This window comes from Tatumella saanichensis (assembly GCF_000439375.1).
In the GTDB taxonomy this organism is placed as follows: domain Bacteria; phylum Pseudomonadota; class Gammaproteobacteria; order Enterobacterales; family Enterobacteriaceae; genus Tatumella; species Tatumella saanichensis.
In genome coordinates this window covers 1-57,671 of sequence record NZ_ATMI01000005.1, presented here as the reverse complement: position 1 = coordinate 57,671, position 57,671 = coordinate 1, and the positions used below count along the sequence as shown (strand labels likewise).

The 57,671-nt window shown below is 50.3% G+C and carries 46 protein-coding genes, 5 tRNA genes and 1 pseudogene (1 of these 52 running past the window's edge); 31 read left to right on the top strand and 21 right to left on the bottom strand.

What is annotated here, in order from left to right:
• The 4 genes from mukB to DW47_RS0103690 all read left to right on the top strand — a co-directional run.
• Positions 1-270, top strand: partial view of a chromosome partition protein MukB gene (mukB, locus tag DW47_RS0103705; RefSeq protein ID WP_029684997.1) — the final stretch only. It extends 4,182 nt beyond the left edge of the window; only the last 270 of its 4,452 coding nucleotides appear in the window; its start codon lies beyond the left edge, outside the window; it ends in the stop codon at positions 268-270.
• Positions 271-416: 146 nt separating this feature from the next.
• Positions 417-2,225, top strand: coding sequence for a L,D-transpeptidase (ldtD, locus tag DW47_RS0103700; RefSeq protein WP_029684996.1), 1,809 nt, complete (start codon positions 417-419; stop codon positions 2,223-2,225).
• A 165-nt stretch (positions 2,226-2,390) separates the two neighbouring features.
• Positions 2,391-2,942: a peptidoglycan L,D-endopeptidase MepK gene (mepK, locus tag DW47_RS0103695; protein WP_029684995.1), complete on the top strand. Its 552-nt coding sequence runs from the start codon at positions 2,391-2,393 to the stop codon at positions 2,940-2,942.
• Between the two features lie 22 nt (positions 2,943-2,964).
• Positions 2,965-3,603 carry an MBL fold metallo-hydrolase gene (locus DW47_RS0103690; protein WP_029684994.1) on the top strand — a complete coding sequence of 213 codons (639 nt, stop codon included), beginning with the start codon at positions 2,965-2,967 and terminating at the stop codon, positions 3,601-3,603.
• Positions 3,604-3,676: 73 nt separating this feature from the next.
• Here the strand turns inward: DW47_RS0103690 and DW47_RS0103685 are convergent, their stop codons facing one another.
• The 4 genes from DW47_RS0103685 to pncB all read right to left on the bottom strand — a co-directional run bounded on the left by DW47_RS0103685 (position 3,677) and on the right by pncB (position 9,206).
• Positions 3,677-4,867 carry an amino acid aminotransferase gene (locus tag DW47_RS0103685; protein WP_029684993.1) on the bottom strand — a complete coding sequence of 397 codons (1,191 nt, stop codon included), beginning with the start codon at positions 4,865-4,867 and terminating at the stop codon, positions 3,677-3,679.
• A gap of 202 nt (positions 4,868-5,069) precedes the next feature.
• Positions 5,070-6,152 carry a porin OmpF gene (gene ompF / locus DW47_RS0103680; protein ID WP_029684992.1) on the bottom strand — a complete coding sequence of 361 codons (1,083 nt, stop codon included), beginning with the start codon at positions 6,150-6,152 and terminating at the stop codon, positions 5,070-5,072.
• 298 nt (positions 6,153-6,450) lie between these two features.
• Positions 6,451-7,851, bottom strand: coding sequence for an asparagine--tRNA ligase (asnS, locus tag DW47_RS0103675; protein ID WP_029684991.1), 1,401 nt, complete (start codon positions 7,849-7,851; stop codon positions 6,451-6,453).
• A gap of 149 nt (positions 7,852-8,000) precedes the next feature.
• Positions 8,001-9,206, bottom strand: a complete 1,206-nt coding sequence (pncB, locus tag DW47_RS0103670; RefSeq protein ID WP_029684990.1) for a nicotinate phosphoribosyltransferase — start codon at positions 9,204-9,206, stop codon at positions 8,001-8,003.
• A 249-nt stretch (positions 9,207-9,455) separates the two neighbouring features.
• Here pncB and pepN point away from each other — a divergent pair, with 249 nt between their 5' ends.
• From pepN to DW47_RS0103650, 3 genes are all read left to right on the top strand, one after another.
• The gene (gene pepN, locus DW47_RS0103665; RefSeq protein ID WP_029684989.1) at positions 9,456-12,071 is read left to right on the top strand and encodes an aminopeptidase N; all 2,616 of its coding nucleotides are present in this window, start codon (positions 9,456-9,458) and stop codon (positions 12,069-12,071) included.
• A gap of 178 nt (positions 12,072-12,249) precedes the next feature.
• Positions 12,250-13,260 (top strand): quinone-dependent dihydroorotate dehydrogenase, encoded by a 1,011-nt coding sequence (gene pyrD / locus DW47_RS0103655; protein ID WP_029684988.1) that lies wholly within the window; start codon positions 12,250-12,252, stop codon positions 13,258-13,260.
• Positions 13,261-13,430: 170 nt separating this feature from the next.
• Positions 13,431-13,973 (top strand): cell division protein ZapC, encoded by a 543-nt coding sequence (locus DW47_RS0103650; RefSeq protein ID WP_029684987.1) that lies wholly within the window; start codon positions 13,431-13,433, stop codon positions 13,971-13,973.
• Here DW47_RS0103650 and DW47_RS0103645 read toward each other — a convergent pair.
• A complete protein-coding gene (locus tag DW47_RS0103645; RefSeq protein WP_029684986.1) occupies positions 13,970-15,088 on the bottom strand; it encodes a YcbX family protein in 1,119 nt (372 codons plus the stop codon). The two genes, DW47_RS0103650 and DW47_RS0103645, sit on opposite strands and share 4 nt — an antisense overlap.
• 105 nt (positions 15,089-15,193) lie before the next feature.
• Between DW47_RS0103645 and rlmKL the strand changes: the two genes are divergently transcribed.
• The 6 genes from rlmKL to rmf all read left to right on the top strand — a co-directional run bounded on the left by rlmKL (position 15,194) and on the right by rmf (position 23,210).
• The gene (rlmKL, locus tag DW47_RS0103640; RefSeq protein WP_029684985.1) at positions 15,194-17,308 is read left to right on the top strand and encodes a bifunctional 23S rRNA (guanine(2069)-N(7))-methyltransferase RlmK/23S rRNA (guanine(2445)-N(2))-methyltransferase RlmL; all 2,115 of its coding nucleotides are present in this window, start codon (positions 15,194-15,196) and stop codon (positions 17,306-17,308) included.
• Between the two features lie 4 nt (positions 17,309-17,312).
• Positions 17,313-19,232 carry an ABC transporter ATP-binding protein gene (locus DW47_RS0103635; protein WP_029684984.1) on the top strand — a complete coding sequence of 640 codons (1,920 nt, stop codon included), beginning with the start codon at positions 17,313-17,315 and terminating at the stop codon, positions 19,230-19,232.
• A 5-nt stretch (positions 19,233-19,237) separates the two neighbouring features.
• Positions 19,238-20,521 carry a membrane integrity-associated transporter subunit PqiA gene (gene pqiA / locus DW47_RS0103630; RefSeq protein WP_038027121.1) on the top strand — a complete coding sequence of 428 codons (1,284 nt, stop codon included), beginning with the start codon at positions 19,238-19,240 and terminating at the stop codon, positions 20,519-20,521.
• A complete protein-coding gene (gene pqiB / locus DW47_RS0103625; protein ID WP_029684982.1) occupies positions 20,508-22,154 on the top strand; it encodes an intermembrane transport protein PqiB in 1,647 nt (548 codons plus the stop codon). The genes pqiA and pqiB overlap by 14 nt, the downstream gene beginning before the upstream one ends.
• Positions 22,151-22,723: a membrane integrity-associated transporter subunit PqiC gene (gene pqiC / locus DW47_RS0103620; RefSeq protein WP_029684981.1), complete on the top strand. Its 573-nt coding sequence runs from the start codon at positions 22,151-22,153 to the stop codon at positions 22,721-22,723. Before pqiB ends, pqiC begins: the two co-directional genes overlap by 4 nt.
• 319 nt (positions 22,724-23,042) lie before the next feature.
• Positions 23,043-23,210 (top strand): ribosome modulation factor, encoded by a 168-nt coding sequence (gene rmf, locus DW47_RS16840; protein WP_071846604.1) that lies wholly within the window; start codon positions 23,043-23,045, stop codon positions 23,208-23,210.
• Positions 23,211-23,430: 220 nt separating this feature from the next.
• Here the strand turns inward: rmf and fabA are convergent, their stop codons facing one another.
• Both fabA and DW47_RS0103610 read right to left on the bottom strand, forming a co-directional pair.
• Positions 23,431-23,949, bottom strand: a complete 519-nt coding sequence (gene fabA / locus DW47_RS0103615; protein ID WP_029684980.1) for a bifunctional 3-hydroxydecanoyl-ACP dehydratase/trans-2-decenoyl-ACP isomerase — start codon at positions 23,947-23,949, stop codon at positions 23,431-23,433.
• Positions 23,950-24,018: 69 nt separating this feature from the next.
• Positions 24,019-25,776 carry an AAA family ATPase gene (locus DW47_RS0103610; RefSeq protein WP_038027111.1) on the bottom strand — a complete coding sequence of 586 codons (1,758 nt, stop codon included), beginning with the start codon at positions 25,774-25,776 and terminating at the stop codon, positions 24,019-24,021.
• Positions 25,777-25,947: 171 nt separating this feature from the next.
• Between DW47_RS0103610 and matP the strand changes: the two genes are divergently transcribed.
• Positions 25,948-26,409 (top strand): macrodomain Ter protein MatP, encoded by a 462-nt coding sequence (gene matP / locus DW47_RS0103605; protein ID WP_029684978.1) that lies wholly within the window; start codon positions 25,948-25,950, stop codon positions 26,407-26,409.
• Positions 26,410-26,471: 62 nt separating this feature from the next.
• Here the strand turns inward: matP and ompA are convergent, their stop codons facing one another.
• Together ompA and sulA are read right to left on the bottom strand one after the other, a co-directional pair.
• Entirely contained in the window at positions 26,472-27,539 is a 1,068-nt protein-coding gene (gene ompA, locus DW47_RS0103600) for a porin OmpA (protein WP_029684977.1), read from the bottom strand.
• A gap of 346 nt (positions 27,540-27,885) precedes the next feature.
• The gene (gene sulA / locus DW47_RS16240) at positions 27,886-28,377 is read right to left on the bottom strand and encodes an SOS-induced cell division inhibitor SulA (RefSeq protein ID WP_051150818.1); all 492 of its coding nucleotides are present in this window, start codon (positions 28,375-28,377) and stop codon (positions 27,886-27,888) included.
• Between the two features lie 216 nt (positions 28,378-28,593).
• On the opposite strand from sulA, the gene DW47_RS0103590 reads away from it, so the two are divergent.
• Positions 28,594-29,232, top strand: a complete 639-nt coding sequence (locus tag DW47_RS0103590) for a TfoX/Sxy family DNA transformation protein (RefSeq protein ID WP_029684975.1) — start codon at positions 28,594-28,596, stop codon at positions 29,230-29,232.
• Here the strand turns inward: DW47_RS0103590 and yccS are convergent.
• Both yccS and DW47_RS0103580 read right to left on the bottom strand, forming a co-directional pair.
• Positions 29,226-31,370 carry a YccS family putative transporter gene (yccS, locus tag DW47_RS0103585; RefSeq protein ID WP_029684974.1) on the bottom strand — a complete coding sequence of 715 codons (2,145 nt, stop codon included), beginning with the start codon at positions 31,368-31,370 and terminating at the stop codon, positions 29,226-29,228. The genes DW47_RS0103590 and yccS overlap by 7 nt on opposite strands.
• Before the next feature lie 18 nt (positions 31,371-31,388).
• On the bottom strand, positions 31,389-31,823 hold the full coding sequence (locus DW47_RS0103580; protein ID WP_029684973.1) for a YccF domain-containing protein: 435 nt from the start codon (positions 31,821-31,823) through the stop codon (positions 31,389-31,391).
• 117 nt (positions 31,824-31,940) lie between these two features.
• On the opposite strand from DW47_RS0103580, the gene helD reads away from it, so the two are divergent.
• On the top strand, positions 31,941-33,995 hold the full coding sequence (gene helD / locus DW47_RS0103575; protein ID WP_029684971.1) for a DNA helicase IV: 2,055 nt from the start codon (positions 31,941-31,943) through the stop codon (positions 33,993-33,995).
• A gap of 1 nt (position 33,996) precedes the next feature.
• Here the strand turns inward: helD and DW47_RS0103570 are convergent, their stop codons facing one another.
• The 4 genes from DW47_RS0103570 to rlmI form a co-directional block, all read right to left on the bottom strand.
• The gene (locus DW47_RS0103570) at positions 33,997-34,476 is read right to left on the bottom strand and encodes a methylglyoxal synthase (RefSeq protein WP_029684970.1); all 480 of its coding nucleotides are present in this window, start codon (positions 34,474-34,476) and stop codon (positions 33,997-33,999) included.
• Between the two features lie 65 nt (positions 34,477-34,541).
• Positions 34,542-35,129: a DUF2057 family protein gene (locus DW47_RS0103565; protein ID WP_051150817.1), complete on the bottom strand. Its 588-nt coding sequence runs from the start codon at positions 35,127-35,129 to the stop codon at positions 34,542-34,544.
• Between the two features lie 206 nt (positions 35,130-35,335).
• Positions 35,336-35,650 carry a heat shock protein HspQ gene (gene hspQ / locus DW47_RS0103560; RefSeq protein ID WP_029684968.1) on the bottom strand — a complete coding sequence of 105 codons (315 nt, stop codon included), beginning with the start codon at positions 35,648-35,650 and terminating at the stop codon, positions 35,336-35,338.
• Positions 35,651-35,712: 62 nt separating this feature from the next.
• A complete protein-coding gene (gene rlmI / locus DW47_RS0103555) occupies positions 35,713-36,903 on the bottom strand; it encodes a 23S rRNA (cytosine(1962)-C(5))-methyltransferase RlmI (protein WP_029684967.1) in 1,191 nt (396 codons plus the stop codon).
• An 86-nt stretch (positions 36,904-36,989) separates the two neighbouring features.
• Between rlmI and DW47_RS0103550 the strand changes: the two genes are divergently transcribed.
• Complete coding sequence (locus tag DW47_RS0103550) at positions 36,990-37,265, top strand: acylphosphatase (protein WP_029684966.1); 276 nt, start codon at positions 36,990-36,992, stop codon at positions 37,263-37,265.
• A 2-nt stretch (positions 37,266-37,267) separates the two neighbouring features.
• On the opposite strand, the gene DW47_RS0103545 is transcribed toward DW47_RS0103550, so the two are convergent.
• Together DW47_RS0103545 and yccA are read right to left on the bottom strand one after the other, a co-directional pair.
• A complete protein-coding gene (locus DW47_RS0103545) occupies positions 37,268-37,594 on the bottom strand; it encodes a TusE/DsrC/DsvC family sulfur relay protein (RefSeq protein WP_029684965.1) in 327 nt (108 codons plus the stop codon).
• A gap of 99 nt (positions 37,595-37,693) precedes the next feature.
• On the bottom strand, positions 37,694-38,350 hold the full coding sequence (gene yccA, locus DW47_RS0103540; protein WP_029684964.1) for an FtsH protease modulator YccA: 657 nt from the start codon (positions 38,348-38,350) through the stop codon (positions 37,694-37,696).
• 224 nt (positions 38,351-38,574) lie between these two features.
• On the opposite strand from yccA, the gene DW47_RS0103535 reads away from it, so the two are divergent.
• The 4 genes from DW47_RS0103535 (at position 38,575) to DW47_RS0103520 (ending at position 41,538) form a co-directional block, all read left to right on the top strand.
• Positions 38,575-38,662, top strand: a tRNA-Ser gene (locus tag DW47_RS0103535).
• 56 nt (positions 38,663-38,718) lie between these two features.
• Positions 38,719-38,806 (top strand) — tRNA-Ser (locus DW47_RS0103530).
• A 231-nt stretch (positions 38,807-39,037) separates the two neighbouring features.
• On the top strand, positions 39,038-40,537 hold the full coding sequence (gene agp / locus DW47_RS0103525) for a bifunctional glucose-1-phosphatase/inositol phosphatase (RefSeq protein ID WP_051150816.1): 1,500 nt from the start codon (positions 39,038-39,040) through the stop codon (positions 40,535-40,537).
• Between the two features lie 80 nt (positions 40,538-40,617).
• Positions 40,618-41,538: a DMT family transporter gene (locus DW47_RS0103520; protein ID WP_029684962.1), complete on the top strand. Its 921-nt coding sequence runs from the start codon at positions 40,618-40,620 to the stop codon at positions 41,536-41,538.
• On the opposite strand, the gene cycA is transcribed toward DW47_RS0103520, so the two are convergent.
• Together cycA and DW47_RS0103510 are read right to left on the bottom strand one after the other, a co-directional pair.
• Positions 41,535-42,923, bottom strand: a complete 1,389-nt coding sequence (gene cycA, locus DW47_RS0103515) for a D-serine/D-alanine/glycine transporter (protein ID WP_029684961.1) — start codon at positions 42,921-42,923, stop codon at positions 41,535-41,537. The genes DW47_RS0103520 and cycA overlap by 4 nt on opposite strands.
• Positions 42,924-43,195: 272 nt before the next feature.
• The gene (locus DW47_RS0103510) at positions 43,196-43,420 is read right to left on the bottom strand and encodes a DUF2594 family protein (protein WP_029684960.1); all 225 of its coding nucleotides are present in this window, start codon (positions 43,418-43,420) and stop codon (positions 43,196-43,198) included.
• A 383-nt stretch (positions 43,421-43,803) separates the two neighbouring features.
• On the opposite strand from DW47_RS0103510, the gene uvrC reads away from it, so the two are divergent.
• The 8 genes from uvrC to efeB all read left to right on the top strand — a co-directional run bounded on the left by uvrC (position 43,804) and on the right by efeB (position 52,009).
• Entirely contained in the window at positions 43,804-45,636 is a 1,833-nt protein-coding gene (gene uvrC, locus DW47_RS0103505; RefSeq protein WP_029684959.1) for an excinuclease ABC subunit UvrC, read from the top strand.
• Between the two features lie 71 nt (positions 45,637-45,707).
• Positions 45,708-46,256 carry a CDP-diacylglycerol--glycerol-3-phosphate 3-phosphatidyltransferase gene (pgsA, locus tag DW47_RS0103500; protein WP_029684958.1) on the top strand — a complete coding sequence of 183 codons (549 nt, stop codon included), beginning with the start codon at positions 45,708-45,710 and terminating at the stop codon, positions 46,254-46,256.
• Between the two features lie 133 nt (positions 46,257-46,389).
• Positions 46,390-46,465 (top strand) — tRNA-Gly (locus DW47_RS0103495).
• A gap of 871 nt (positions 46,466-47,336) precedes the next feature.
• A tRNA-Cys gene (locus tag DW47_RS0103490) sits at positions 47,337-47,410 on the top strand.
• A gap of 5 nt (positions 47,411-47,415) precedes the next feature.
• Positions 47,416-47,502, top strand: a tRNA-Leu gene (locus DW47_RS0103485).
• Positions 47,503-47,925: 423 nt separating this feature from the next.
• The gene (gene efeU / locus DW47_RS0103480) at positions 47,926-49,497 is read left to right on the top strand and encodes an iron uptake transporter permease EfeU (protein ID WP_029684957.1); all 1,572 of its coding nucleotides are present in this window, start codon (positions 47,926-47,928) and stop codon (positions 49,495-49,497) included.
• A 16-nt stretch (positions 49,498-49,513) separates the two neighbouring features.
• Complete coding sequence (gene efeO, locus DW47_RS0103475) at positions 49,514-50,737, top strand: iron uptake system protein EfeO (RefSeq protein WP_029684956.1); 1,224 nt, start codon at positions 49,514-49,516, stop codon at positions 50,735-50,737.
• Between the two features lie 3 nt (positions 50,738-50,740).
• A complete protein-coding gene (gene efeB, locus DW47_RS0103470; protein WP_029684955.1) occupies positions 50,741-52,009 on the top strand; it encodes an iron uptake transporter deferrochelatase/peroxidase subunit in 1,269 nt (422 codons plus the stop codon).
• Positions 52,010-52,213: 204 nt separating this feature from the next.
• Here the strand turns inward: efeB and DW47_RS0103465 are convergent, their stop codons facing one another.
• Positions 52,214-53,230, bottom strand: coding sequence for a glycosyltransferase family 9 protein (locus tag DW47_RS0103465; RefSeq protein WP_029684954.1), 1,017 nt, complete (start codon positions 53,228-53,230; stop codon positions 52,214-52,216).
• 222 nt (positions 53,231-53,452) lie between these two features.
• On the bottom strand, positions 53,453-54,904 hold the full coding sequence (locus DW47_RS0103460) for a sugar porter family MFS transporter (protein ID WP_029684953.1): 1,452 nt from the start codon (positions 54,902-54,904) through the stop codon (positions 53,453-53,455).
• 384 nt (positions 54,905-55,288) lie between these two features.
• On the opposite strand from DW47_RS0103460, the gene DW47_RS0103455 reads away from it, so the two are divergent.
• Positions 55,289-55,624, top strand: coding sequence for a DMT family transporter (locus DW47_RS0103455; protein WP_029684952.1), 336 nt, complete (start codon positions 55,289-55,291; stop codon positions 55,622-55,624).
• A 1,742-nt stretch (positions 55,625-57,366) separates the two neighbouring features.
• Positions 57,367-57,671 (top strand): annotated as a pseudogene (locus DW47_RS0103445) (type VI secretion system tip protein VgrG); the annotation flags it as partial.

Sequence of the window (57,671 nt, the reverse complement as noted above, 5' to 3'; positions counted from 1 at the left end):
GATATTTCTCCATGCCGCTTGTTGTTCCTTGACGAAGCTGCACGTCTGGATGGTCGTTCCATTGCTACGCTGTTTGAACTCTGTGAACGCTTGGACATGCAGTTAGTGATCGCGGCACCGGAAAATATCAGTCCGGAAAAAGGCACCACCTACAAGTTGGTGCGTAAAGTGGTGAACAACACCGAACATGTCCATGTGGTCGGTCTGCGGGGCTTTGTACCAGAGTCTACTTCCGACAGCCGGTCGCTAGGTGACAGTGGTGGATACTGACTGGTGTTGAAACAGTAATTGAATGACATAAAACGGTATTTGTCTTTACGCAAATACCGTTTTATTGTTTTCAGCAAGAGTAACGGTGTGAAAATAATAAAACTGAGCTAATGTTGTTGCTTACGGTAAGAGATCAGGAGGCAGGGATGTTGTATAACGGGCGTAAATTAAAACCCGCCGCGATGCTATGCGGAGTATCGTTATTGCTGGCCAGTTTACCGCTGGCTGCTCAACCGCTCAGCAATCATGCTTCGGCATTGCATAATACTGAGACAGTAGAAAGGGGACAAAATTTCCGTCAAGTAGCAGATTCTTTACCGGCCAGTGTCACGCTCAATTATTCTGCAGAATTGGCCGCCCTATATCACTACGGTCGTTTTCGTGCAATGTGGCAAGACCCTTCAGCAGTCAGCCATTTCGAGCAACAACTGGCTGAAGTTGCTCTTTCTGGTGTTCAGCCCCGTTTCGGGCAATGGCTCAATGCATTATCTCGTCGTGATCTGACTTCTCAGCAGAAAGATCTGGTACTGTCGGATGCGATGCTCGGTTATTTACAGTTTGTGACTGAGGTTCCGCAGAAAGGGGAAACGTGGCTTTACAGCGACACCCCTTACACCTTGGCACTGCCCGCACAAGGAATGATCAACCGCTGGCAATCGTCGCTGACCCAACATCAGCTTGATGCTTTTATCGCTTCACTGGTGCCAAATCATCCGCTTTATCGGCCGATGCAGGTAGCCCTAAAAAAAATACTGGCAGATCACCAGCACTGGCCGCAACTCACCGCGCGCGGCTCACTGCGCCCAGGAGATGTTAGTCCGGAGGTGCCGGTACTGCGCGATATTTTGGTGCGTTCGGGAATGCTGAGCGCCTCAGCAACCCCGCCACCGCTGCAAACCACTTCATCAGCGCCGATGACGGCCGCTGACCCACAGGGTGGCACGGTGAGTCAAGGCAGTATGCTGCATCCACAGACCAATAATACTGCGCCTAGCACTGCTAATAGCAGCGGTATGCCGCTGGCAGACAGTACGGTTAATCCAGCCAATGTCTATTCTGCGGACCTGGTGGAAGCGGTGAAACGCTTTCAGCACTGTCAGGGGCTAGCGTCTGATGGCGTCATTGGGCCACGCACTCGTGACTGGCTGAATGTGACGCCACGCATACGCGCTGGCTTACTGGCATTGAACATGCAGCGTCTGCGTCTGCTACCGGATGATATGCATAACGGTATCATGGTCAATATCCCTGATTTCGCACTTAACTATTACGAGCAGGGGCAGACTATCCTCAGCTCTCGGGTCATTGTTGGACGGCCGGATCGTAAAACACCGCTGATGCGCAGTGCCCTCAACAGTGTGGTGCTTAATCCACCGTGGAATCCACCCACTAGCTTGGTGAAAGAAGATATCGTGCCTAAAGCCAAGAAAGACCCGAATTGGCTACAGCAGCATGGTTTCACACTATTGTCTGACTGGAGCGCCAATGCACAGGTGATCAATCCGCAGAGTATCGATTGGGCAACGGTGAACCCAGCCAGTTTCCCGTATCGAGTACGTCAGGCACCAGGCCCGCAGAGTGCACTGGGGCGTTATAAATTTAATATGCCGAGTTCGGATGCGATTTATCTGCATGACACCCCTAATCATATGTTATTTGAGCGGGATATTCGGGCGATGAGTTCCGGTTGTGTCAGGATCAATAAAGCCTCACAACTGGCCGATATCCTACTACAGGAAGTCGGTTGGGATAATAGCCGAGTGGCATCAGTGATCCAACAAGGGGATACCCGTTATATCCCGATCCGTCACCGTGTACCAGTCAATCTTTACTACCTGTCGGCCTGGGTGAGCAGTGATGGTGACGCGCAGTTCCGCACTGATATTTACAACTATGATCATCAGGTCTATCGCGGACAGAGTAGTGCTGCTGAGGCAGAAAAAATCTTATTATGATCACCAGGGTCAGCCTTGTCTCGCCAGCCGGTAGGTGGCGAGCGGTTGATCCTCTTTTTCTGCACGGTATCGGTGCTTTCCTGAATAGCTGACTTGACGCGGTCAGAGCATCTGCGTAAGGTGCATCTGTCTGTTTTTTGTTCTACTGTTCAGGTCAGCGTTATCATGGATAAAATTAATTCCCATCGTAGAAAAATTCTGCTGTCAGGTATGGCTGTTGCCGGTCTGACGTTATTACCGGGACTGTCCGAAGCCTCAATGTCAGCTTCCCGCCCTCGTATTCTGACATTAAATAACTTGCATACTGGCGAATCCTTGCGGGCCGAGTTCTTCAACGGTAAGAGCTATAACCAAGAAGAGCTGGCACGTCTCAACCACTTCTTCCGAGACTACCGTTGTAATCAGGTGAAAACTATCGACCCGCATCTATTTGACCAGCTCTATCGCCTACAGGTGATGCTTGGTACCCGTAAACCGGTACAGTTAATCTCGGGTTATCGGTCATTGGCCACCAATAATCGCTTACGGGAAACCAGCGACGGCGTTGCCAAACACAGTTATCATACCCGTGGTCAGGCAATGGACTTCCATATTGAAGGCTTACAACTGACACAGGTACGGGCTGCCGCCCTGAAATTACGGGCGGGTGGCGTCGGCTATTATCCGAAAAGTAATTTTATCCATATTGATACCGGACCGGTGCGTCACTGGTCATAAGAGTGTTTCACAGAGGTAAGCAGTGAGTCAGTTACAATATCAGAGCGTCCCAGTCACGGCATTCGCGCAGAATTGCTCCATTATCTGGTGTGCAGAGCAAGGTGATTGTGCGGTGATCGATCCGGGCGGCGATGCACCGCTGATTAAGCAGGCTCTCGCCAGTGCAGGGCGCACCCCACAAATGATCCTGTTGACCCATGGACATCTTGATCATGCGGGGGCAGCCGCTGAACTTGCTGCCGAATACGGAATTCCTGTGGTTGGCCCTGACCTGCGAGATCGTTTTTTACTGGATGCTATGCCACAGCAAAGTCAGATGTTTGGTTTTCCTTACTGCGCCCCCCTACAGCCCGACCGCTGGCTAGAAGAGGGAGAAGTACTGTCGCTGGGTAACCTGCGTCTGGAAGTGCTGCACTGCCCGGGGCATACTCCGGGACATGTCGTATTTTTTGAGCGCAACAGCCGTCTACTGTTCTCAGGAGATGTGATCTTCAAAGGCGGTGTCGGGCGAACTGATTTCCCACAAGGGGATCACCAACAACTGATTGAGGCGATCAGCGGCAAATTGCTGCCGCTGGGAGATGATGTCATCTTTATCCCTGGCCACGGCCCTGAGTCAACACTGGGGGCCGAACGTTTAACCAATCCGTTTCTTCGCTAGTGGCACGGTGAAAATATAAAAAGCCCGCTGACATCAGCGGGCTTTTCTATGAGGTAATCACTGCGATAGGTTGTTAGAGCACCGCAATAATCGCTTCACACAGTTGTGACATATTTTGCGGGGTCATACCGGCAATATTAATACGGCCAGAATCTACCGCGTAGATCCCAAATTCATCACGCAGTCGGTGCACCTGCTGTTTTGTTAGGCCGCTGAAGGAGAACATTCCATTTTGCTGACTAATAAAACTGAAGTCTTTGGCAGCCCCTTTTTCAGCTAAGGTGTTCACAAATAGCTGGCGCATACGTTGGATACGTTCGCGCATATCTGACAGTTCCTGTTGCCACAGGCTGCGCAGGCTTTCATCCCCAAGAATAGTGGCGACAATGGCTGCACCGTGTGCTGGTGGGTTAGAGTAGTTGGCACGGATGGCGAATTTAGCTTGGCTGAACGCGCGGTCAGCGACATCAGCATTTTCGGCTACCAGCGTAAAAGCACCGACACGTTCGTTATATAGACCGAAGTTCTTAGAATAGGAGCTGCACACCAGCAGTTCATGATGCTTGGCCGCAAAGATACGTAGTCCTTCTGCATCTTCTTCCAGCCCGCGACCAAAGCCCTGATAGGCGAAATCGAATAGCGGCAACCAGCCTCGCTCTACTGAGAGCTCTGCCAGTTGCTGCCACTGCTCTGCGGTCGGGTCAATACCGGTTGGGTTGTGACAGCAGCCATGGAATAGCACCACATCACCCGGCTGCGCCTCATTCAGAGAGGCGAGCATACCGTCAAAATTCAGCTGGTGGTTGTCGGCATCATAATAGTCATAGTGGAGTACCTCTAAGCCGCTGGCCGCAAAGATACTGTTATGGTTAGGCCAGCTTGGGTTGCTGACCCATACCCGTTTTACTCCGGTTTGCTGAACCAAGAAGTCTGCTGCAACGCGTAACGCACCGGTACCGCCAGGAGTCTGCGCAGTACGTGCGCGCCCAGAAGTAATGATCGGCGTATCTTGGCCAAACAAAAGTGCCTGTGTTTGTGCCGCGAACTCTGGATAACCATCGATGCTTAAGTAACTTTTGGTGGTCTCATTATCCAGTAAAAATTGTTCAGCCTTTTTAACACTGGTTAAGACGACGGTTTTACTGGTTTCATCTTTATAAACACCGATACCCAAGTTGATTTTAGAAGGGCGGTTATCGGCACGGAAAAGATCGGCCAGTCCCAGAATAGGATCTGCCGGTGCAGCGGAAATTGATTCAAACATGAATAAGACCCGAGTCAGAAGATATAAGTGAATTCACCTCAAGGTTATCCTGAGCGGGGAGGAATGCCAACAGCCATCGGTCAATTTTATTCTTCACTGATCAAAGTTTTTTAAAAAACAGCGGGGGAAATGGAGGCGCGGAATATTGGAAGGAAAAAAAACGGAGCCCAAAGGCTCCGTTAGGTATTACACCACAGAGGGATTAGAACTGGTAAACCAGACCTACAGCAACGGTGTCGTCGGTGTTCAGACCCAGTGGGTTGTCTTTGTTCAGCAGGTTGATCTGGTAATCAACGTAGGTAGACATGTTTTTGTTGAAGTAGTAAGTCGCACCTACATCAGCGTATTTCACCAGGTCAGCATCGCCTACGCCTTCGATATCTTTACCTTTGGTCTGGATGTATGCCAGAGAAGGACGCAGACCGAAGTCGAACTGATACTGTGCAACCAACTCGATATCCTGAGTTTTGTTAGCAAAGCCAGAAATATCTACATTGTTATGAGTACCAGAGATTGGAGTCTCGTTCTGGCCTTCTGCATAAGTTGCAGCCAGGTAAACGTTGTTTGCGTCATATTTCAGGCCGGTTGCCCACACTTGCGCGCGGTCGCCTTTACCGTAAGTCTCAGCTTTTTGATCACTGGTACGGTTCTGGGTAGCGTAAGAACCGGAGATTGCAACACCAATTGGGGTGGTGTAGCTGGTAGAGATACCGTAGCCGTCACCGTTTGAACGACGGGTATCAGTACCGCGGTCGTTTTTGCCCTGGTACTGAACGGCGAAGTCCCAGCCATTGACCAGACCAAAGAAGTTAGTGTTACGGTAGGTGGCAACACCGGTAGTACGGCCTGTCATGGTATCAGCATAACCAAAGTCACCGCCGAATTCTGGCAGCATATCGGTCCAACCCAGGGTGTCATAAACGACAGCGTAGTTACGGCCGTAGTCAAATGAACCGTACTGACCTGCATTCAGACCGGCGAAGCCCAGACGAGTTTTGGTGCCTTCAGTGGCATCATCGCCTTCGGAGTTGTTCGCTGGCAGGTTATATTCCCACTGGCCGTAACCGGTCAGCCAGCTGTTGATCTGAGTTTCGCCTTTGAAGCCCAGACGCGCGTAAGACTGGTCACCGTCGTTGCTGTCATTGCTTGAAAAATAGTGCAGACCGTCTACTTTACCGTACAGGTCCAGCTTGTTGCCGTCTTTATTATAGACTTCTGCGGCATTAGCGGCGCCTGCAACTAACAGAGCCGGGATCATAACTGCTAAAATGTTGCGCTTCATCATTTATTACCCTCATCGGAGTTTATTTGAGACTACTGCCACTGCTGTCAACAATTCTTTACAAGAACTATCAATGAAGTTTGGTGTCTTTATGTGTCTGAGGCATCTTTCCATTCATGCGATGCTATTTCTAGCCCGAATATGCTACAAAACTAAAATTTATGTTTCATTAGGAAAAAATGTATTACGAAATGTAAATATAGCGGAACTTTGTGAGATGAATCAATATTTCAGAAAAGAATAAAGCCGGCAGTTGCCGGCTTTATTATCTATATGAAATTGTTATGCTTTAATTGACTTACTAAAAATTCGCATTTCTTGGGGTACGTGGGAACGGGATCACATCCCTGACATTTTGTACGCCAGTCACATAGGCAATTAATCGTTCAAAGCCCAGACCGAAGCCAGAGTGAGGAACGGTACCGTAACGGCGCAGGTCGCGATACCACCAATAGTCTTCTTTGTTGAGTCCCATTTCTTCCAGACGCGCGTCAAAGACATCCAAGCGCTCTTCACGCTGAGAGCCGCCGATGATTTCGCCGATACCGGGAGCCAGGACGTCCATCGCTGCCACGGTTTTACCGTCGTCGTTGAGACGCATATAAAATGCTTTGATATCTTTCGGGTAGTTTTTCACGACCACCGGTGCAGCAAAGTGTTTCTCTGCCAAATAGCGCTCATGTTCGGAAGAAAGGTCGATGCCCCAAGCCACCGGATTTTCAAATTTCTGGCCACTTTTCAGTAGGATGTCGATAGCATCGCTATAATCTATCTGCGCAAAATCAGCGGAGACAAACTTTTCCAGACGAGAAATGGCTTCTTTATCGACACGCTCTGCAAAAAATGCCATATCGTCTGCACGTTCAGCCAAAACCGCCTTAAAGGCATATTTCAGCATTGCTTCGGCCAATGCCGCGGCATCATCCAGTTCTGCGAAGGCAATTTCCGGCTCGATCATCCAGAATTCCGCCAAGTGACGGCTAGTATTGGAGTTTTCAGCACGGAAAGTGGGGCCAAAGGTATAGATTTTTGACAGTGCGCTAGCATAAGTCTCACCGTTCAGCTGACCGGAGACCGTCAGGAATGCTTCTTGGCCAAAAAAGTCTTCATTAAAATCGACTTTACCTTCAGGGGTACGTGGCAGGTTTTCTAGATCCAGGGTAGAGACACGGAACAGTTCACCGGCACCTTCGGTATCTGAGGCAGTGATCAGCGGCGTGGAGACCCAGAAATAACCATTCTCATGGAAGAAGCGGTGGATCGCTTGGGCCAAAGTATGGCGTACGCGGGCAACCGCACCGATTAGGTTGGTACGCGGACGCAGGTGGGCGACTTCGCGCAGGTATTCGATACTGTGACGCTTGGCGGCCATTGGGTAGCTATCAGGATCATCAACCCAGCCCGTCACTTCTACTGCACTGGCCACGATCTCGAAGGCTTGGCCTTGGCCAGGAGATTCCACCACTTTACCGGTAATGATCACCGAGCAGCCGGTGGTCAGGTGCAGAACGTCATCCTGATAATTAGTAAGCGAATTATTGACAACTGCCTGAACAGGATTAAAGCAGGAACCGTCATAAATGGCGATAAAAGAAAGACCGGCTTTGGAATCTCTACGGGTACGGACCCAGCCGCGCACTGTGACTTCACTGTCAACAGCGACCCGGCCTTGCAGTACGTCCACTACAGGCACTACGCTCATAATTATCTCTCTATTCAAAATTAGTTTACACGTATCCCGCTCAGGGACAGGGTTATGTTACTTGCGAGTTTACAGGAAACAAGAAAAATTACGCCAAGCGAGCGAAATCATTCGCCGGAAAGACGGAGAATCCGTTCTCCTGAGGGTTTTCAACTAGCGCGGCGGATTGCCGGCAAATCGAAGGCTTCTTCAAGGGCCCGCACAAAGGATTGATCCTGGCAAATGGTTTTCCCCGGACTGTCCGACAGTTTAGCCACCGGTCTACCATTACAACTCACCAATTTAATCACAATATTGAGCGGAGTGACCCCAGGAATATCGCAAGTAAGACGAGTACCAATACCGAAGCTAAGATTGATACGAGTATCAAAGTGGCGATATAACGCCAGTGCTTTATCTAAGGTGAGATTATCGGAGAACACCAAGGTTTTGCTCTGTGGGTCAATACCCAGCTTATGATAATGACGGATGATTTTTTCACCCCATTCTAGCGGATCCCCAGAATCATGACGCAGCCCCTGGTATCGGCTGGCATAATCATGCCCGAAGTCACGCAGGAAAGCATCGGTAGAAATACAATCGGTTAAGGCGATCCCTAACTTATCGGGATATTCTTCAAGCCAGACATCCAGTGCAGCACGTTGGCTATTGGCCAGTATTGGACTTATCTGCTGATGGGCTTGGAACCATTCGTGTGCCTGGGTACCCACCGGAGTCAGTGAAAGACGGCGGGCCAAATCATAGTTACTGGTGCCATAAAACCACGGTGCCTGCTGCTGTAATGTTTCAACTATCGCTTGCTGTACATGACGGGAATAGCGACGTCGGGTGCCGAAATCCATCACCCTGAAACGGGACAGGTCGGTGTGCGCGCTGGCACGTTGAAAATCTTCCAGCTTCTGATTCAGAGTCGCGACTGCTAACTCAACGCCAGCTTCAGGGGTACGATGGCGGTGCACTCGTTCACTGATCAGTGCCAGCAAGGGAATTTCCCAGAGGATCACCTCTACCCATGGGCCACTGAGGCTGATATGTAATTTCCCTTGGTGGTCTTCAACATTGACCTGTTGCGGCTTAAAGCGGAAACCTTTTAGCCATTGCAGATAGTCAGCGGAGAAGAAGGGCAATTGTGATAGCCAGGCGAACTCCTGTTGCTGCAGGCGTAGGTTCTGCAACTTATCGATTTGCTGGCGGATTTCTGCGGCATACTCACCGGGAATATCTTCTCCGCGACAGCGAAATTCTGCGCTGACATGAAGGTCCCGATAGTGATGGTATACCGCCTGCTGCATATGCAGTTTGTAGGCATCCGTATCCAGCAATGAGGTAATGATCGGACGGTCATCTGCTTTCATGGCGCTTTTATGCATCCCAATTGTCAGGCACCAGGCCCTGTCAGCCAATGTTAAGAATATTAAACAACCTCTGCAGTATAACGATATCTGCTAAAAAGGGAATCCGGGAAGGGCACACTAAATGCGGCGCTCACCCGTTTGTAGCCAGAATACTTTCCGATGTAAGGAGATAACGTTGTTTCTGGAAACCGGTGGCTAACCCGCTTACACTGGATAGATGGACTTTATTTTTCCCGATAAGAAGGCACTATGACCGATCAACCGCAAATTAAGTATCGTCACGATTATCAGGCCCCTGACTTCACGATCTCCGATATTGATCTCTCGTTTACCCTCGATGAGCAACTGACTCGGGTCACCGCCGTGAGCCGTGTGAAACAACTGAACCCGCAGGCCACTGAGCTGGTATTGCAGGGGGAATCGTTGACCCTAGAATCAATCAGCATCGATGGGCAGCCGTGGCAAGACTACCGTATTGAGTCGGGGACATTGGTTCTCAGTGGCGTGCCGTCAGAGTTCAGCTTAGAAATTGTTAATAGGATCCATCCGGATAAAAATACGGCGCTGGAAGGCCTGTATAAATCTGGGGAAGCGCTCTGTACCCAGTGCGAAGCCGAAGGTTTCCATCATATCACTTGGTATTTGGATCGCCCGGATGTGCTAGCCCGCTTTACCACCACTATCGATGCGGATAAAAGCCGTTACCCGTATTTACTGTCTAACGGTAACCGTATTGGTGAAGGGGACAGTGGAAATGGCCGTCATTGGGTGAAATGGCAGGATCCGTTCCCGAAACCTTGCTATCTGTTTGCGCTGGTGGCGGGTCAGTTTGATGTGCTGCGCGACAGCTTTACCACCCGTTCCGGCCGTGACGTGGCGCTGGAAATTTTTGTTGATCAGGGCAATCTCGACCGCGCTGACTGGGCGATGACGTCGCTGAAGCAGAGCATGAAGTGGGATGAGGAACGTTTTGACCTCGAGTATGACCTCGACATCTTTATGATCGTTGCCGTCGATTTCTTCAATATGGGCGCAATGGAGAATAAAGGGCTCAACATCTTCAACTCCAAATATGTGTTGGCCAAACCAGAAACTGCCACCGATAAAGATTATCTGGGTATTGAGGCAGTGATCGGACACGAATATTTCCATAACTGGACCGGTAACCGCGTAACCTGTCGTGACTGGTTCCAACTGAGCCTAAAAGAAGGTCTGACGGTGTTCCGTGACCAGGAGTTCAGTTCTGACCTCGGGTCAAGGCCGGTTAACCGTATTGATAACGTACGGGTAATGCGCGCCGCACAGTTTGCCGAAGATGCCAGCCCAATGGCCCATCCGATCCGTCCGGATCAAGTGATGGAAATGAATAACTTCTACACCCTGACAGTCTATGAAAAAGGCTCAGAAGTCATTCGGATGATGCATACCTTGCTGGGAGAAGAGAAATTCCAGAAAGGGATCAAATTATACTTCCAACGCCATGACGGTAGCGCTGCTACCTGTGATGATTTTGTCGAAGCCATGGAAGATGCCTCCGGCGTGGATCTGACTCTGTTCCGCCGCTGGTACAGCCAATCCGGAACACCGGTACTGACCGTCGAAGATGAATATGATCCGCATAGCGAAATCTATAAGCTGCATGTCAAACAGCACACCCCGCCAACCGCTGATCAGAAAGAAAAACTGCCCCTGCATATCCCACTGGATATTGAGCTATATGACGGCGAAGGAAATGTGATCCCATTACAGTATCAGGGAGAGTCCCTGTCATCAGTACTGAATGTCACCGACAGCGAGCAGACTTTCGTGTTTGATAATGTCTACTTCCAACCGGTACCTTCTCTGCTGCGTGAGTTCTCGGCCCCTGTGAAGTTAGATTATCAGTGGAGTGATGCACAGCTGACCTTCTTGATGCGCCATGCGCGCAATGAGTTTTCACGCTGGGATGCGGCACAGAGTCTGCTGGCTACTTACGTCAAACTTAACGTTCAGCGCCTACAGGAAAAACAGCCACTATCACTGCCTAAGCATGTGGCTGAGGCCTTCCGTGCGGTGCTGGCGGATAAACAGGCCGACCCAGCACTGACGGCGCTGATCCTGACTCTACCGTCAGAAAATGAGATGGCGGAATGGTTTGAGGTGATCGATCCACAGGCGATTGCGGCGGTAAGAGCGGCGATTATCCGCACCTTGGCGAAGGAGCTGCATAGCGAGTTGCTGATTAGTTATCGTGAAAATCAGTGCGGAGCCTATCAGGTGGTGCATCAGGATATCGGTAAACGTGCCCTGAAAAATATCTGCCTCAGCTATCTGGTGTTTGCCGATAGTGATAAGGCTGACGTTCTGGTTCGTGAGCAATACCAGCAGGCAGACAATATGACCGATGCCCTGGCGGCGATCACCGCTGCGGTCAGTGCACAACTGCTGTGTCGAGAAGAATTATTGAAACAGTGGGATGACCGCTGGCATCAGGATGGTCTTGTGATGGATAAGTGGTTTATGATGCAGGCCACTAGTCCTGAGGAAAATGTATTGGCTCGGGTAGAAAGTTTACTTAATCACCGTTCCTTTACTCTGAGTAACCCGAACCGGATCCGTGCATTGATCGGTGCTTTCTCTTCCGGCAATCCGGCGGCGTTCCATGCCAAAGATGGCAGTGGTTACCGCTTCCTGACCAAGATCCTGACTGATCTTAACCAGCGTAATCCGCAGATTGCCGCACGACTGATCGAACCACTCATCCGCCTGAAGCGTTACGACAAAGAACGTCAGGTACTGATGCGCCAGGCACTTGAAGAGCTAAAAGGGCTGGATAATCTGTCTCGTGATCTCTATGAAAAAATTACCAAGGCGTTAGCGGCCTGATCGAAATAAAAGATTATTTAAAAGCCATCTGCATGCAGGTGGTTTTTTTTTGGTTATTCCACAGAAAGCGGATAAATCACAGGCTAAATTTACTTTTCGTGTAAAGCTCTTTACCATTTCGGGCAGACTGCCGTGGGCAATATGCCTTTATGCGCGATGACCGTTTCCAGGAGAACGTATGTTATACCCGATGATCCGTCCTGCCTTGTTTAAACTCGATCCTGAAAAGGCCCATGAACTCACCCTCAATCAGTTAAAAAAGATCCAAGGCACAGCGTTGCAAGCGTTAATAACGCAACAGGTGCCATCCCGCCCGGTGACTTGTATGGGCATTCAATTCGATAATCCCCTGGGGTTGGCTGCGGGGCTGGATAAAAACGGCGAATGTATCGATGCCTTCGGTGCCATGGGTTTTGGCTTTGTCGAAGTCGGCACCGTGACACCACGTCCGCAGGCCGGTAATGATAAACCTCGTCTGTTCCGCGTGGTGGAAGCAGAAGGGGTGATCAACCGTATGGGCTTTAACAACCTTGGGGTCGATCATCTGGTAGAGAATGTTAAAAAAGCCCAATTTAGGGGCGTCATCGGTATTAATATCGGTAAAAATAAAGATACGCCGGTGGAGCAGGGCAAAGATGATTATCTCATCTGTATGGAAAAAACCTACGCACATGCTGGCTATATCACCGTCAATATTTCCTCACCAAATACCCCAGGCCTACGCACCTTGCAGTATGGTGAGGCGCTGGATGATCTGTTATCAGCAATCAAAAATAAACAGCAGGAGTTGAATAGTCGCCACCTAAAATATGTCCCAGTGGCCGTGAAGATCGCACCGGATCTTTCTGAAGAGGAATTAGTTCAGGTAGCCGACAGCTTGGTAAGACATAATATTGATGGCGTCATTGCTACTAATACCACGCTCGATCGATCGTTGGTAGAAGGTTTACCCTACGCCAACGAAACGGGTGGATTAAGTGGCCGTCCAGTACAGTTAAAAAGCACCGAAATTATTCGTCGCCTGCATCAGGAATTAAACGGGCGTTTACCCATTATTGGCGTCGGTGGGATAGATTCCTTAACTGCCGCGCGAGAAAAATTAGCGGCGGGTGCTACCTTATTACAAGTTTATTCCGGATTTATTTATAAAGGTCCTGGATTAGTGAAACAGATAGTGTCGCATCTTTAACCGAAATAAGGTGTTATTTTAGCCAGAGGGGTTTATTTCATCCTCTGGCTCGTTTATATTTTTAGCTCATTTAGCGAAGATTTAACCGGTGCCTGAGATCACTTTTTAATAACCGCTGAAATTACTCTCCGGGAGCGGTAGTTTTACCGTGGATACAGAGGCCGCCAATCATGACATTACAGCCTGACGATAACTGGTGCTGGTATTACGACGAGAAACAGCAGAGGATGATGTTGGACCTCACAGAAGGTTTGCATTTTCGTTCACGATTTCCCAAAAAAATGCTGACACCGGAAGCTTTTGAATCACCCGGTTTTTGTGTTGAGGATGCTGCCCGTTTTTATACGTTTGAAGAAAAATGCCGTGACCTAAATTGCACCCACCAGCAACGGGCTGAATTGGTACTCAATGCTGTAGTGGCGGGGCGCTTTTTAAAACCACTGATGCCGAAAAGCTGGTACTTTACCGCGCTTCAGCCGGCCTGGCAGCCGGAAAATGGTCAACTGGTGGAAGCTTTACTCAGTGACACGCAGCAGTCGGTATTGTTCCTAGTGGCGGAAAGCGGTGACAGCGCCACCCTGTGTGTGCTGGCACAGGCCCGTGCGGAGATGGCTGGAAAAACCTTGCTACTGGGAGACGCCATTAAAATCATGAATGATAGGCTACAGGCCTACCAGTTTTCCGCTGCACTGACCCTCGATCAGGTGGGTTAACCGTCGACCGGTTTTACCACCACGGCACTGCGCGGTATACAACTGCAACTGAGAATAGTATCGCCGTTTTGTGCCGCTCGGTTCAACGCTGTGACTTCACCACTCACTAGCGTCATCCGACAACAGCCACAGGAGCCAGCCCGACAGGAGTAGGGGATACTGATACCGGCTGCTTCCAATTGCTCCAACAAAATTTGCTGGGTATTGCCGCAAAAGGTGGTCTGCTGCCAGCAAATCTCTATCTCTTCGCCATTTCCTTCAACTTGCGGCTGTGTGGAGGGTGTCGGAGTCACTCGGTAAGGGCGAGCAGGCTTGTGGCTGAGGATACTGACCGAGTCCCCACAACGGATCACGCCACTGTTACGGGCAATCAGGTTGATACCGAAATCGACATCACCGCTGTCATCAGCCGCTTGGCGGAAACCCGTCAGGGTTTTCATCGGCTCATTACCTGGATGACGTCGACCGTGCTCGGTACTGACCGTGGTCAGCACACATCGGCTACAGGGCTTGGTGACCTCAAAGGTAACATCGCCGATACGCAGTACTGACCAGCTATCTTCCTCCCACGCTTCAGCGCCAGTGACCACCAGATTTGGGCGGAACTGTTCAATACGGATCCCCGCCGGACAGCGGTTTTGCAGATCGTGAAATGAACGCTGGTTAATCAATAAGAATGGATAACCGTCGGCAAAGCTGAGAGGGACGCTTGGCAGGCGTTTAATCCGACGCTGAGTATCGTGCCCTGTCCAACGTAACTGTACCGGTTGTGAGAAAAATTGACTCAGCCAGTGATTTATCGCCTGTGGCGCAATACTGGCAGTAAACACATTCCCCCATACCTCGGTCTCAGCGTCTGCTGGGCTGAATTCTTCAAACCGGACCACGCCTTGGCTTCCGTCAGGGGCTTGAATAAATAAACCTTGAGGTATCGTCAGGGCATCAAACAGCACCATTTCAGGAAACTGCCGCGCAGTCATAAAGTGGCCATTGACATCTGTCAGCATAAAGCGGCGATCATTGGCCAGCCCGTCAGGTTGAACCAGCGCATGGGAAACTGAGGTGCCGCGCATGGATTTAACAGGATGGATAAACATCCGGGACAGAGTGATCATTGTGACTCCAAGCGGTTTAGATTTTTAAAAGACGCTAACTTTATGACATAGCGCTATGATTCGCTATAATGCGCAACTTATTTTCAATTAAGCAGACCTAATACTATGAATTCTCTTTTTGCCAGTACAGGCCGTGGGCTGGAAGAACTATTAAAAACTGAGCTTGAATCGCTGGGTGCTCAGAATATCCAGCTGGTGCCGGGCGGCGTTCATTATCAGGGCGATGATAAAATGCTGTACCAGAGCCTGATGTGGAGCCGTCTTGCCTCACGTATCCTGTTGCCATTAGGAGAGTTTGGCCTGTGGAGTGATCTTGACCTGTACGTGGGGGCGCAGTCTATACCTTGGACTGAACTGTTTGATCCCCAGTGCAGTTTTGCGGTGCACTTTAGCGGCACCAATGAGGTGATCCGCAACAGTCAGTTCGGTGCCTTACGTATCAAAGATGCCATCGTTGACAGCTTTACCCGTAAAAACCTGCCGCGCCCGGACGTGAGCCGTGAAAACCCGGATATCCGTATCAATGCATGGTTGAACAAAGATAAAGTCAGTATCTCGCTGGATCTCAGTGGTGATGCACTGCATCAGCGTAATTACCGTCAGCAGACCGGCCAAGCGCCTTTAAAAGAGAACCTAGCCGCAGCGATTGTGATGCGTTCAGGCTGGCAGCCGGGTACCCCGATGGTCGACCCAATGTGTGGTTCCGGGACCCTGCTGATTGAAGCAGCGATGATCGCAGCCGACCGTGCACCGGGCCTAAACCGCGAGCACTGGGGCTTCCTGGCATGGAAAGGCCATAATGATGCCTTGTGGCAGGAAGTGGTCAGCGATGCCCGTCGCCGTGCCGGTGCCGCCATGAAAAGTAAAAAGGTCCGCTTCTTTGGCTACGACAATGATCCCATTGTCTTGCAGCGCGCGCAGATGAATGCCCGTAAAGCCGGGATGAGTGCCTTTATCAGCTTTAAACAGCAAGATATTTTACAACTGAAGAACACCCTGCCGGAAGAAGAGCAGGGTACGATCCTGAGTAACCCGCCATACGGTGAGCGTCTGGAGAGTGAGCCAGCACTGATCGCGCTGCACAGCCAGTTAGGACGCATTGTGAAAAACGAGTTTGGTGGCTGGAAATTATCACTGTTCAGTGCCTCTCCAGAACTATTAAGCTGCCTGCAATTACGCGCAGAGCGTCAATTCAAAGCGAAAAACGGTCCGCTGGATTGTGTGCAAAAAAATTATCAACTGATGAGCGGTGGTACCGCTCGCCAGGGTGAGATCGCCGAGGATTACGCCAACCGCTTGCGTAAAAATGTCAAAAAGTTGGACAAATGGGCACAGCAGGAAGGGATCAATTGCTACCGACTGTATGACGCTGACCTACCGGAATACAATATCGCCGTTGACCGCTACGCAGATAAAGTGGTGATCCAGGAATATGCGCCGCCAAAAACAGTGGATCCACAGAAAGCCAGACAGCGCCTGTTTGATGTGATCAGTGCTACCCTCAGTGTGCTGGATCTCCCAGCCAGTCAGTTGGTATTGAAAACCCGTGAGCGCCAACGCGGTAAAAGTCAGTATCAAAAACTGGCCAGCAAAGGGGAATTTTTCGAGGTCCGTGAATACGGAGCCCGTTTCTTGGTGAATCTGACCGATTATTTGGATACCGGTTTGTTTATCGACCACCGTATTGCACGCCGTATGCTCGGTGAGATGAGTCAGGGGAAGGATTTCCTTAACCTGTTCTCTTACACCGGCAGTGCCAGTGTTCATGCCGGGCTTGGCGGTGCGCGCTCTACCACTACCGTGGACATGTCACGTACTTATCTAGAGTGGGCAGAACGTAACCTGCAACTGAACGGCCTGTCTGGGCGGGCTCATCAGCTGATCCAAGCAGATTGTCTGAGCTGGTTACAGAACACCCATGAAACCTTTGATCTGATTTTTATCGATCCGCCGACCTTCTCCAACTCTAAGAGGATGGAAGACAGTTTTGACGTGCAGCGTGATCACCTTGATCTGATGCGCGACCTGAAACGCCTGCTGCGCCGTGGTGGTACCATTATGTTCTCGAACAATAAGCGTGGTTTCAAAATGGACCATGACGGACTGTCAGCGCTGGGCCTGCAGGCACAAGATATTACCCAAAAGACCCTGTCTCAGGATTTTGCCAGAAACAAACACATCCATAATTGCTGGCTGATCACTGCTACAGGTAAGGAATAAAGTTATGTCGTTAATCAGTATTCATAATGCCTGGTTGTCCTTCAGTGATGCGCCTTTATTGGATAACACTGAATTACATATCGAAGAAAACGAACGCGTCTGTTTGGTTGGCCGTAACGGGGCCGGTAAATCGACGCTGATGAAAATTATTAATCAGGAAATTGCCCTCGACGACGGACGTATCGTCTATGAGCAGGACCTGGTGGTGGCACGTCTGCAACAAGATCCGCCACGCAATATTACCGGTTCAGTGTATGACTTTGTGGCCGAAGGGGTGGCAGAGCAGGCGCAATATCTCAAGGCCTATCATGCCATCTCACATCTGGTGATGCAGGACCCGAGTGAGAAGAACCTTAACGAGATGGCCCGTTTACAGTCGCTGCTCGATCACCACAACCTGTGGCAGTTAGAGAGCCGCATCAATGATGTGTTGCAGAATATCGGCCTCAGCCCTGAAACCGAGCTCTCTTCACTGTCCGGTGGCTGGCTGCGTAAGGCGGCCTTGGGACGTGCGCTGGTCAGTAATCCGAAAGTCTTACTGCTGGATGAACCGACCAACCACTTGGATATTGAAACCATTGATTGGCTGGAAACCTTCCTCAAGACCTTTACTGGCAGTATCGTGTTTATTTCGCACGACCGTTCGTTTATCCGCAATATGGCCACCCGCATTGTCGATCTGGATCGCGGTAAACTGGTTTCATGGCCCGGCGACTACGATAACTTTGTGCTGGCTAAGGAAGAGGCTCTGCGGGTTGAAGAGCAGCAGAACGCTGAGTTTGACCGTAAACTGGCTCAAGAAGAGGTCTGGATCCGTCAGGGTATTAAAGCCCGTCGTACCCGCAATGAGGGACGCGTGCGGGCTCTGAAAGCCTTACGCCGTGAACGTTCTGAGCGCCGTGAAGTGATGGGGAAAGCCAATATGCAGGTCGGTGAAGCCTCACGTTCAGGGAAAATTGTTTTTGAACTGGAGCATGTTAATTATCAGGTAGACGGCAAAGCCCTGGTCAGCGATTTTTCAGTGCAGGTTCAGCGCGGCGATAAAATCGCGCTGATCGGTGCCAACGGCTGTGGTAAGACGACGATGCTGCGCTTGATGTTGGGTGATCTGGCGGCAGACAGTGGCCGTGTACACCAGGGAACCAAGCTCGAAGTCGCCTATTTCGATCAGCACCGTGCCGAGTTAGACCCAGATCGTACCGTGATGGATAACTTGGCTGAAGGTAAGCAAGAAGTGATGGTGAACGGTAAGCCACGTCATGTACTGGGCTACCTACAGGACTTCTTGTTCCACCCGAAGCGGGCCATGACACCGGTCAGTGCGCTCTCAGGGGGAGAGCGTAATCGACTGTTACTGGCGAAGCTGTTTCTGAAACCGAGCAACCTACTGATCCTCGATGAACCGACCAATGACCTCGATGTGGAAACATTGGAGTTACTGGAAGAATTGATCGACGGCTATCAGGGAACCATTTTGCTGGTCAGCCACGACCGTCAGTTTGTTGACAACACAGTGACTGACTGCTGGATCTTTGAAGGCAATGGCGAGATTGGCCGTTTTGTCGGCGGCTACCACGATGCCCAAGCGCAGCGTAAAGCCTATTTACAGACTCGCCAAACCAATACTGCTAAGCCTGCTGCCGTGGCGGAAGAGAAAACAGCGAAACCCGTTGAGAATAAAGCCAGTAAACCCGCAAAACTGAGCTATAACTTGGCGCGTGAACTAGAGCAACTGCCACAGAAGCTTGAAACCCTAGAGCAGCAGGTTGGGGAGTTACAGTCCAAGATCAGCGAGCCGGACTTCTTCAGCCGTCCGCAGGAGGAAATCCGCCAAGGAACTGAGCAGTTGGCTGCGGCGGAACAGGCTCTTGAGGAAGCCTTCTCGCGCTGGGAGTATCTTGAAAACCTTAAAAACGGAGCATAATGCAGATGAACATTACCCGGTGTGAGCAGAGACAGGATGCAGACACCTGGGTTTTGTGTCCGCAATGTGACCGTGTCAGCCGCCTGCCGTCCCTTAATGCGGGGATGCGGGCGGTCTGCCCTCGCTGTCATGAAACCCTCTCTACCCGCTGGCCTCAGCCCGCCAAACGACCTACCGCGTATGCGCTATCAGCCCTATTTATGCTGGTACTGGCGAACCTGTTTCCGTTTATCAGTATGGAAGTGGCGGGGATCAGAAGTGCTATTACTCTGACGCGCATCCCAGGGGTCATGGTCTCGGATGATTTCCAACCCCTGGCCGCTATATTTATGGTACTGGTACAGGTCATCCCCGCGACTTGCCTGTTAATCATTATATTGATGGTCAACCGCGTCGCAATGCCACACGGTTTGCGGGTGTTGCTGGGAAGGGTCTTTTGTCATTTGCGAAACTGGGGAATGGCGGAGATTTTTATGGCTGGGGTATTGGTCAGCTTCGTCAAACTGATGGCCTACGGACACTTAGATTTGGGTATCAGCTTTTGGCCCTGGTGTCTATTTTGCCTGTTACAGCTAAGGGCTTTTCAGTCGGTGGATAAGCGGCAGATGTGGCACTTTATCACTCCACAACTGCCCACGTTTAAAACTCCAGTGGCCGGGAAAGGCGGTATGGCACAGGGGCTTCGCCTCTGTTCCTGCTGTACGGCGATCCTGCCGGCAGAAAAGCCACAGTGTCCACGTTGTTTTACCCGTGGTTATGTCCGTAAACGTCAGAGCCTGCAATGGACCTTGGCGCTGTTATTGACGTCGGTGATGTTGTATATCCCTGCCAATATTATGCCGATTATGATCACCGATGCCCTGGGGTCCAAAATGCCGTCCAACATTATGGCGGGGGTAGTGCTGCTATGGAGCGATGGCTCCTATCCCGTTGCGCTGATTATTTTTATCGCCAGTATCATGGTGCCGTCCCTGAAAATACTGGCGATTGGCTGGTTATGCTGGAATGCCAGCGGAAGGGGAAGGCGAGATAACGAAAAAATGCATCTGGTGTATGAGGTTGTCGAATTCGTCGGGCGCTGGTCGATGATAGATGTGTTTGTGATTGCTATCTTATCGTCGCTGGTGCGTATGGGTGGACTGATGAATATTTACCCTGCCAGCGGCGCACTGCTGTTTGCCGCAGTGGTAATTTTAACCATGTTTGCCGCACTGACATTTGATCCCCGTTTACTCTGGGACCGTGAAACTGATCATTCTGTAGAGGATACTGCTGTTGAAACACAATAATCCGGAAACAGCCCGTATAGAAAATATCAAACGATGGTCACCGGTGTGGATCGTCCCGGTGGTGACCTTGCTGATTGGTGGCTGGATTTTATTTTACCACTTCTCCCATCAGGGGCCGGAAGTGACATTGGTCACCCGCAATGCCGAGGGGATTGTCCCTGGTAAAACCACCATCAAAAGCCGCAGCGTCGACATCGGTACCGTGGAAAGCGCCAAACTGAGCGATGACCTGAAAACCGTCGAAATTAAAGCCCGTCTTAATGCAGGTATGGACAAAATGCTGCATCAGGACTCTGTCTTCTGGACCGTGAAGCCGCAGATCGGCCGAGAAGGGATCACCGGTCTCGGTACGCTGCTGTCCGGTTCGTATATTGAATTACAAGCTGGGACGAAAGGTAGCCCGCCGGAGCAATATCAATTACTGGACGCGCCGCCACTCGCGCCGCCGGATGCGAAAGGCATCCGTATTACCCTCGACAGCATGAAAGCCGGACAGTTGAATGCCGGTGATCCGGTGCTGTTCCGTGGTTATCGGGTTGGGTCGGTGGAAACCAGTAAGTTCGATACTGAACGTCGCCTAATGAGTTATCAGCTGTTTATTCAAGCGCCTTATGATCGGTTGGTCACCACTAATGTCCGCTTCTGGAAGGACAGTGGTATTGCCGTCGATATGTCCGCCTCCGGAATGCGGGTAGAAATGGGGTCACTGACCACCCTATTCAGTGGTGGTGTCAGCTTCGATGTGCCGGACGGCGCGATGAGCTTGGGAGAGCCGGCGCAGAATCATGCCGAGTATCACCTCTATGATGATCACAACTCCATCCAAGAGTCGATGTACACTGAACATACTGACTTCCTGATGTTCTTCAATGAGTCAATTCGTGGCCTACAAGCCGGTGCACCTGTAGAGTTCCGTGGGATCCGCCTCGGTACGGTGGCGAAAGTGCCTTATGTGATGGGGGGTAAATCTGAGAAGATTGGTAATGATTACCGTATCCCCGTACTGATCCGCATTGAGCCGGGACGGTTTGCGGCCAGCGTCGGCGATCACTTTAATCTGCAGCAACATCTGCAGCAGGGTCGTCTACACGGACTGCGCGGTAGCCTGAAGACCGCAAACCTGATCACCGGTGCCCTGTATGTCGACCTCGACTTCTACGACAATGTGCCGCAGTTCACTGGACCAGATAAAGTGGCTGGCTTTGAGGTGATCCCGACCGTGGCAGGCGGCCTAAACCAGATCCAGCAGAAGGTGATGGCGATCCTCGATAAAGTGGAAAAACTGCCGTTAGAGCCAATGATGACTCAGGCGACCGGCACCCTCAAAGAGAGCCAGAAAACACTGCGTAACTTGCAGACGACCTTGGATAACGTCAATAAAATCACGGGCAGTCCAGCAATGAAAACCCTGCCGGCGGATATGCAGCAAACGTTGAGAGACCTCAACCGTAGCCTGAAAGGGTTGCAACCTGGCTCTCCGGCGTATAACAAGCTGGTGGGTGATATGCAGCGGTTGGATCAGGTTCTCCAGGAGCTACAGCCGGTCCTGAAAACACTGAATACCAAGAGCAATGCGCTGGTGTTTGAAGCATCCCCGGGTCATGACCCACAGCCGAAGAGGGCAAAACAGTGAAAAAAGGGCTCGCTATTATCTTTGCATTACTGCTCAGTGGCTGTAGCAGTGACAGTGCTAAACATTACTACCAACTGCCGGCCATGATCCCAACGGCCGGGCAACCGGTAGCTGTTGCAGGGGCGGGTGATAACACCCGCCCGCTATGGGTCGAACCGGTGACTGTACCAGACTATCTTTCTGGTAACGGAGTGGCCTATCAAACTAGCGATGTCCAGTATGTAATTGCTGTCAATAACTTGTGGGCCAGTCCGCTGGATCAGCAGTTGCAGCAGACCTTAGTCAGCTACCTAGGTCAATTACTACCAGGACGTTTGGTGAGTGGTTCAATGACGGGCAGCAGCGATTACGACACCTTGTCGGTGACGGTGACCGGCTTCCACGGCCGTTATGATGGCAAGGCAGTGATTTCTGGTGCTTGGATCCTACAGCGAGGTGATCAGACGCTGCGTCAGCCTTTCTCATTGATCCTGCCACAGCCGAAAGATGGCTATCCGGCATTGATCCGCACCTTGGCGGCAGGTTGGCAGCAGGAAGCAACGGCCATTGCTCGGCAGATCACTCACTAAGATCTCTCGTTATCGCTCAAGCCCCTGTCAGTCACCCTGATGGGGGCTTTTTTTATATTAGGAGCGGGCACATGTCCATAGAAGGCTATAGGCCGTCGGTGGCGGGAATTAAGAATATTCCAGAGCGTGATCACAGATACCGCCCACAGGCGGCCTTAGCCAACTTTCAGCAAAAAAACTGACAAAATGAGGATAAACATTGAACATTTGAGGATTGACCTTTAGGGCACACAGCGGTAGAAATAGAGGCTGTGGCGATGTAGTGACCACAGATTGTTTCTATCCCGTCCCACCTTAATCATTATGAGGGAAAGCAGGTATGAAGAGACAGAAAAGAGACCGTTTGGATCGTGCTCATTCACGCGGCTATCAGGCCGGAATCAGTGGACGCTCTAAAGAGATTTGTCCATACCAAACCACCGACACACGTTCCCACTGGCTGGGAGGCTGGCGGCTCGCCATGTCTGAACGTTCGGTATTAGCGTAACCCTGAGGGCCTGAAATGACCAGAGCTCCTCTCAATGACGGGGCTCTGGCAGTGATATTTCCCACTTCAACTGTTTCTCTCCCCCAGCTTTTATCCGCTCGTTTACTTGATGCATAGTCTGTTAGCTACTGTTAGCCTTAAGCGGGGCTGCCGCCATGCACGAGATATAAAAAAGGCGAGCCCGAAGACTCGCCTTAATCCTACTGCGTCAAAGGGGTGATTAAAACGCTTCGGTGTCTTTAAACAGACCGACTTTCAGATCGCTGGCGGTATAGATCAGTTTGCCGTCGACGAACACTTCGCCGTCAGCCACACCCATGACCAGTTTACGGTTAATCACACGCTTAAAGTGGATTTTATAGGTGACTTTCTTCGCTGTTGGCAGAACCTGGCCGGTGAATTTCACTTCACCCACGCCCAGAGCACGACCTTTACCTTCTGCACCCAGCCAGCCCAGGTAGAAACCTACCAGCTGCCACATCGCATCCAGACCTAAGCAGCCTGGCATCACGGGATCGTTAACAAAGTGGCAGGCAAAGAACCACAGGTCAGGAGTAATATCTAATTCAGCTTCAACGAAACCTTTGTCGTAGTTGCCGCCTGTTTCGGACATTTTGACGACACGGTCCATCATCAGCATATTACCCGCCGGTAACGGAGGACCGTTCTCGCCAAACAACTCACCGCGTCCAGAGGCAGCAAGATCTTCTTTTGTATAGGATTCGCGTTTATCTACCATGTCAGTTTTCTAGCCTTAAATTATTGAATGACGGAGAATAGCTTACAACTGTACGCTGAGCAACTCCGATTAGTTCTGGTTAAACCAGTTGAGCCACCGCAGCCATCCTCTGCGTGGAGGAGTCTCCGGTTGCGTAGCACGTAAAATGCGCTCTTGGATCAGCGATAGTAGGTCGTCATTATTGTCGGACTCTGTGCGCCAAGGCTTACCGGTAAGCAAGGCGATGGCTTCGTCTGCAGACTGAACTGCCCATAAGCTAAACTGCTCTGCCTTCACCGCTTCCATCACCTCGTTACTGAGAGAAAGATGGCGAACATTACTCTGTGGGATAATGACTCCCTGCTGCCCGGTCAGGCCTCGTTGTGAGCAGACGGCAAAAAAGCCTTCGATTTTCTCATTGAGTCCACCCACCGGTTGGACATTGCCAAACTGATCTACAGAGCCGGTGACTGCTACTGACTGTGTCAGTGGTTGCTGTGATAAGGCACTGACCAGCGCACAAAGTTCCGCTAGCGATGCGCTGTCGCCATCGACTTCGGAATAAGACTGCTCAAACACCATTGATGCAGTAAACGGTAACTGTTGTTCCAACTCCAGCTCTGAAATGAGATAGGCTTGGATGATCATCATCCCTTTAGCATGGAGGTTGCCCCCCAGTTCCGCCTTACGCTCAATATCCATCACTTCCCCATCACCGTAGTGCACCACGCAGGTGATACGGGAAGGTTCACCCCACGGGCGAGGGTGGCCGGGAAAATCCAGCACTGACAGGCCGTTTACTTGACCAATCGCTTCGCCTTCGGTTTCGATCAGTACCTGTTCCTCACTGATTTCCTCAAGCATGCGCTCGGACAGATAGCCTTCACGCCATTGACGAGCCTCTAGGGCAGCCGCTAAGCTTTCACTACTCAGGGTGCCGTCATAGCCGAATGCGGCAGCTAACTGGCGGGTGATCCAGCGGGGGTCTAGAGGTAATAAACTCTGATCACCCGTATAACGGCAACCTTCGTTAACCAGTGGTGGCCAGATATCGTTAGAGAGTTCCGGCAGTTGGTGATTAAATGCTAACTGGCGGACCCACTGGCCCCAAAGTGCTAAATCTTCTTCATCATGAAAACGGAATTGTTCTTCTACTTCGCTGTAGAGAGCATCTTCCATTAATTCAGGTTCACTCTCCTGAAACTCTGCCAAGGCATCTCGGTCACCGCATAAAATCAGGGTAACGCGTAACGGCAGTGGCGGCAGACTTACCGACAGTGGGCGGCGTTCGTCCGGAGAGAGCCACTCAAACGCTCCCTGAGAGAGGAAACGCTTAAGGCGTAGCCACATGAGCGGCTGAGCCAATAGCGTGCGTACCGACAGTACCAGCGCGCCACCGTTGGCCTCATGTAGCAGGCCCGGCTCAGGGATAAGTCGGTCGCCAACACCACGCAGGGTGCCAAACAGTTGTTCACTCTCGATCCACTCTGCGTAACGAACACCCGCCTGAAAGGTAAAGGTGGCCGCCTCATTGGTTGCGGCCCGCAGATCATAACTCCCATCCGCCAAGGGCTGGTAATTCCAACCGCCGTTTTCAGCGTCGACGTCAGTGTCTGATAATGATAACCAGGCACGTGCAATGGCCGCCAACGCATCCTTATTTTCCTGTGAGCGAAGCATCAGCAGCGGTAGGTGCGGCTGGTTTTCCAGATTCGCCAACGCATTAAATAAACGTGGTTGCAGAGTGGAAAAAAGTTCACCTTCACCCACCACACTACGGTTAAACGCGGACGGGAAAGGGGAGAGATTAGGCTGTAACGCTTGCCAAGGAAGTTGAGAGCTGATCAAAGTGTTCGCATTTATCCGGAGAAGTTAAACCACCGATTATACAGAAAAACCGGTGACGAAACAGCCTAGCGACTCTGTCCCCTGAGGTGCTCACCAGAAAAATTAATCTTTGCAACAGCCTAGTAAAAAGCTGGTATTCTTAGCCGGTGGCCTGAAGAGAAAGAGAGACCGATGAAATATCTGCAACTTGAGAATCTGGAGTCCGGCTGGAAATGGGCATATCTGGTAAAAAAGCACCGAGAAGGTGAGGCGATTACCCGATATCAGGAGCGCAGTGCAGCCGATGAAGCGGTTAGGGTGCTAATAACCTATGAGCACCAGCCGGAAGATATTTCAGACTGGATAAACCAGCATATCAATCCGGCGCTGGTCAACCGCATGAAACAGACTATCCGCGCGCGGCGTAAACGCCACTTTAATGCTGAGCATCAGCATACCCGCAAAAAATCTATCGACTTAGAATATTTGGTTTGGCAGCGACTGGCGGGGTTAGCAAGACGTCGTAGCAGTACGTTGTCAGAGACCATTGTTCAGTTAATTGAAGATGCGGAACGCAAAGAAAAGTATGCCAGCCAGATGTCCTCACTTAAGCATGACCTGCAATCAATACTGGGCCAACCCGATAAAAACTGAGTTCCACCTCATTTTAGGCGAAAAAAAACCCCGCATTGCGGGGTTTTTTAGACTGGAGTTAATTAGCCCTGTGGCTGAGAAACAACGTCTTTGATACCTTTAACTTCGATTTCAACGCGACGGTCTGGACCCAGGCACTGGATCAGTGCTGCGCGGCCTTTCACGTTGTCACAGGTATTACCGGTAACTGGATCAGCTTTACCCATACCTTGTGCAGAGATCTTGTTAGAAGGGATACCTTTAGATACCAAGTAGTTGACAACGGACTGTGCACGCTGCTCAGACAGTTTCTGGTTGTATTGAGCAGAACCGATACGGTCAGTGAAGCCCAGAACAACAACAGAACCATCTTTAGGATCCAGAGAACTCAGCTGGGTGTACAGCTGATCCAGAGCCTGCTGACCAGTTGCTTTCAGCGTTGATTTGTTGAAGTTGAACAGCACGTCTGATTTCAGAGTGAAGTGCTTAGTTTCAACAACTGGCGCTGGCGCTGGTGCTGGAGCCGGAGCTGGTGCAGCAACATCGTCCTGACCGAAACGGTAAGAAACGCCTAAGCTCAGCATGCTGTTGTCTGGACGAGCACCAACGGTTTCAGCGTCACCGATGTTGTTAACCCACTGGTAATCCAGACGGGTAGCCCAGTTTTTGGTCAGTGCGTACTCAACACCAACGGCCGCCAGTGGAGAAACACCAGTATCGGTGTTGCTCAGGCGAGCACCGGCTCTGTTTTCTTTAGAGTCTGCACGCCATACCATACCACCCAGACGAGTATATACGTCCAAATCGTCAGTGATTGGGTAGCTCAGTTTAGCCGCCAGCTGAATGCCCTGTGCTTTGAATGCGCCGTTTACGTTGTTACCTTTGTAAGGCATACGACCTAACCAGTCATAACCGCCTTCGAAGCCCAGGTATTGGTTTGCCTGATAGCCAACGAATGCACCAGCACCCAGCTGATTGTCGTGGGTAGGGCCGTCGTTGTTAACGTAGTTGTTACCGTAGAAACCGGTGTCGTGGTACTGAGACCAGCCCAGTTTAGCACCAGTGTACCAAGTGTTATCTTTTGGTGCGGCCTGCGCTACGGTAGCGAAACCTGCCAGTGCCACTGCAATTGCGATAGCTGTCTTTTTCATTTTGCGCCTCGTTATCATCCAAAATAGGCAATGAGCATAAATGTTGCTCTTGGTTGTAATCCTTCGCCGGGTTATTTCGCTCGATTTTTACTCTACCAAAAAGGAGATTATTGAGCACCCTGGCGACGTAAAGTCTACAACGAGATTAGAAAGTTACAAGTAAGATATGATGTTGTACAGTAAAAAAACAGCATTTTTAACATGTTTTGTTACATTTCAAACTGAACTCTGCACTGTTATCACAACTGTAAATTACCACAACCCATTGCTGGCTCTGGAATGACGGACATCCTGTCCACGAAGCAAAATGGTGAGCAATTAATCCTGAGAATAATCTTAAAGAAGACTAATGTAGCAACGGCAAATGAATCTTCAACCGATTTTCCTGTCCAGTGCCAACTCGAAAACCGGTGTTTTCACGCATTATCAGTCCCAAAGATCGGCCTTCACTGGCAGCTTGCTCAAGTTCATCTCGTTCATTGTCAGTGAGCGACTTTGAGATCCAGATCATCACCACACTGTAATTACCTGAACGCAGTGCCTTGGTCATCGATTGCAGGGTATCACTGCTACTGAGTGAAGTGACCTGCATACTCTTCTCTAGAGGCAGGCCGGATTGCTGTAACCAGAGACGATTTAATTTGTGCTCCGGCGTTAGCCATAGCTGCCAGCGGGACTGTTCGGCCAGTTGTTTCAACAGCGGAAACAGTAGCATGGTCAGCAGCGAAGGGTTGTGAGCGTCATAGTTTAATTCGCTGATACAGCCGCTGGTCTGTGAAACAGAAACCGGATTATGGCCTGAATGATGAGTTTCTGAGTTCAGTAAGTGAGCACGCATAAATTTAACCCTTCGCTATAAACTGTATGGATATACAGTACTTCTGTTGTGGACGAAGATCAACCATTTTTCTGAAAATGCCTCGCATAATCGCAATACAGATCCGTCTAGAGGGATTTATTCATTGAACTACTAATGGCTTTTGTTTAAAGATTAACGTGCTGATAAGCATTACTTTATTGGCAGGGACGCTATTGCTTCAATTAGGGAGGCAGCATGAAACCATCGGAGAAATGCATAGAAAAGACCAAGCAGTCACTTTCGGCGCTGGGGCAGATCGAATCGCGTACCCAGTTTGGCGGCTACTCATTATCAGTAGAAAAAATTGTATTCGCACTGGTTAGCGACGGGGAGCTCTACCTCCGTGCCAGTGAACCCATGCAGCACTATCGCCGGCATCGGCATCTGCAGCCGTATATTTTTTACAAGCGTGGGCAAAGCCTGCATCTGAAATATTTTCGTGTCGACAACGTGCTCTGGCATCAACATGAGACCCTGTTGGAACTGTCCCGAGGTTCGCTGAATGAGGCGCGTGCATGTCGAGCCTCGGCATCCTCTCGTCATCGTTTGAAAGATCTCCCCAATCTTAGCCTCAACATTGAGCTGTTACTTAGAGAAACAGGTATTACTACTGCCAATCAGCTGGCGAAATTGGGCGCAAAAGAGAGCTGGTTACGTCTCAAAGCCTGTAATTCGCATTTGGGGTTGAATACCCTTTATGCTCTGCAAGGGGCTATTATGGGCAAACATCTACAGGTACTGCCGGCCCCACTGAAGGCAGAACTGACCAGCTGGTATCAAGCTTATCTGCAGCGGGTGCACGGGCCTCACCCGGCTGCCAAAACAGGTCAGTGAGGATCGGCTTGTTGTCGGACCGCGAGCAATTCCGGCAGCAGTGACAGCAGCAGGTTTATTTGCTGAAGGATCACCGGCTCATGACTATCCGGGGTGGTTTCTAGGCCATTCACCTCGGAGATAACCTGGTGTAGCGCTGTCAGCCTCTGATCCACCTCTGAGGGATGTTGCTGCAGTGTCTCCTCGGTCAGTCTAAGGACATCATCCAGCAGTTGTAGGAAATCGGGACGTGTAATTTTTTCGCGGTGTGCCCCTAGTGCGGAGAGATAACTCAGAAAACTGTGGTTGAGACAGGAGATCCTGAAAGCGATATCTTTCTGCGCCGACTGTGGCCCCCCTGGATCATTCATGCCGGAGATCATCAGTGCCAGCTCGGCATCGGCATTGTGTGCATCACGGCGAGCAATACGGTAGGACATGCTGTTATCTTTGCCCGCATGATACTGCCCTGTAATAGCCGCCAAATATTTCGCGTTTGCCGAAAAGGCCCGATCAGTGACAGCGGGCAATTGGCGATATCGCCAGTCGGGAAAAATCCATGCCACTGCCATCCATGAGAGCGCACAACCCAGTAGGGTGTCGACGATCCTAGGCACCGCCACATCAAACCCTTGACCCAGTAGGTTAAAACTGAGCAGTGCTACCAAGGTGATAAACAGGGTGGCCTGAGCATATCTGACTTGGCGGAAGGTGAAGAACAGCACGCCGGTCAGTACAATTAACGCCAATTGCCCTGCTACGGAAGGGACTAGCCACAATACCGGCAGACCAATAATCACCCCGCCCAGGGTCCCGACAATTCGAAGGGTTAGGCGTTTTCGTGTAGCACTGTAGTTAGGCTGACAGACAAACAGACAGGTCAGCAGGATCCAATAGCCGCGCTCCAGTCCGGTCAGAACGATAAAGGTATAGCCGATGCAGAGCACTATCGAGATACGGAATGCGTGCCGGAACAGCGGAGATTTCGGAGTGAGATGACGGGCGATACGCATCCGGATATCTTGCCAGCCGCTGAGACCCTCTTGAGAAAGATGAGTATCGGTATTTAACCAGCGGTTATTCAGACCCTGTTCCGAGGCGATAGATATTAGCTGATCATCGACCGCTTTCAGATTACGCAGTAGCCAGTGTAGGCCACGAGAGTGAGGATCCTCTGGTGATTGACTCACTAGACGGTCTAATGCTTGTTCAAGGTGAAAAAAGGCTCGCTCAAAACGCGGGTCATGCAGATAGGGCTTGCGTAATGTCACTGAATGGGCGACTTGGCGGCAAGCCTGAGCCTGCCTATTCAGCAGCCGCTGAAAGCGGAATAAAATCTCGCTGTAACGCCACTGACCCCGCAGCTGATGGTACTGAATATGAGAAGAGTTAGCCCTCTCATGGATCTCTTGAGCTGCAAAATAGTAAAGCAACGCTCGGCGACTGGTGCGTGCAGCACGATCACCGTTAAGACGACTTTGGATAACCGTTTTGGTGATATTAAACTGTGACACTAGCCGACTGTTGACCAGAGCGGCATCGATCAGTGAAAAATCATCACGTTCGCCGGCATCTGGGTCGAACAGTTCTGCTTTAGCTTCCAGGTACTCCGCCAGTTGGCTGTAGGTAGCCGCCAGTTGCTGTTGAACCGGTTGTACCGGAAAGAGGCACTGCATCAGAAGGGTCAGTAGGTTATACCAGAGCGCACCACTTACTAGCAGTAGGGGCTGAAAATACCACTGTGGGAACAGATGGATGCCGAGCATGGTATAGACTGCGATCAGCAATGCACCAAACGCAATGGTGGCATAGCGCTGTCCGAGGGCCCCAAGTAGGGTGAATACCCAGCTCGAAACGGCCAGTCCGATAATAAATAACGGCGGGTAAGGGAAAAGTTGTTCGACCGAAACTGAGGCGATACAGAAACAGACCAAGGTGATCAGCATATTACGCAGTCGCCCAATCAGTCTATCATCGACATCCGCGAGGGCTGCGGCAATCACTCCCAGCACCAGTGGTATGGTCCAAGAGATCATCTGCTGATGCCAGCTGAAAAGCACACATCCTGTCAACGCAATAAATATGCGTGCTGGATCACGCCACAGTTTATTCATCAACAGAGTACGCCAGCCAGCGAGAAACTCCTTACCCAGCTTCATTATTCCTCCCTGCTGTAGTTAGCGAAATTGACGTTGACGGGCGAACTTCGCCTCTTCAACAGAGACTACCCGACGGCCCACTGGCCAGAGTGCAATCGCCGCCAGTTTGAAGTTAGCGATCCCAACAGGTATACCAATGATGGTCACACATTGCAGGATCCCAGCGGAGATATGGCTTAGGCACAGCCACCAGCCGAAAAAGATAAACCAGAAAATGTTCAGCAAGGTACCACCGGTGTTACGTAAACCGTTACGACGTTCCGGATACAAGGTATCAACATGGACGGCTTCATTACCGAACGGGAACAGTGACAAGCGGGTGATCTCCCAGCAAGAGCGGGTTAAGGGCAGGGTAAACACCAGCACAATGGTCACTAGGGTGGCAAACAGCCAAGCTAGGGTAGTAAAAAAACCACCCAGCACGAAATTCAGTATATTAAGGACTGCTCTCATTACTTTTTTCCTTCTTACTTCAACAGTTACTGAATTGTAACCTGTTTTTTGTCTGGAGCCCTAAGGGTCTCGCAGTTAAACTGCTTGATAGCAAAAACTCATCTGACGGCGTGATGCATGGAACTTAAAGCAACATCAATGGGCAAACGACTGGCTCAGCATCCTTACAATCGAGTTCGCCTGCTAGCTGCAGGGGTCGAGGTGAGTGGTGATCGCCATGAATATATCATTCCTTTTAATCAGTTACTTGGCATTCAGTGCAAACGCGGTATGGTCTGGGGAGAGCTAGAGTTCCAGCTGGCGGATAACCAAGTGGTGCGACTGCACGGAACTGAATGGCAGGAAACTCAGCAGTTTTTTCAGCACCTTTCTACTGTATGGCATCAATGGAGTGACGAGATGGCGGCGATCAGCTTCCAGGTACTCAGTGATATTCATGGGCAGGTGATGAAGCTGTGCCAGCGCGACAGCTGGTTGACTCGTCGAGAGATCACCGGTCTGCGCCAGACGATTGAACAGGGATTTGCAGCGTTGCCACTGCCTGTGGCCCGTCTATCGGAATTTGATGACTGTCGCCCACTGTGGGCATTTTGCAAAGCCTGGTTGGAGGCGACAGAAGCACAGCGCCAAGAACGTAACCGTCAGTGGTCACAACAGGTTATCGAACGCTACGCTGCCTTTTTTTCTCAGTGCGACAGTGGTCCTCTGAACCCGTCACAATGTCAGGCAGTGGTGAATGGTGAGGATAATTTACTGGTACTTGCTGGGGCTGGCAGTGGTAAAACATCAGTACTGGCAGCTCGGGCTGCTTGGTTATTAGAGCGTCGAGCCGCCACACCCGATCAGATCTTGCTGCTCTCTTTCGGTCGTGGAGCCGCTTCGGAGTTGAGTCAGCGGGTGGCATGCGCCACCGGAGAGGCTGAGGTGACAGCTTCCACGTTCCACTCCCTTGCGCTTGAGATCCTCCGCCAAGGTAGCAATAAATCGCCAAAAATCACAGAGCTCGAATCCGATGAAAAACAGCGTCGTGAGTTGCTGACTCGAGTCTGGCAACAGCAGTGTGCTGAGAAAAAATCGGCAGCAAATGGCTGGCGACAGTGGTTACAGGATGAGTTGCAGTGGCCGTTGCCAGAAGGACCCTTCTGGGAATCAGATGCCTTGGCTAACCGTCTGGCAGTGCGTTTAGAACGCTGGCTGGCACTGATGCGTGAACACGGGGGCGCGCAGGCAGCTATGATCGAACAGGCACCGGAAGAGATCCGCGCCCTGTTTGGAAAGCGCCTACGGCTGATGGCACCGTTACTTAAGGCGTGGAAAAGCCATATTAAGCAGGAAAGTGCCGTCGATTTCTCTGGCTTGATCCACCAGGCTATTGCTCTGCTGGAAAAAGGCCGTTTCATTAGCCCGTGGAAACATATCTTGGTGGATGAGTTTCAAGATATCTCCCCCCAACGTGCGGCGCTTATCCAAGCGATACGTAAGCAGAACCGTCACAGCAGCCTATTCGCCGTTGGCGATGACTGGCAGGCCATTTACCGCTTTGCCGGGGCTGAAATCAATCTGACCACCCGCTTTCATGAGACTTTTGGTGAGGGGGATGTCTGCGTGCTTGAAACCAGCTATCGCGTTACTCAGCGTATCGGCGATGTGGCGAGCCGTTTTATTCGGCAGAACCCGGCACAGCTGAACAAGGCGCTGAACAGCGTGGCGCAGGGCAATAAAAAATCTATCGTGCTACTCAGTGAGGATCAGTTAGAGGCGCTGATCAACAAAATGAGTGGCTATGTTTCCTCACAGGAGAGCATTCTGATCCTAGCTCGTTACCACTATCTCAAACCGGATTTACTGAATAAAGCGGCTACCCGCTGGCCGGGTCTGACCATCCGTTTTATGACCTTCCATAGCAGTAAGGGGAAGGAAGCGGATTACGTCATTGTTCTTGGCTTGAATAACGGTGCGGATGGCTTCCCAGCACCCGCCAGAGAATCGGTAATTGAGCAGGGCCTGTTACCGGAAAATGAAACCTTTCCTGATGCGGAAGAACGTCGGCTCGCCTATGTTGCCATGACCCGTGCTCGCCAGCAGCTATGGTTGCTTTATGATAAATCCCAGCCCTCTGTTTTTGTGGAACAGTTGAAACAGCTGGGTGTCCCTACACGGAGAAAGCCCTGAATTACTCTGGATCGGAAAGCGGTTCCTGCAAGCGTTCAGCCAAATAATGTGCGTAATCAGGGATCGCGATTTCCACATCGCGGCTATACAGTGGCGAACTGATAATAAAATCGGCCGTAGAGCGGTTAGTCGCGACCGGAATATTCCACACCGTTGCCAATCGCAGCAGCGCTTTAACATCCGGGTCATGGGGCACCGCATTCAGCGGATCCCAGAAAAAGATCAGCATATCCAGCTTACCTTCGGAAATCATCGCGCCGACCTGTTGATCTCCGCCTAACGGACCGCTGAGTAGCGGATTAACGTTTAGTCCACAATGGCGATTAATCAGGTTACCGGTGGTGCCGGTAGCATAGAGAATGTGTGGGCTGAGTGAGGACTGATTACTACTCACCCACTCCAGCAGTGCGGCTTTGCAGTTATCGTGGGCGACTAAAGCGATATGTTTGGTTGTGGCTAATACTCTGACGGTCTGTTGCATCGTAATCCTTATTAACACCTTATGCCAGATTGTGCAGTCAGTGTAGCGCGGCCATTATTCAGGGTTCAACTGATTCGCAAATCCTGTAACCAATAACGTAATGCTTGCAGTGAGGAGCCCTTCATTAACCTCTCACCGGATTGCGCCGACAGAGATTGACTGTTGTCTGAGGTAAGTGCCGCTCCCCGTGGTGAAGCCTCCGGCGAGTGGGTACTGAATTTTGCAACAGACGCCTTTTTATCCAGCAGATTATAGTTGCTGATGGCTTGCATATAATCTTCTCCGGCGGATAGCAGGAGATGGTCTTGGATAACCGGAATATTTTGGTGATTCTCATCGCTTAACTGAAACTTCGGCGTATATCCGGAATGGGATGCTGGATCAGCGGGTAGCACGACTGTTACAGATTTACTGGCGGTGTCAAAAGTTAGGATCCACAACCGAGCAGTGGGACTGTTCCCACGGCTGAAGACAATCTGGTGCTGTCCGCGTTCCAGTTCAATACTGTCTGCACCTTTCAGCAAGCTACTCGGCAGCTTATGACCGTCCAGTACCAGCAAATTTATTCCCGGGTTAATTTTAAGACTGACAGCGTCCGCCATGGAAACGTAACTTCCAATCAGCAGGCAGAATACTGCGGCAATCCACTTCATTTGTGCTCCCGAGCTAAAATAGGTAGTAACAGGATGTCTTTGAACGCGGGTAGTATCGCATTAAAATTTACAATTTGTCATATTTATTGTGCGGTTTTTAGTAGGGGTACTCGGCTTGGGGGGGCGATGAAAGTTAAGGAAGGGAGAGGATCAGCGGGACAGGACGGTACCCGCTGTGAAATATTGACCGCTAAAGGTCGTTCTGATCAATGGTAATGATAGGGGGCGTGCAGTTGCTGACGGACATTTTCCGCTAGTTCATCCAACACCGGTTGGTCAGGATGATTATCATCGGTTTCGCCGGTAAGGTGTAACTCGGCCACATAGGTGTGCACCGTATCTCCTGACTCATCTTCCATGACTACGTGATACCACGGACGGTCACCGGTTAGCGCCTGATCTGGGCGTTGTTCATCAGGCAGGGAGACAGAGAACTCTGCATCCACATCCACCACCACACCCAGTGTGCCGGATAACCTATGGCGAACCTGCTGACCGATAGCGAACTTTGTGATCATCATAAACGTTAACTCCTGCCTGTTTCTGTGACTCAGATATCGGGGCAGGAATCGGCTTTTTCAAGTCAGGCAACGTAACAGACAAACCCTTTCAGATACAGACCTTCAGGATATGAAGAGATCACCGGGTGATCGGCAGCCTGACGCAGTTGATCGATCAACTGGACGGTCTTACCGGCATCCAGTGCTGCATCAGCAATGATTTTCTGGAAGAGATCAACGGTCATTAGCCCCGAACAGGAAAAGGTCAGCAGGATCCCACCTGGGTTCAGTAGCTGCATCGCCAACATATTAATGTCTTTATATCCGCGACATGCCCCGGTCAGCTGATTTTTGTTCTCCACAAACTTCGGCGGATCCATCACGATGACATCAAACTTTTCGCCATTATCACGGTAGCTACGCAGCAGTTTAAACACATCATCACGGATAAACTGCGCTTTCTCCAGTGGTAACTGGTTCAGCGCTACGTTCTGCCGAGCCACATCCAGGGCGGCGTCAGAGGTATCGACACTGATCACTTCTTTACAGCCACCCATCAGGGCAGAGACCGCAAAGCCGCCGGTATAGGAGAAACAGTTAAGCACTCGCGCATCTTGAGAATAGCGGCGAAGGGCATAACGGCTGTCGCGTTGATCAAGATAGTAACCGGTTTTATGACCCTCTTTAATATTGACCAGCAGCTTCATGCCGTGCTCGGTGATCGGCAATAATGCTGGCGGTTGTTCGCCGCAGATCAGCCCGTGGCTCAGCGGCAGGCCTTCTTTCTTACGCACCGCCACATCTGAACGGTCATAGATACTGCATTCTGGGAAACAGTCTTGCAGTGCTGTCACCAGGGCCGGACGCTGATATTCTGCACCGGCAGACAGCAGTTGGACCACTAGATAATCACAGAACTTATCGATAGTAATACCGGGTAAACCGTCTGATTCTCCGGCGATCAGCCGGTAGCTATCCAAGTTATCGGCCTTCGCTAGCCACTGACGCAGTGTCAGGGCTTGGTTCAACTTGCGGGTAAAGAAAGCGATATCGATACTTTCCTCAGAATCCCAAGTCCAGACACGTGCTCTGATCTGTGACTGCGGTGACCAGGCTGCACGGGCTAGCCACTGGCCTTTATGGTCACAGACATCTACCGTTTCCCCAGAAATCGCATTGCCTTCAACGCGGTTGATCGCCCCGGAAAACACCCAAGGGTGGCGGCGTAACAGGGATTTTTCTCGTCCCTTGGAAAGAATCAAACGGGCAGTCATAATTATCAGTACCAAAAATAAAAGGGCGCTATTGTCGTGCCGGGGTAGAAAAAAAGCAAACCACCAGCAAGGTAAGGAGCAGAAGTATGACAAATATCAGCGTTAAAATCAGGGTTTCCGGCAAGGTACAGGGCGTTTATTTTCGTGACAGTACCCGTCAGCAGGCCGAAAGGCATCAGTTGACCGGTTACGCGCGTAACCTCAGTGATGGCTCGGTTGATATTCTGTTGCAGGGTGATCAGAATGGAGTAGAGCAGGTAACTGCCTGGATCAGGGCGGGTGGGCCACCAGCAGCCTGTGTTGTAGCGATGAGCTGTGAACCCTGTGACATTGAGCCATTATCAGGGTTCACCACAGGATAAGCTTACAGACACTTAGCCGGTTTGGGTAATCCGGCAATTTTGGTGGCCTGCTTGGCTGGACCTTCCGGGAATAGCCGAAACAGATAACGGCTGTTGCCTTTTTCTTCGCCATATTTTTTGGCCATCGCTTTGACCAGCATACGGATAGCGGGCGAGGTATTAAATTCCGTATAAAACTCGCGCACAAAACTGACCACTTCGCGATGTGCATCGGTCATAGAGATATTTTCTAGCTCGGCAATATGTTCTGCCAATTGCGGTGTCCAGTCAGCGGGGTTTTTTAGATAGCCTTCACTATCGGTGGCAATCTCTGTTCCGGCAAAATTCACGTTTTGTCCTCTCGTTAAACTGTGGCGGAGTGTAGCAAAGAGTGCCCGACGAAAAAATACCTGCCCGTGGGGCAGGTAGGTGTTGAAAACGACTCATTCTTAGTTACTGCGGGAAAAGCCAAGCAAGCTGAGCAAGCTAACAAAAATGTTATACAGCGACACATACAGGCTGACGGTGGCACGAATATAGTTTGTTTCGCCACCATGAATAATGTTACTGGTCTCCCAAAGGATGGCACCAGCAGAGAACAGAATAAACAGTGCACTCAGTGCCATCTGTAATGCAGGCAGGTTAAGGAAGATATTCGCTACCATTCCGACCAACAGTACAATGAAGCCAGCCATCATCATGCCGCTGAGGAACGACATATCCCGGCGGGTAGTCAGCACCCACGCCGAACAGCAGAAAAACACCAATGCCGTTCCGCCTAGCGCCAGCGCGATCACATCACCCATCCCCGCAGACAGAAAACGGTTCAGTACCGGCCCCAAGCAGTAACCGAGAAACCCGGTAAACGCAAAAGCGGCTAATATCCCAGCCGGGCGATCCGCTAACCGATAGGTGAGAAACATCAAGCCATAGAAGCCGACCAGCATCAGGATAAAATTGGGTGCTGGCAGTGCTAGGCGGGTACTTATAGTGGCAATGATCGCAGAGAAAGCTAAGGTTAGCCCCAGCAGAAAATAGGTATTACGCAGCACCTTGTGACTGCTGATCAGGCTGCGCGCCCCGGCAGGGGCAAGAATTCTGTCCATAAAGACTCCTTCTTATCAGATACTCAGTGTAATTTACCCGCAGCATACGCAGGGCTCTCTGAGGGTTGAAGTCGTTTTACCCATCTTTACGCGTTTTATTGGCCTTAAAAGCAGCAATCTGCTTATTCAAACAGCAATCAATCCTCAATTGGCTGTTTTTCAGACGAATGATCAACAGGGGGCTTTACAAGCCCGAGGGGGATGTTTATAGTGCGCCTCATTGCGGAGGGGTGGCCGAGCGGCTGAAGGCAGCGGTCTTGAAAACCGCCGATGGGAAACCATCCGAGAGTTCGAATCTCTCCTCCTCCGCCATCTCGCTCCTGTAGTGAGTTTCGCTCTACAGAACATGCGTTGTTCTGAACCCCAACGGAGGGGTGGCCGAGCGGCCGAAGGCAGCGGTCTTGAAAACCGCCGAGGGGAAACCCTCCGAGAGTTCGAATCTCTCCTCCTCCGCCATATTTAAGAAACCAGCTTAAAAGCTGGTTTTTTTTCGTCTATTCTTCGCGATCCTAGCGGTTAACTCCCATAACGATATTCAGCGTATTCTCCCTTTCACCCGCACAGAAGTTTGATATAGTGAAAGGATCTCTGCGCGTTGTTGTCAGCACTGAGACTGGCCGCCAGTCTGTTTGAAGCCTCGCGCTGAAAACCTTTTACCCACGCCCCGGAAATCATGGAAACGGTACAATGATGAAGAAACTGAGCTTATGTACACTCGCAGTATTGGCGGCCCTGCCAGCCAGTATGAGTGCAATGGCAGCAGAGACTGACAGTGGTATGCAACTGCAACAGGTCTTAATGTTGAGCCGACATAATCTGCGCGCGCCTCTGGCTCAGGGAGGAAGCCTGCTTGAGCAATCTTCTGATAAAAAATGGCCTCAATGGGATGTGCCTGGCGGGGAGCTGACCACCCGCGGGGGCGTACTTGAAGTCTACATGGGGAAATATACCCATGACTGGCTGGTCCAGCAGGGAGTGATTAAGGCTAATCAGTGTCCAGATCCAAACTCAGTGTTTGTTTATGCCAACAGCCTGCAGCGCACTGTGGCAACGGCACAATATTTTGTTACCGGCGCTTTTCCGGGCTGTGATGTGAGCGTTACCCATCAGGATGCCATGGGGACGATGGATCCAGTGTTTAATCCGATCATTAGCAATGGCAGCCCAGAATTTGCCAAAGCTGCTGTGGAAGCGATGCAGCAGCAAGCCAAACAGACTCCGCTGCAAAGTGCCTATAACCAACTTTCTGCGGTCAGCGGTTATGCCGCCTCTGCCGAGTGTAAAGGCAAAGAGAAGTGTACTCTGGCGGCCACGCCAAATAAATTCAGTATTATTAAAGGCAAAGAGCCTAGCGTCGAAGGGGCTTTAAAAACCGGTAATGCGCTGGTGGATGCCTTTACTTTACAATATTACCAAGGCTTTCCAGCGGATCAGGTGGCTTGGGGTAAAGTGACCACCCCTGAACAGTGGCAGGCCCTGTCATCAATTAAAAGTGCCTATCAAAATATCCTGTTCACCACGCCGGCAGTGGCCCACGATGTGGCTGCACCATTGGTCGACTACATTCGTAGTCAGTTGATTGATCAAGATAACAATTCGGCACCCGCTGTCACCATTATGGTTGGGCATGACTCGAATATTGCGTCACTGCTAGCTTCTCTGAAAGTGAAACCTTATCAGCTGCCTGACCAGTATGAGCAAACGCCGATCGGTGGACAGTTAGTATTTGAACGTTGGCATGACAAGAAAAACAACAAAGACTTGTTGAAGATTGAATATGTCTACCAGAGCACCGAACAATTGCGTAATGCCGAGGACCTTAGTCTGAGTCATCCGCCTAAACGTGTGACACTGGAACTCAGTGGCTGTCCAACAGACAGTAATGGCTACTGCTCTTGGCAGGATTTTACCCACGTAATGGATGACGCCCTGCAAGGAACCGCAATGCAGCCACATATGGCCACTGATACCAGTGATACTCCTGCACCGGCAGCGACGGCTACGCCTCAGTCTTCGACGCCATCGGCCTCAGCTGCAGCACCGCACAGTCAGCCAAACTCTCAGGGAACAGCTAGCCGTAATAATAGCCCCGCAGCTGCATCAGCAGGCCGTCATGATGCTTCTCAAAGTAATGGCGGCAGACAAGGTCAATCTACGGGGGCCGGGGGACAGGGTAATAAGCCCTGATCGCGAGTCAGTCATCTTTGAAAAACAGCTCCACGGAGCTGTTTTTTTATTATCAGCACTGATTACGATAGAGGATCCTAATGTCCACCGTTGTACAACCGGCATCTCAGCCAACTTTCTCTCGGCCGGTGCTGGTATTGATCTTGATTACGATGTTATGGGGTGGCACTTTTCTCGTGGTGCACCATGCCATGACGTTATGTGGTCCCTTCTTTTTTGTCGGTCTGCGGTTCGTCACCGCCGCGATAACATTGTCACTGTTTTCCTTAAAGGCGCTGCGCGGCATCACTGGACGCGACATACTGGCCGGCGCGAGTATCGGGCTGGCTATCGCGGTGGGTTATAGTCTGCAGTCGGCGGGCATGAAAACCATCAGCAGTAGTCAGTCGGCCTTTATCACGGCGATGTATGTGCCGCTGGTGCCTCTGTTGCAATGGATGGTCTATCGTAGGCGGCCGTCATTGATGACCTGCTGCGGAGCAGTGGTCGCTTTTTGCGGGCTGTTGGTGCTTTCCGGCCCGATCACTCATCTGTCAGGCACAAGTGGGCTGTCTCACGGGGAACTTATCACTCTGGTGAGTACGCTGGGGATTGCGGCAGAAATACTGCTGATCAGTCATTTTGCAGATAAGCGTGATATTCAACGTCTGACAGTGATCCAACTGGCGAGTGCCTCCTTGTTTTCCTTCGCGTTTATGTGGCCGGCGGGGGAGTCGGCGCCCCCGCTAGGCGGGGCGATCTTGTTCAGCGCCGGTGGGCTCGGGATAGTCAGTGCGGTGATCCAACTGACCATTAACCGTGCTCAACGCAGTGTTCCGGCAGCACGGGCAACCATTATCTACGCCGGGGAACCGGTGTGGGCTGCCGTGGCAGCCTGGCTGGTGGGGGAGCGGATCCCGCTGACGACGGTTGGCGGAGGCGGCATGATCCTACTGGCAGTGTTGTTGAGTGAACTACGCTTGAAAAAGCGCGGGGAAGTCAATGCTCCCCCGACGCCTTAGTGGCTGTGAGCCTTGCGGCGTTGCCAGGCCACTGCTAGTAACAGGAACCAAATTGGCGTAACCATCAGTGCCTGACGGGTGTCAGCCTGTAAACACAGCAGTACCAGGACGAAGGCAAAAAATACCAGTCCAACGACACTCATCAGTTTGCCCGCAGGCATTTTGAACGCGGAGCTGATATGGCGTTGCGGATATTTGCGACGGTACACCAAGTAGCTGCACAGGATCATCGACCAGATAAACATAAATAGAATGGCAGATACCGTGGTGACTAGGGTAAACACCGTCATCACATTAGGGATCACACAAATCAGAGCGACCCCGACTAACAAGCACAAGCATGAAAATAGTAGACCGCTCACCGGCACCGCACGTTGGGACAGTTTGGCGAAGCGTGGATGGGCGACCCCCTGATCGGCCAGACCAAATAGCATGCGGCTGGTGGAGAAGATACCGCTGTTGGCTGACGAGGCGGCCGAAGTCAATACCACAAAGTTAATCATGCCAGCAGCGGCCGGTAAGCCGGTGAGCATGAACATGCCGACAAAAGGGCTACGCGCAGGGTCAACTTCATCCCAGGGGGTAACGGCCATAATCACCAGTAGGGACAACACGTAAAACATAATGATCCGTAGCGGGATGGCGTTGATTGCCCGTGGCAGGATCTTATGGGGATCATGAGTTTCGGCGGCAGTGGTGCCAACCAGTTCAATGCCAACAAAGGCGAATACCGCAATCTGAAAACCAGCAAAGAATCCGCTGAATCCTTTAGGAAATAGCCCGCCATGGCTCCAGATATTACTGACTGCGGCTTGATGGCCGGGAGTACCGTAATGAGCGGCGACCAGCGCAATACCGGTAATGATCAATGCCACGATGGCGATCAGTTTAATGATGGCAAACCAAAATTCCATTTCGCCAAACAGTTTTACCGTGGCGATATTCAGTGCCATAAAGGTAAATACGCACAATAGCGCGCTGGCCCACAACGGAAACTCTGGCCACCAAAACTGTAGATAGGCTGTAATGGCGACGATATCGGCAATGCCCGTGACTACCCAGCAGAACCAGTAGGTCCAGCCGGTAAAAAAGCCAGCCCAAGGTCCCAGCAAGTCGGCAGCGAAATCACTGAAAGACTTATATTCTAGGTTAGAGAGTAGGATCTCGCCCATGGCTCGCATCACGAAGAACAGCATAAAGCCGATCAGCATATAGACAAAGACGATAGAAGGACCGGCAAGGTTGATCGTTTTGCCAGAGCCCATAAATAACCCAGTACCGATAGCACCGCCGATGGCGATCAGCTGGATATGACGGTTGTTAAGGTTGCGCCGTAATTGCGCTGAGCTTTCTCCTGGCTCGGCAGGAGGAGAGGGATGCGTCATGGTTAATTCCTGTGATCTTAGCAGGCGAACCTGCATTTTTCTTATTATTCTGTGCACACCTCATTGTGTGAACAGCAAAACGCCCATAGTTATTACCGGCCCCTTGTAGCACACTCTCTGACAGACAAACGCCGGCGCTAGACAACGTTGAGCTCGCGCGCAAATGACCCTGACGAAACGGTGTAAGCGTGAGGAAGTAAGCAGCAGGGGTTAATCTGAGGGCCGGACCAGAGAAAGGATAAAACGTCTGCCCCGAGCGGGGCAGTACGCTGTTATTGCAGGTAACCGGTTTTAATCTGCTTTAAGGTCTCGGCGAACAGGGCTGTATCTGCGCTCTCTTCGTTGCTGGCCAAAAAGCGTTCCATTTTAAGGATCGCTTTACCCGCATCGACCTGACTCATTGATTGCAGGATTAGGGTGACCATCATCTTCAGACAGGTCACTTCTTTGGATAACGCCTCTGTCTCTGCTTCGGTGGTGTAATCAGCATAATTCATTGTTTCAGACTCCAGTAATTGGCAAATTCAGGCCATAATGCGCGGAGTATAGCAGAACTAAAGTGGCGGGATGAGCATTTTCAGCCGCATAATCTGTTGAAGACTGTAAAAAAGTGGAAGCGGTAGCGGTTATCAGGCTGAAAGCAATGAAATCAACAGTCAGGCCGTTAGCCCGCGGTAAATGTTGATTCCGCGTCCGGGCCAGTGGTGATTAGGGGTAAGTCCCGCTGACTGCTATGCTGTTTATTAAGATTGAATACCTCTAGTAATGAAGCGAGACAGTAGTAGCGGGGCCGCCGCTCCCCCGAGAGAGATAAGCGGATACAAATACATTTTCTGTTGTCTGCCCCAGCGGACAGCAAGGTTAACTCTGGTGATATGACGTGAACGAAAACTTCGACCCCACAGACTTCCTGCGCACGGTAACCCATCAACCTGGGGTATATAGGATGTATGGCGCTGCGGAGGAAGTGATCTACGTAGGCAAAGCGAAAGATCTTAAAAAACGTCTCAGTAGCTATTTCCGTAAGCAGGTCAACAGCCGCAAAACGGAAGCGCTGGTGGCGAACATACTGCATATTGATGTGACGGTCACTCACAGTGAAACAGAAGCCCTGTTGTTGGAGCACAATTACATCAAGCTCTACCAACCGCGCTATAACGTGCTGCTGCGCGATGATAAATCCTATCCGTTTATTTTACTTAGTGCGGATAAGCACCCACGTCTGGCCTATCACCGCGGCGCCAAACATGCCAAAGGTGAATACTTTGGTCCATTTCCGAACGGCGGTGCAGTGCGGGAAACTCTAGCGCTGTTGCAAAAAACGTTTCCGGTTCGTCAATGTGAGAACAGTGTTTATCGTAACCGTTCGCGCCCCTGCCTACAGTATCAGATAGGTCGCTGCCTTGGGCCTTGTGTCAGTGGACTGGTTTCGGAGGAGGAATATCAGCAACAGACGGATTATGTTCGCCTATTTCTCTCTGGTAAGGATGATCAGATATTAACACAGTTGGTGAGCCGGATGGAGCAAGCCAGCAATGATCTGAAATTTGAAGAAGCTGCGCGGTTGCGCGACCAGATCCAAGCAGTTAGACGCATCACTGAGAAGCAGTTTGTCTCGAATCAGGGTGATGACCTCGATGCCATCAGTATCGCCTATGATTCGGGTATGGCGTGTGTCCATGTACTGTTTATTCGCCAAGGAAAAGTGCTGGGTAGCCGTAGCTACTTCCCGAAAGTGCCGGCGAATACTGAACTCTCAGAAGTGATCCAAACCTTTGTGGGGCAGTTCTATTTGCAGGGCAGTGAACTGCGTACCCTGCCCGGTGATATCCTGCTGGATTTCGCATTACCGGAAATTGAACTACTCAATGAATCTTTGTCACAGTTGGCTGGGCGTCGTATCACTCTGCAAAGTAAACCCCGGGGCGACCGAGCGCGTTATCTAAAACTGGCGAGAACCAATGCCGCTACCGCCCTTAAGACTAAATTGGGTCAGCAGTCGACCATTCATCAACGGCTGGCGGCTTTAGCTGAGTTCCTCGAACTGCCGGTGATCCGCCGTATGGAATGTTTCGATATCAGCCACACTATGGGGGAACAGACCATCGCTTCTTGTGTGGTGTTTGATGCCAATGGCCCGGCCCGTTCTGAGTACCGACGCTACAATATTAGCGGCATCACCCCCGGGGATGATTACGCCGCCATGCACCGAGTACTCGAGAGACGTTACGGTAAAGCGTTGGAGGAAAAAAATATTCCGGATGTCATCATTATTGACGGCGGTAAAGGGCAATTGGCGCAGGCAATGGAGGTATTTGATAGCCTTAAGGTCGACTGGGATAAAGATCATCCTATTCTGTTAGGGGTGGCAAAGGGCAGTGACCGTAAGGCCGGGCTAGAAACCCTGTTTCTGAAACCTGAAGGGGAGGGGATTGCTTTAGCGGCGGATTCGCCAGCTTTGCATGTGATACAACATATCCGTGATGATTCCCATAACCATGCCATTACCGGTCATCGCCAGAAGCGGGCTAAAGTAAAATCCGCCAGTAGCCTTGAGGAGATTGAAGGGGTAGGACCGAAACGCCGCCAGCAATTACTGAAATTTATGGGCGGATTACAGCCCCTGAAGAATGCCACCGCAGATGAAATTGCTAGGGTTCCTGGGATCTCACAGGCGCTGGCGGAAAAAATATTTCATTCTCTCAAACAGTAGCATTGAAACAGCCCTAGCAATGTAGGAACATAAGGGTACCAACACCACTCTATCCAGGCTGTTAGTGCCCTATGCAATTTAATATACCGATATACCTCACGTTATTCAGGGTCGTACTGATCCCTTTTTTCGTGCTGGCATTTTATCTCCCCTTTCAGTGGGCACCTCTGTGTTGTGCATTGCTGTTTGTGGTTGCAGCTGTAACAGACTGGTTTGATGGCTTCCTGGCGCGTCGTTGGAAGCAGACTACCGCCTTCGGTGCCTTCCTTGACCCAGTTGCGGATAAAGTAATGGTGGCGATTGCACTGGTGCTGGTAGCAGAACATTTTCACTCTTGGTGGATCACTTTACCAGCGGCCACCATGATTGCCCGTGAAATCATTATTTCGGCCTTACGGGAGTGGATGGCGGAAATCGGTAAGCGCAGCAGCGTGGCGGTCTCATGGATAGGCAAGGTGAAGACCACGGCGCAGATGTTTTCGCTGGTGGCCCTACTGTGGCGTCCGAATCAGTGGGTCGAGGCGGTTGGCGTGATTGCACTCTATATTGCAGCGGTACTGACTTTCTGGTCGATGTTCCAGTATCTTAGTGCGGCGCGTAAAGATCTGTTCGAACAGTAATCAGGGTGCTGGAAATAGCAACAATTGATCGCGCGTGAATAATAAAACAGTTGACGCCAACAGTGTGCTAGGTAGAATACAGCACATCAAAACGTTACTCTGTTCAGTAAGTTAGCTGTTCAGCAGTGATATTGCGGGAATAGCTCAGTTGGTAGAGCACGACCTTGCCAAGGTCGGGGTCGCGAGTTCGAGTCTCGTTTCCCGCTCCAATTACAGCTTGTAAGAGTGTTCTTACAAGCAAACAAAAAAAGAACCTACGGGTTCTTTTTTTGTTTCTATCCGATGATTTTTCTTTTATTTTCTGTTTCCGCCTCCTTAATGGTATGGTCTGTCATACCATATCTGGCTCGCAGCCCTGGTTATAGTATTGCTGGCAGTATAGCCAGGCTAATCACCATCGAGATTGGATTATTTATCCTTGAAGGGTGGTCCTGAAATAATGTTCTGGCGCAGTGCTATCTCATTATGGCTGTTTACCGTGGAACCTTTCTTTAACGCTATGCAGGTTTAAGACTGTATAGCGGCCCATTTTCCCTTGATGCTAGGCGTTCCAGTGTCAGAGTGAAGCAATTTGAAGTAAATAAGGCTATCTCTTTGTTAACCGCTGCTGTGAGCGGTTCCGAAACGCGTATACACAATCAAACAAGATCGACTTAAGATTATTCACTATTCGGGGCACGGTTCCTGCTGCTGCGAATAGGATGGTATGGATAATGATTGTTAAGTGCTAGGCGATGGCTAATTATGTGGGGAGAGTTCCTTTCTCGTCCTCTTGCTTGGAGAACGAGATATTAGCCGCTATCGTGGATAAATTATCCAAGACTTGCAGGGAAAGCGGTCAGTGGTGATCGCAAGATAAACAGGTTGCTGTTTTTTCAGTCATTCAGTCGTTTTTTCCTGAAAAATGAGTGGATAACCCTTGCCAAGCCCCGGTAACCAGTCCATAATAGCCGCCATTCCAGAGACGAAAGATAAATTAACTCTTTCGGAATCAACAGGTTAAGCTTAGTCTTCGCCGGTTGGCTGGTAAAAAATAAGTAAGCAATAACCTGATAGGTTATTGTTATAGAAAAGAATAAAGGCGCGTTGGCAGAGTGGCCATGCAGCGGATTGCAAATCCGCCTACCTCGGTTCGACTCCGGGACGCGCCTCCAGATTTGCCCGGGTGGTGAAATCGGTAGACACAAGGGATTTAAAATCCCTCGGCTGTAAGGCTGTGCGGGTTCAAGTCCCGCCCCGGGCACCACCGATATAATGCATAAAAACTAGCACTTTAGTGCAACGTTATTGACCGCCGCAAGGCGGTTTTTTTATGCCTGAAATTTATAGCTGCATATACGGCAGCTGGTGTGGCCTAGCACGATTATGTTAGGTCATTTCAATACCCCCACAACGCTATCACTATTCTCCTTTGCCTTATGTCATAGCTGGTCTGGCGTCGGTCAACCGCATATCAGGGCATACTCCCATTCCATGTTTATCCCCTCAACCAGCCCCATCAGGTGTATCCGCTACTCGATATTGGCCAAAGAGGAGTGAGTTAGCGTTATTACCTGAGAGTAGCCGCAGTTAAAAACTTACATAAATAATCATTAATTGATATTTACTTAGTGAACGGTAAAGACGAGAATGATAGTAGTAATTATTATCATTAACATAGGTGTCACTGGTGTTAGCCACTCTCGTTATAGCATTGCGCGAAGGGTTAGAAGCAGCGTTAATCGTCGGTATCATTGCTGCGTTCTTACGTAAAAATGGCAAAAGCCTTTACAGCATGTGGGTCGGGGTACTGCTGGCTATCGCCCTCTCATTGCTGGTCGGAATTGGTCTGAGCATTACCGAACGGAGCCTGCCACAGGCTAGTCAGGAAGCTATGGAAGCGGTAATCGGTCTGGTTGCCGTCTTTTTTGTCACTGGCATGGTGTTGTGGATGAACAACCACGGTCATGAGATTAAGCGTCAACTGGAAAAGGAAACGGCTCACGCTATTCGCCAATCCAGTGCACGGGCCCTCGCTATAATGGCATTTTTGGCAGTGCTTAAAGAAGGTTTCGAAACCAGCGTATTTTTGCTGGCGACTTTTTCTGCCGCACAGTCAGCGGCTTTAGCGGCGACAGGTGCAGTCCTGGGGCTGATCCTGGCAATAGCGATAGGTTGGGGAATTTATATCGGCGGTGTCAGGCTCAATCTTGGACGCTTCTTCCGTTATACCGGTCTGTTTCTGATCTTGGTCGCGGCAGGGCTTGTGATCAGTGCATTACGTAGCGGTCATGAAGCAGGCTGGTTGAATATTGGTCAGCAGCCAGTGGTTAATCTCAGCCAGATGATTCCTACCGGTTCTATCCGGTCGGCCTTAATCACTGGTGTACTCGGTATCCCCACTGATCCACGACTGCTCGAGGTTTGCGGTTGGGGGGGCTACATCGTGATGACAGGTATTTTGGTTTTCTGGCCGTCTTATCTGCGCCCAGGGGCAAAACGGCTCAGTCAGTTACTGTTCATCACCACCGGCGTGTTACTGAGCACTGCCGCTGTTCTGCATTTTTCCCTACCTGGCACCAGTCTCAGACTACCGGCTACTGCACCCTTGCAGGAGGGAGGAACTGCTACCCTGCAGCCACTGTCCGCAGGGGGGTACCGTTTAGACGTCAATGCCGACCAACAGGTCGCGGTAATCTATATCCTCGACGCCGATCAGCAGACAACGACAGTGCAGCAGGGGGTGACAGTGCGACATTGGACCCTTAGAAGTCAGGCATCCGCTATCGACCTACCGGTAACACTGACGCTCGATCAGGTGCTGTCTTTGTCTGGCAATCGTATTCCCGTTGGGCTGGGGCCGTCACAACATCCCGGTCCGTACACCGCTAGCTGGAATGTGAACTGCACTGTGGAAGCTGAAATCATCGGCCATGCACTCTACCGCGCTGCCGCGCGAGAAATGACGCTGATGACGCTTTCTGGTGGCGGTTTATTATCGCCGCGAACGTTTTCGGTGCGCGCCGCGATGCCTGTAGCCGGATGTCACTGGCAACTGGCGGAAAGCTGGCATCAGGCTGCAGAGTATGCCCTGCATAAAGCCGCACAGACTCATCAACATTATCTGTTCTTGGTAATCGAGCTGCCGCTCATGCTGGTATTGGTGGCAATTATTACATTTGTATTGGCATTGTGCCGTCTTGCGGAGGTCCGCAGGTCAGCGAATAAAGCGCATGCCGATAATTCTTTATCCTCTGAATAAAAGTAAAGGGCCTTGTATGATCAACTCCATGTTTAAAAAGAAAGAGTCAGTTCTGGCATCAACTGTCGTTTCAGCACTGTTACTGGTTTCTCTTGAGGCAACGGCAGCGGACAGGATTGCACCGATTGCTAACGGTGTATCGCAGGTCACTATCACATTGACCGGTGCTGAAGGCGGCACCTGTATCGTCGACCATAATAGCGCGAAAGCAGGCCCGGTTTCGTTTACGGTGATTAACAAGTCAGCAACTGCCATTACTGAACTTGAACTGCTGAGTGCTAACCGCATCCTCGGTGAAAAAGAGAACCTAGCGCCTGGATTGCCAGCAGGTAAATTCACACTGACGCTAGAAGGGGGAAAATATCAGATCTATTGTCCAGGAGCGAAACAGGAACTGACCACCTTTTCCGTCACCGGCAAAAGTGCAGCCAAAGCGACCGGAAGTACTGCTGACCTACTTAAGCAGGGAACCGATGGCTATGCGACTTATGTAAACGGCGTGGTGGATGCAATGGTTGTGGCCGTTAATCAGCTGAAAGCGGACATTGATGCAGGTGACTTAGAAAAAGCGAAAGCGCAGTATGCCAAAGCGCGACCGTTTTATGAACGTATTGAATCGGATGTCAGTGGTTTTGTCCTGCCAGGGTTTAAAGCTACAGATAACGCCGGTAACCTCGATTATTTGATCGATATGCGGGCATCTAACCAAGATCCTGCTGTGGGTTGGCACGGTTTCCATGCCATTGAACGTGACCTGTTCGCTAAGGGTAAAATCACCGACAACACCAAAAAACTGGCTGCAGAACTCCAGCAAAATGTTACTCGGTTGGATGGCTTGACCAAAGGGCTGACCTATAAACCTGAAGATCTGGCTAACGGCGCGGCGGATCTGCTGGAAGAAGTACAAAGCAACAAAATTAGCGGTGAAGAAGAAGCCTTTAGTCATATTGATCTAGTGGACTTTGCCGGTAATGTCGAAGGTGCGCAGCAGGCATTTGAGTTCCTAAAGCCTGGACTGAATAACATCGATCCTGATTTGACTCGCCAGGTCGAAACGCAATTTGCAAACGTCAACACACTGCTAAACAGCTATCGTGACGGTAAAGTTGCTGGTGGATACCGTTACTATACTGCTGATGTAAAAGCTGCGGATGCCGCCAAGTTGAGTAAAGCAGTCCAGGCATTGCAAGAACCGCTGTCAAAAATTGCTGAGAAAGTTGCCACAGCGGGAGGGGTTTAAGTGATGAAGGATAAACAGACTACGGAGAGTGACAATACCAATGTTTCCCGCCGTCATCTGTTGAAAGGGGCGGTGGCTGGTGCTCTGACACTGCCTGCTATCGCGGCTGCGCACAATGCTGCTGCAGTGACGAATACCGCGCCGGAAGACCAGATCGACCTTTCGAGGCAACATGAATTTTATGGCAACGGCGGGCAGGTGGGAGTGATTACCCCGCCTCAGCGCCATGTGATGTATATGACCTTTGATATGACCAGTCAGAATCCGCGGGACCTGCAGATCCTGCTGGCTCGGTGGTCAGCGGCTATCGCGCAGATGATGGCTGGGGAAAAAGTGGGTCAGGTGGAACCGCTAAGGAACAGCGGTATCGGAATGGATACCGGTGAAGCCCTAGACCTGGGACCCGCATCATTGACCATCACCGTTGGGTTAGGACCGGGTATCTTCACGGAGTCTTATGGACTGGCTCAGAAAAAACCTACGCTTATGCGCGAGCTGGTTCAGCTTCCCAGTGACAACCTGCAACCGGCCTTTTCTGGTGGAGATCTGTCATTACAGGCCTGCGCAGATGATCCGCAAGTGGCTTATCACGCTATCCGTAACCTTGCGCGGATCGCCAAAGCGACGGGAACGGCCGCGACACGCTGGTCAGTGCTTGGGTTTGGTCGTGCATCAGCAGGAAAAAACCAAAGTACTCCCCGTAACCTGTTTGGATTCAAAGATGGTACGCGTAATCTGACCGAACAGACTGACTTTAATAAATTCGTCTGGATCAACGATCAAGGACCAGCGTGGCAGCAGCAGGGCACCTACCAAGTGGTCCGCAAAATAAAGATGCATATTGAAAACTGGGATACGGATCGTGTCAGTGATCAGAATGCCGTTTTTGGTCGTCATAAGGTCTCAGGTGCGCCATTAAGCGGTGAAAAAGAATTCGATACGCCAGATTTTCGTAAAAAAGACAGTGAGGGTATGCCAGTTATCCCAGTGACCTCACATATTAGTTTAGCAGCTCACGAAAATAATCATGGGATCCGTATTTTGCGTCGCTCATATAATTATACGGAGGGTATTAATCAACTAGGTATGTTAGATGCTGGCTTGTTGTTTATCAGTTATCAAAACGATCCGGCAAATTTTGAAGCGTTGCAGGCACGACTCGGCGCGGCAGATGCGCTTAATGAATATATTTCACATATCGGCTCTGGCATTTTTTTTGTACCGCCGGCCCCGGCTGAAGGTGATTATATAGGCTCATACTTATTCAGCTAAATTCGATAGTTGCCCTCATGATTGTCAGGTCAATAAGGCGTTGAACGGTTGTGAGGCAATTGTTGGATGGGTCTCTGATCGTGAAGAATTAAAAATGCATGTTGCCCGCTAGATGAATAGAGCAGGGGACCAATTCCCCTGCTTACAATGACCGATGTCCCTTGGCGCTGCGATATATTGAGGTTATAGGTCTTTGCTCAGTGTTCAGTTAATGAGCGGAACTAATGCCGCCATAACCTCATCAGGGCTAATATTATTCACCTGCTCATTACTACCCTGCAGGGCCTTGTGAGGAACCCCCCAAGGGTGCCAGTCTGTCGGGTTGCTGTTGCCGAACAATGCGACTACCGGTAAGCCGAGTGCAGCGGCAATATGCACGGCACCGCCATCACTGCTGACAACAGCTGAACATAGGGAAAGTGCGGCTTTCAGCTCTTCAAGGGTCCGAGTCGAAACAGGCTCAACGTGATAACTGGCCGCCAGTGTACTGATCTGCTCGGCTTTGTTATCGTCACCGGGGTGCATGGGGTTGGTACTGTCCCCGGGTGACCAGAAAAGAAATATTCGACATCCGTAGTGTTCATGGATAAGGCGGGCAAGGCTGACGAAATTATCGATGGACCACTGCTGGTTTGGTTTGCGTGCACTGATCTGTAGGGCAACGATGCGCTCGCCCGGTAGGGCATTTATGGTCTCGCGGTAACGGCTCACCAAGTCAGGATCTGGATAGATACAGCTTTTTCCCGGCCGTAATGGTAGAGGTGGGGGCGTCTGTCCTACCGCGGCAACGAGTCCAAAAAGGCGTTCTGCGACATGCAGTGAACCGCGGGTACGCGGTAACAGTTTATCAATCCGCGGATGGGACTCATCGCCGAAGGCAATAACTTGTTTTGGTCTGATCCCAGCAGCCCACTTTACCGAATGCGTGTCCCAGGACGACTTGGCGATAATGACCGCATCATAGTTTTCCTTTCTCAGCTTCATCAATGTTTTCATTCTCAGTGCAATGGCGGCGATCACCCTGAGGAAGTTTTTGCAATGCTTGGATTTGCTGTACTGATGCACCGTTCGGATATGAGGATTACGGCTAAATACCGGTGAGGCGTAACTATTGGTCAGCACATCGGTCACCGCATTATGAGTGGTGGCCAAGTGTGTAATAAGAGGCGTGGCAAGGATGCTGTCACCTATGTTGTCTCGGCAGATAACTAAAATCTTCACCTGTAATTACCTTTTGAAATGATTTACTTAAGGTAAGAGTCCTCAAAATCATTTCCGTTCAGAGAGATAGCTGACTTTTCGATAAATTTTCCGATTAAGATCATAAAGTTTACATCAAGCCGCGATAGAGTGAAGGAATTGTTAACAACAACGGTCAGAGGGGCTAATACATTGCACTGCGAGTTAAAGAGCACCCAGACTTGCTGCCCGGGTGCTGATCGATTAATGCGCCACGGTTGTACGGTCAACACTTTCACCAAAGTGCTCGCGCACATGGGTTTCGATTTCTTCGAGTGATTTACCCCGAGTCTCTGGTAGCGTTAAGGCGACAAAAATAAAGGATCCCACGTTAATGGCGGCAAAGATGTAAAAGGCAGAGTTGCCAACCAGTGATAACAATGGCGGGAATATCAGTGCCACAATACCATTACAGATCCACTGAAAGGCAACCGCGGATCCCGTCAGAACGCCACGCAACTGCATTGGAAATAGTTCAGACATCAGTAACCAGTAGAGCGGTGAAATACACATTTGCATAAAAAACAGGAAAACCAGAATACAGGCTAACGCGACCATGCTTTGCGTTAGGCTGTGGGGCATAAACAGCAGTACGCTCCCCAGCAGCAGTTGCATAATAATGACAATGGTCAGCCCGGTCAGTAGGATCGGACGACGACCAAAATGGTTGATCGCTTTAATTCCCGCGAAGGTGGCAATTACCGATACCATTCCGTTACCGATGGTCGCCCCGATAGCTGCACTAGTGCCTAATCCGGTACTCTTCAGGATGATCGGCGTATAGTACATAAAGGCATTGATCCCCGTAAATTGTGCCACCAAGCCCAAACCGAAACCTAGCATTAATAGGCGTTTAACCCATTTTTCTTTGAGTAATTCGCGAGGGCCAGGTCCTTGACGTGCCTGATGTGCGTTTTTCCGCATTTCGGCCATTTCTTTTTTAATTTCTCGAGGGTTTTCCCGCAACGTTTTCATGATACGCAGAGCTTCCTTGAAGCGACCTTCAGAGACCATCCAGTGGGGGGAAGCGGGCACGAAGAATGTACCAATAAATAACAAGATACCCGGCACCACGGCTAATGCCAGCATATAACGCCACATGCTTTCATCATGCAGCAATAGGCTCATTGCAGCACTGACAATATAGGCAATTAACTGGCCGCTCACAATCATCAACTCATTGCGGCTAACCAGAGGTGCTCGCTGTTTAGGACCCGCAATTTCGGCGATAAACACTGGTACCGTCGAGGAGCCGCCCCCCACAGCGATCCCAAGAATAAATCTCATTACCACCATGACATCGATATTCGGTGCCAAGGTTGTCCCTAACGCGCCAGCAACGAATATCAGTGCCAGGCTACGCAGGGTGATACGACGCCCGAAACGGTCAGACACATAGCCACTAATAAAGGCTCCGATAGCAGAACCGAAGGTCAATGAAGAGGTGATTAATCCTTCGGTAAAGGGGGTCAGATTAAGACCGCCCCTGTCTACCGGTAAGGTCATAAAGGGTAATGCGCCGGAGATAATACCGGTATCGTAGCCAAAGGCCAGCGCTCCCATGGTAGCGGCCAAGACCACAAAAAATAAGCGCTGCTGTACAGTAATTTTAATGGAACCGCTTTCATCAGAAGCGGGTACTGAAGAGTTTGACATTGATTCATCCCTGGTTAAGAAACAGCCACCCCATTAAGAGGACCGCACAGCCACTGCATTTTCAACTTTGATACAGGTTTGAGATCTGCATTACATCAATGATTACATACTAATAATAAGGCAGGTTAATATTTTTATCTTGTGGAAGCGCTTTCAGAAATTTCTGCAGAATAAATTTTAATGATGTCCACTAAGCATCATTAGGAGTTAGCATTGACGTGCCAATGGTGGCTCACTCCCTCAAACATCATTCTTGAGTAACAACTCCAGAGCGAAAGAGAGGTGCCGATAGCTGGCAATCGGTGACCAGTCACAAGTTCTTAGCGGAGCAAGGAGTTATGGGGGTATACTATTGCCCATTTTCAACACTCAATGGAGGAGTAAATGCTAAAAGTCTGGATCATTTTATTAGTTTCCATCATGGCAGAGACCTTTGCTACCTCAATGATGAAATCAGCAGAAGGTTTTACCCGTTTATGGCCATCACTGGCAGTGGTCGCCGGTTATGCCGTCTCATTTACCGGATTGTCACAGGTAGTAAAAGTGATGAACCTCGGTGTTGCCTATGCTATCTGGGCAGGAGTCGGGATCTGTCTGGTATCGCTGCTCTCTTGGGTGTTGTTTCGCCAGAAACTGGATTTAGCGGCGATATTGGGTATTACGCTTATCATATCGGGAGTGGTGGTTATCCAGCTATTTTCTAAATCTGTCAGCCATTAACGTATAAAAGTGATGCGTCTCTGGCGGATCATCATGCTTTTAGCGTAGAGGATCTGGGATGTTGCTGACCTCATTATGCGTATTTATGAGTAACGGCTGAAGGGGATATTGTTGGTGGTAAGAGTGATAAATTAACATTTCTCTACTCTTTATCCCCTTTCTTATTCAAGTGTTATGAAGCTATTGCCATGGAGATTATTAGCGTTATAGCCTCTCGTGATTTAGATTAATTTACTGACTATGCCTTAATAATTTCTTATCAGATAACCATTGAAAAAATAGGTTTACTTGGTAGTTTTAGATAAATTTTTATGGATATATTAGTGCTGCTTGTTATTAGTTAATGATTAAAGATTCCGTTACCATATATTTCAAATTAAAAGTTCCTAAGCGTGACCCATGTTCAATAATTATTTCCTTTCAACCTGTAAATTATAACTGTGATGGAAATTACAAACAGTAATCAAGATGGATTTGATAGCTTACGAAGTGAAATGTCAACAGCCGGTGCCACTCTCGAGACTAGCCTGCAGACGGGGCAGAACAGGAAAAGGAATACTTTATGAATCAGGGGGGTGGTGATTTCAGGCATGTTAACCGGCTATAAGTGTGAAAACATTAATCTGACTAATATTGTCGCTGAGCGTATATCCGGCCATTATCAGTCTGACCGTTAAACACACATCGTTTGATGACGGCCGCCTAGACAACATCGGTTTGATATTACAGATGGTGGATGTATATACCCTAAGGGTCACGCGTAAATTGACCAACAGGAGGGGATATTTTCCTGAACAATCTGTTAGGCCAGTTAATCGTTAATCTTTCGGTAGCCATGTTCTCTGACAATAAACCTAATTATTATAGAAAATGAGAATCAGCCCGACGACGAATATGCTGAACCTGAGCATTCTGTTACCAGAATAATTAATATTAACATGTTATAAAAAACACACTGCAATATCGGTTTTCGCTAAAGACTAGCCTATCAGTTTATCGCTTACAGGATTTCAGACACGATTTTTTGCTGAAGATTCGTCTGAATGGTTTTCAGCAAAAGACCAAACCACCGGCTTGACCTTATGCGCTTTGGTTTCCTAACGGTCAACAGTGATGGGCGGTAGCGTGTATAAACATTTCTCAATTAGGTAAGCAGCCCAGGGAGGTCTAGCAATTCTAATTTGACCTCTCATCTCGCTGAGTAGGCCGCTACGATAAAGCTGGCTGTGTTTCTGTCTGAGACACACGCCCACATAGAAGTTATGTCAGAACACTGGTGGTTAAAATTGCTGAAGTTGGGAAAGAGTGCGATCCCATCGCGAGAAGTCGCACAAGTGTTCTCTGGCAAAATTGACCTGGCTGGGTAAGCAACGATATCAATACGCATTCCCGCAACCGTCTACTGTGTTTATCGACCGGATACAGCAGGCTTGGCTGATTGTTTTTTGATGGACAAACCCAACGCGAAGCGAAGCCATTACCTGTCCACAATACTGATGAAAAAACAGAATCAGGTTTGCCGTGAAAGCTTATAGTCGCAACGGAAGTCAGTCTAGAGACTCTAGGATTTGCGGCAGCAGCCTGCTGGAAAGTGTAGGAATAATCGAAACTGACGCAGTACAGGCTTATCCTTAACTTGGCCCTGGTACGCAGAACACTTTATTTGTGCCTAGCATAAGGAATATCGCGCGCGGCTGCCGTCACTCTGTCGTTGTTATTGAACGCTCACAAGGAGTGAACGTATGAGCAGTAATTCCCCAATCCATTTCAGCCATAGTCACCATCTACTGTCGGTAAAAGGCTGTGCGTCAACATTGGATGTGCTGGCCTTTGAGGGCGATGAGGCCTTAAGTAAGCCGTTCAGTTATCGCATTGAATTCACAAGCGTTGACCATGCCATCAGCAAAGAAATGATGCTGATGAAAGCAGGTTCACTTACCTTACAGGCCCCGGTGGACCAGGGCTTTGGTATCCAAAAGCAGCAGGCGGTGCGTACGCTACAAGGCATAGTAACCGGCTTTGAGCGCCTGAAGACTTCCCACGATGA

Excerpts from the sequence above, each read along its gene's own strand:
- ldtD (WP_029684996.1), top strand. The coding sequence starts at position 417 with ATGTTGTATAACGGGCGTAAATTAAAACCCGCCGCGATGCTATGCGGA.
- mepK (WP_029684995.1), top strand. The coding sequence starts at position 2,391 with ATGGATAAAATTAATTCCCATCGTAGAAAAATTCTGCTGTCAGGTATG.
- DW47_RS0103685 (WP_029684993.1), bottom strand. The coding sequence starts at position 4,867 with ATGTTTGAATCAATTTCCGCTGCACCGGCAGATCCTATTCTGGGACTG.
- ompF (WP_029684992.1), bottom strand. The coding sequence starts at position 6,152 with ATGATGAAGCGCAACATTTTAGCAGTTATGATCCCGGCTCTGTTAGTT.
- asnS (WP_029684991.1), bottom strand. The coding sequence starts at position 7,851 with ATGAGCGTAGTGCCTGTAGTGGACGTACTGCAAGGCCGGGTCGCTGTT.
- pncB (WP_029684990.1), bottom strand. The coding sequence starts at position 9,206 with ATGAAAGCAGATGACCGTCCGATCATTACCTCATTGCTGGATACGGAT.
- pepN (WP_029684989.1), top strand. The coding sequence starts at position 9,456 with ATGACCGATCAACCGCAAATTAAGTATCGTCACGATTATCAGGCCCCT.
- pyrD (WP_029684988.1), top strand. The coding sequence starts at position 12,250 with ATGTTATACCCGATGATCCGTCCTGCCTTGTTTAAACTCGATCCTGAA.
- DW47_RS0103650 (WP_029684987.1), top strand. The coding sequence starts at position 13,431 with ATGACATTACAGCCTGACGATAACTGGTGCTGGTATTACGACGAGAAA.
- DW47_RS0103645 (WP_029684986.1), bottom strand. The coding sequence starts at position 15,088 with ATGATCACTCTGTCCCGGATGTTTATCCATCCTGTTAAATCCATGCGC.
- rlmKL (WP_029684985.1), top strand. The coding sequence starts at position 15,194 with ATGAATTCTCTTTTTGCCAGTACAGGCCGTGGGCTGGAAGAACTATTA.
- DW47_RS0103635 (WP_029684984.1), top strand. The coding sequence starts at position 17,313 with ATGTCGTTAATCAGTATTCATAATGCCTGGTTGTCCTTCAGTGATGCG.
- pqiA (WP_038027121.1), top strand. The coding sequence starts at position 19,238 with ATGAACATTACCCGGTGTGAGCAGAGACAGGATGCAGACACCTGGGTT.
- rmf (WP_071846604.1), top strand. The coding sequence starts at position 23,043 with ATGAAGAGACAGAAAAGAGACCGTTTGGATCGTGCTCATTCACGCGGC.
- fabA (WP_029684980.1), bottom strand. The coding sequence starts at position 23,949 with ATGGTAGATAAACGCGAATCCTATACAAAAGAAGATCTTGCTGCCTCT.
- matP (WP_029684978.1), top strand. The coding sequence starts at position 25,948 with ATGAAATATCTGCAACTTGAGAATCTGGAGTCCGGCTGGAAATGGGCA.
- ompA (WP_029684977.1), bottom strand. The coding sequence starts at position 27,539 with ATGAAAAAGACAGCTATCGCAATTGCAGTGGCACTGGCAGGTTTCGCT.
- sulA (WP_051150818.1), bottom strand. The coding sequence starts at position 28,377 with ATGCGTGCTCACTTACTGAACTCAGAAACTCATCATTCAGGCCATAAT.
- DW47_RS0103590 (WP_029684975.1), top strand. The coding sequence starts at position 28,594 with ATGAAACCATCGGAGAAATGCATAGAAAAGACCAAGCAGTCACTTTCG.
- yccS (WP_029684974.1), bottom strand. The coding sequence starts at position 31,370 with ATGAAGCTGGGTAAGGAGTTTCTCGCTGGCTGGCGTACTCTGTTGATG.
- DW47_RS0103580 (WP_029684973.1), bottom strand. The coding sequence starts at position 31,823 with ATGAGAGCAGTCCTTAATATACTGAATTTCGTGCTGGGTGGTTTTTTT.
- helD (WP_029684971.1), top strand. The coding sequence starts at position 31,941 with ATGGAACTTAAAGCAACATCAATGGGCAAACGACTGGCTCAGCATCCT.
- DW47_RS0103570 (WP_029684970.1), bottom strand. The coding sequence starts at position 34,476 with ATGCAACAGACCGTCAGAGTATTAGCCACAACCAAACATATCGCTTTA.
- DW47_RS0103565 (WP_051150817.1), bottom strand. The coding sequence starts at position 35,129 with ATGAAGTGGATTGCCGCAGTATTCTGCCTGCTGATTGGAAGTTACGTT.
- hspQ (WP_029684968.1), bottom strand. The coding sequence starts at position 35,650 with ATGATGATCACAAAGTTCGCTATCGGTCAGCAGGTTCGCCATAGGTTA.
- rlmI (WP_029684967.1), bottom strand. The coding sequence starts at position 36,903 with ATGACTGCCCGTTTGATTCTTTCCAAGGGACGAGAAAAATCCCTGTTA.
- DW47_RS0103550 (WP_029684966.1), top strand. The coding sequence starts at position 36,990 with ATGACAAATATCAGCGTTAAAATCAGGGTTTCCGGCAAGGTACAGGGC.
- yccA (WP_029684964.1), bottom strand. The coding sequence starts at position 38,350 with ATGGACAGAATTCTTGCCCCTGCCGGGGCGCGCAGCCTGATCAGCAGT.
- agp (WP_051150816.1), top strand. The coding sequence starts at position 39,038 with ATGATGAAGAAACTGAGCTTATGTACACTCGCAGTATTGGCGGCCCTG.
- DW47_RS0103520 (WP_029684962.1), top strand. The coding sequence starts at position 40,618 with ATGTCCACCGTTGTACAACCGGCATCTCAGCCAACTTTCTCTCGGCCG.
- cycA (WP_029684961.1), bottom strand. The coding sequence starts at position 42,923 with ATGACGCATCCCTCTCCTCCTGCCGAGCCAGGAGAAAGCTCAGCGCAA.
- DW47_RS0103510 (WP_029684960.1), bottom strand. The coding sequence starts at position 43,420 with ATGAATTATGCTGATTACACCACCGAAGCAGAGACAGAGGCGTTATCC.
- pgsA (WP_029684958.1), top strand. The coding sequence starts at position 45,708 with ATGCAATTTAATATACCGATATACCTCACGTTATTCAGGGTCGTACTG.
- efeO (WP_029684956.1), top strand. The coding sequence starts at position 49,514 with ATGATCAACTCCATGTTTAAAAAGAAAGAGTCAGTTCTGGCATCAACT.
- efeB (WP_029684955.1), top strand. The coding sequence starts at position 50,741 with ATGAAGGATAAACAGACTACGGAGAGTGACAATACCAATGTTTCCCGC.
- DW47_RS0103460 (WP_029684953.1), bottom strand. The coding sequence starts at position 54,904 with ATGTCAAACTCTTCAGTACCCGCTTCTGATGAAAGCGGTTCCATTAAA.
- DW47_RS0103455 (WP_029684952.1), top strand. The coding sequence starts at position 55,289 with ATGCTAAAAGTCTGGATCATTTTATTAGTTTCCATCATGGCAGAGACC.